Source organism: Colwellia sp. BRX9-1 (assembly GCF_014077195.1).
Classification (GTDB): Bacteria; Pseudomonadota; Gammaproteobacteria; order Enterobacterales; family Alteromonadaceae; genus Colwellia_A.
Map to the genome: position 1 here is coordinate 1 of NZ_JACGVM010000028.1, position 42,489 is coordinate 42,489.

The 42,489-nt window shown below is 39.1% G+C and carries 35 protein-coding genes, 1 pseudogene and 1 riboswitch; of the genes and pseudogenes, 21 read left to right on the forward strand and 15 right to left on the reverse strand.

Annotation, left to right across the window (positions count from 1 at the left end):
* A pseudogene (locus tag H4J76_RS18125) lies at positions 1 to 471 on the reverse strand (transposase); the annotation flags it as partial.
* 28 nt (positions 472 to 499) lie between these two features.
* Positions 500 to 658, reverse strand: a complete 159-nt coding sequence (locus H4J76_RS18130) for a hypothetical protein (protein ID WP_182231065.1) — start codon at positions 656 to 658, stop codon at positions 500 to 502.
* A gap of 43 nt (positions 659 to 701) precedes the next feature.
* Here H4J76_RS18130 and H4J76_RS18135 point away from each other — a divergent pair, with 43 nt between their 5' ends.
* The 14 genes from H4J76_RS18135 (at position 702) to H4J76_RS18200 (ending at position 16,175) form a co-directional block, all read left to right on the forward strand.
* Entirely contained in the window at positions 702 to 983 is a 282-nt protein-coding gene (locus H4J76_RS18135; protein WP_182217417.1) for a hypothetical protein, read from the forward strand.
* A 370-nt stretch (positions 984 to 1,353) separates the two neighbouring features.
* A complete protein-coding gene (locus H4J76_RS18140) occupies positions 1,354 to 2,586 on the forward strand; it encodes a serine hydrolase (RefSeq protein ID WP_182231059.1) in 1,233 nt (410 codons plus the stop codon).
* A 493-nt stretch (positions 2,587 to 3,079) separates the two neighbouring features.
* On the forward strand, positions 3,080 to 3,733 hold the full coding sequence (locus H4J76_RS18145) for a helix-turn-helix domain-containing protein (protein ID WP_182217420.1): 654 nt from the start codon (positions 3,080 to 3,082) through the stop codon (positions 3,731 to 3,733).
* Positions 3,734 to 4,208: 475 nt separating this feature from the next.
* Positions 4,209 to 5,000, forward strand: coding sequence for a DUF3450 domain-containing protein (locus H4J76_RS18150; RefSeq protein WP_182231060.1), 792 nt, complete (start codon positions 4,209 to 4,211; stop codon positions 4,998 to 5,000).
* A 10-nt stretch (positions 5,001 to 5,010) separates the two neighbouring features.
* Positions 5,011 to 6,405 carry a MotA/TolQ/ExbB proton channel family protein gene (locus tag H4J76_RS18155; RefSeq protein WP_182217424.1) on the forward strand — a complete coding sequence of 465 codons (1,395 nt, stop codon included), beginning with the start codon at positions 5,011 to 5,013 and terminating at the stop codon, positions 6,403 to 6,405.
* A gap of 3 nt (positions 6,406 to 6,408) precedes the next feature.
* Positions 6,409 to 6,939 (forward strand): MotA/TolQ/ExbB proton channel family protein, encoded by a 531-nt coding sequence (locus tag H4J76_RS18160; RefSeq protein WP_070376340.1) that lies wholly within the window; start codon positions 6,409 to 6,411, stop codon positions 6,937 to 6,939.
* 27 nt (positions 6,940 to 6,966) lie between these two features.
* Entirely contained in the window at positions 6,967 to 7,380 is a 414-nt protein-coding gene (locus H4J76_RS18165) for a biopolymer transporter ExbD (RefSeq protein ID WP_070376341.1), read from the forward strand.
* Positions 7,381 to 7,383: 3 nt separating this feature from the next.
* Complete coding sequence (locus H4J76_RS18170; RefSeq protein WP_231907376.1) at positions 7,384 to 8,013, forward strand: energy transducer TonB; 630 nt, start codon at positions 7,384 to 7,386, stop codon at positions 8,011 to 8,013.
* 10 nt (positions 8,014 to 8,023) lie between these two features.
* Positions 8,024 to 9,361 (forward strand): lipopolysaccharide assembly protein LapB, encoded by a 1,338-nt coding sequence (locus H4J76_RS18175; RefSeq protein WP_182231061.1) that lies wholly within the window; start codon positions 8,024 to 8,026, stop codon positions 9,359 to 9,361.
* A gap of 233 nt (positions 9,362 to 9,594) precedes the next feature.
* Positions 9,595 to 11,130 (forward strand): Re/Si-specific NAD(P)(+) transhydrogenase subunit alpha, encoded by a 1,536-nt coding sequence (locus H4J76_RS18180; protein ID WP_182217428.1) that lies wholly within the window; start codon positions 9,595 to 9,597, stop codon positions 11,128 to 11,130.
* Between the two features lie 11 nt (positions 11,131 to 11,141).
* On the forward strand, positions 11,142 to 12,545 hold the full coding sequence (gene pntB, locus H4J76_RS18185; protein WP_182217430.1) for a Re/Si-specific NAD(P)(+) transhydrogenase subunit beta: 1,404 nt from the start codon (positions 11,142 to 11,144) through the stop codon (positions 12,543 to 12,545).
* 153 nt (positions 12,546 to 12,698) lie between these two features.
* Positions 12,699 to 14,102 (forward strand): sodium:alanine symporter family protein, encoded by a 1,404-nt coding sequence (locus H4J76_RS18190; RefSeq protein WP_220466057.1) that lies wholly within the window; start codon positions 12,699 to 12,701, stop codon positions 14,100 to 14,102.
* 79 nt (positions 14,103 to 14,181) lie between these two features.
* The gene (locus H4J76_RS18195; protein ID WP_182217431.1) at positions 14,182 to 15,501 is read left to right on the forward strand and encodes a DEAD/DEAH box helicase; all 1,320 of its coding nucleotides are present in this window, start codon (positions 14,182 to 14,184) and stop codon (positions 15,499 to 15,501) included.
* A gap of 20 nt (positions 15,502 to 15,521) precedes the next feature.
* Positions 15,522 to 16,175, forward strand: a complete 654-nt coding sequence (locus H4J76_RS18200) for a hypothetical protein (RefSeq protein WP_070376346.1) — start codon at positions 15,522 to 15,524, stop codon at positions 16,173 to 16,175.
* A gap of 10 nt (positions 16,176 to 16,185) precedes the next feature.
* Here H4J76_RS18200 and H4J76_RS18205 read toward each other — a convergent pair whose 3' ends face one another.
* Complete coding sequence (locus tag H4J76_RS18205; protein WP_182217435.1) at positions 16,186 to 17,076, reverse strand: GGDEF domain-containing protein; 891 nt, start codon at positions 17,074 to 17,076, stop codon at positions 16,186 to 16,188.
* 250 nt (positions 17,077 to 17,326) lie between these two features.
* Between H4J76_RS18205 and H4J76_RS18210 the strand changes: the two genes are divergently transcribed.
* Entirely contained in the window at positions 17,327 to 19,294 is a 1,968-nt protein-coding gene (locus H4J76_RS18210; RefSeq protein WP_182217437.1) for a monovalent cation:proton antiporter family protein, read from the forward strand.
* 243 nt (positions 19,295 to 19,537) lie between these two features.
* Here the strand turns inward: H4J76_RS18210 and H4J76_RS18215 are convergent, their stop codons facing one another.
* The 10 genes from H4J76_RS18215 to H4J76_RS18260 all read right to left on the reverse strand — a co-directional run bounded on the left by H4J76_RS18215 (position 19,538) and on the right by H4J76_RS18260 (position 30,268).
* The gene (locus H4J76_RS18215) at positions 19,538 to 20,692 is read right to left on the reverse strand and encodes a patatin-like phospholipase family protein (RefSeq protein ID WP_182231062.1); all 1,155 of its coding nucleotides are present in this window, start codon (positions 20,690 to 20,692) and stop codon (positions 19,538 to 19,540) included.
* 198 nt (positions 20,693 to 20,890) lie between these two features.
* On the reverse strand, positions 20,891 to 21,250 hold the full coding sequence (locus H4J76_RS18220; protein ID WP_070376350.1) for a DUF3718 domain-containing protein: 360 nt from the start codon (positions 21,248 to 21,250) through the stop codon (positions 20,891 to 20,893).
* Between the two features lie 63 nt (positions 21,251 to 21,313).
* Positions 21,314 to 21,413, reverse strand: a riboswitch (cyclic di-GMP riboswitch).
* A 248-nt stretch (positions 21,414 to 21,661) separates the two neighbouring features.
* On the reverse strand, positions 21,662 to 22,318 hold the full coding sequence (locus tag H4J76_RS18225) for a 3-oxoacid CoA-transferase subunit B (protein ID WP_182217441.1): 657 nt from the start codon (positions 22,316 to 22,318) through the stop codon (positions 21,662 to 21,664).
* A 20-nt stretch (positions 22,319 to 22,338) separates the two neighbouring features.
* Complete coding sequence (locus tag H4J76_RS18230) at positions 22,339 to 23,046, reverse strand: CoA transferase subunit A (protein WP_182217443.1); 708 nt, start codon at positions 23,044 to 23,046, stop codon at positions 22,339 to 22,341.
* Between the two features lie 68 nt (positions 23,047 to 23,114).
* Entirely contained in the window at positions 23,115 to 24,032 is a 918-nt protein-coding gene (locus H4J76_RS18235) for a hydroxymethylglutaryl-CoA lyase (protein WP_182217445.1), read from the reverse strand.
* Positions 24,032 to 26,056, reverse strand: a complete 2,025-nt coding sequence (locus tag H4J76_RS18240) for an acetyl/propionyl/methylcrotonyl-CoA carboxylase subunit alpha (RefSeq protein WP_070377225.1) — start codon at positions 26,054 to 26,056, stop codon at positions 24,032 to 24,034. Before H4J76_RS18240 ends, H4J76_RS18235 begins: the two co-directional genes overlap by 1 nt.
* A gap of 34 nt (positions 26,057 to 26,090) precedes the next feature.
* The gene (locus H4J76_RS18245; protein WP_182217447.1) at positions 26,091 to 26,915 is read right to left on the reverse strand and encodes an enoyl-CoA hydratase/isomerase family protein; all 825 of its coding nucleotides are present in this window, start codon (positions 26,913 to 26,915) and stop codon (positions 26,091 to 26,093) included.
* Positions 26,916 to 26,926: 11 nt separating this feature from the next.
* A complete protein-coding gene (locus tag H4J76_RS18250) occupies positions 26,927 to 28,534 on the reverse strand; it encodes a carboxyl transferase domain-containing protein (RefSeq protein ID WP_182217449.1) in 1,608 nt (535 codons plus the stop codon).
* Positions 28,535 to 28,657: 123 nt separating this feature from the next.
* Positions 28,658 to 29,827 carry an isovaleryl-CoA dehydrogenase gene (locus H4J76_RS18255; RefSeq protein WP_182217451.1) on the reverse strand — a complete coding sequence of 390 codons (1,170 nt, stop codon included), beginning with the start codon at positions 29,825 to 29,827 and terminating at the stop codon, positions 28,658 to 28,660.
* 39 nt (positions 29,828 to 29,866) lie between these two features.
* Entirely contained in the window at positions 29,867 to 30,268 is a 402-nt protein-coding gene (locus tag H4J76_RS18260; protein WP_070376356.1) for a MerR family DNA-binding transcriptional regulator, read from the reverse strand.
* A gap of 251 nt (positions 30,269 to 30,519) precedes the next feature.
* Between H4J76_RS18260 and H4J76_RS18265 the strand changes: the two genes are divergently transcribed.
* A complete protein-coding gene (locus H4J76_RS18265) occupies positions 30,520 to 31,704 on the forward strand; it encodes an acetyl-CoA C-acyltransferase (protein WP_182217453.1) in 1,185 nt (394 codons plus the stop codon).
* Positions 31,705 to 31,843: 139 nt separating this feature from the next.
* Here H4J76_RS18265 and recQ read toward each other — a convergent pair whose 3' ends face one another.
* Positions 31,844 to 33,640: a DNA helicase RecQ gene (gene recQ, locus H4J76_RS18270; protein WP_182217455.1), complete on the reverse strand. Its 1,797-nt coding sequence runs from the start codon at positions 33,638 to 33,640 to the stop codon at positions 31,844 to 31,846.
* 305 nt (positions 33,641 to 33,945) lie between these two features.
* Complete coding sequence (locus H4J76_RS18275) at positions 33,946 to 34,869, reverse strand: AraC family transcriptional regulator (RefSeq protein WP_182217457.1); 924 nt, start codon at positions 34,867 to 34,869, stop codon at positions 33,946 to 33,948.
* Positions 34,870 to 35,061: 192 nt separating this feature from the next.
* Here H4J76_RS18275 and H4J76_RS18280 point away from each other — a divergent pair, with 192 nt between their 5' ends.
* The 5 genes from H4J76_RS18280 to gmhB all read left to right on the forward strand — a co-directional run bounded on the left by H4J76_RS18280 (position 35,062) and on the right by gmhB (position 42,242).
* Complete coding sequence (locus H4J76_RS18280; protein ID WP_182217459.1) at positions 35,062 to 38,442, forward strand: methylmalonyl-CoA mutase family protein; 3,381 nt, start codon at positions 35,062 to 35,064, stop codon at positions 38,440 to 38,442.
* A gap of 113 nt (positions 38,443 to 38,555) precedes the next feature.
* Positions 38,556 to 39,599 carry an oxidoreductase gene (locus H4J76_RS18285; RefSeq protein WP_182231063.1) on the forward strand — a complete coding sequence of 348 codons (1,044 nt, stop codon included), beginning with the start codon at positions 38,556 to 38,558 and terminating at the stop codon, positions 39,597 to 39,599.
* Between the two features lie 49 nt (positions 39,600 to 39,648).
* Positions 39,649 to 40,755 carry an enoyl-CoA hydratase/isomerase family protein gene (locus H4J76_RS18290; RefSeq protein ID WP_182217462.1) on the forward strand — a complete coding sequence of 369 codons (1,107 nt, stop codon included), beginning with the start codon at positions 39,649 to 39,651 and terminating at the stop codon, positions 40,753 to 40,755.
* Between the two features lie 19 nt (positions 40,756 to 40,774).
* Positions 40,775 to 41,536 carry an SDR family oxidoreductase gene (locus H4J76_RS18295; RefSeq protein ID WP_182217464.1) on the forward strand — a complete coding sequence of 254 codons (762 nt, stop codon included), beginning with the start codon at positions 40,775 to 40,777 and terminating at the stop codon, positions 41,534 to 41,536.
* A gap of 169 nt (positions 41,537 to 41,705) precedes the next feature.
* Entirely contained in the window at positions 41,706 to 42,242 is a 537-nt protein-coding gene (gmhB, locus tag H4J76_RS18300; RefSeq protein ID WP_182217466.1) for a D-glycero-beta-D-manno-heptose 1,7-bisphosphate 7-phosphatase, read from the forward strand.
* The last annotated feature ends 247 nt before the right edge of the window (positions 42,243 to 42,489 follow it).

A 42,489-nucleotide genomic window follows, 5' to 3' on the forward strand; every position in this document is an offset into this window, starting at 1 on the left:
GCATTTATCTTCTTTATTGGCTTGTCGAGCAATAGGCTCGTTTAATGCCCGCATAAACCAACTGATATCGATTAAGCGCTGTTTATAGACCTGTGCTGTTTCTTCAACCATTTCCATTTCGAATGTAGTTAATGATTGCTCTTGCTGATATTGACGGGTTAATAGGGTGCCTTTGAACAACTTATGCCAACGGGACAGTACCTCGAGCGTCGTCCAGTTGTTAGCTTTTTCACTATCAACATGAAGGACTAAATGTAAGTGATTATTCATGACAGCGTGAGCACAAATATCAATAGCAAACACCTGAGATAATGTAAAAATGCGCTGTTCAATCCAATGACGCCTGTGCTCATAACTGACACCGGTTTCTTTATCAACACCACATAAAAAAGCTTTGCGAACGGTTTGACTGCAAATATGATAATACGGCGTATCAGATAAACTAATTTGTTGTGAACGAGGCTTAGGCATAACAATCACCACACTTATAAGAGGTGAATTAAGTGTAGTTTATTGTTGAAAAAATAAACAAGTTATTATGGGTGGCTTGATTGCGGTAATCAATACCACATAAAAAGGCTTTTCGAACGGTTTGACTGCAAATATGATAATACGGCGTATCAGATAAACTAATTTGTTGTGAACGAGGCTTGGGCATAACAATCACCACACTTATAAGAGGGTAAATTAAGTGTAGTTTATTGTTGAAAAAACAAACAAGTTATTATGGGTGGCTTGATTGCGGTATTAAAACATATTTTAGATTACATGGTCATAAACGTGTAATTACTATTAATGTTAAATCTATGATTTTTACTGAGTTGGGTGATTCTTTAAAAGTCATCGATCTTAAATTTTCAGAGATTACCGAAGTGTACTTTACCGAAGGTAGGCAAGGGATACCTAGCAATTTGATTATCAAGTATGGTTACGATGGTCACGCCTACATTGCTAAAGATTATTTAAAACATCAATATTTTTAAGCTATTAGTTCAGCTTTTAAAAAAATCCTAAAAATAAATGAGATAAGTGTAAAATAAAATATAGCCAGCTGCTTAAACGGACACAAGCAGCTGGCTATGCTCGTACTTCGGTATTATAGCCAGCCATTTTTAGCCGCTTAGCAAAGCGTTATATGCAGGTTTAAGCCTAAGTAATATGACGAAGTCTATGTTTATTACCTGATGTTTATCGTATTGATAATTAATTTTTTATTGTTTTACTTGGTTGTTCTCGGCATGAGGCTCGCGGGGAAACTAGTCGGATGAATGAGTTGAAAAAAACCTTCATTCAGAGTAGCTAAAATGGAATTGTTTTTACAATACATAATATTATTTAATAAAGGAACTATCATTGAAATATAAAACTAAAACCACCGATTTTATCTTTTCTTCGCTTATTTCACTCACTCTATTAATATTTACAAGTGCAGTTTATGCGAGCAGTGAATCCATTGAGATCATTGAGAATAATTTAAAAAGTAATATAAAGATTAACGGCAAAACCGACTCGAGTGATTCAATCGTAAATCTTATGAAGCAGTTAAATGTACCTGGCCTTAGTATTGCGGTAATTCATAAAGGAAAAATTGATTGGTCAAAAGGTTACGGTATTGCTAATGGCACAAGGAAAGTAGACTCTAATACTTTATTTCAAGCGGGTTCAATTAGTAAACCCGTTGCAGCCCTTGCTGCGCTAAAATTGGTTAAAGAAGGAGAGTTAGATCTTGATGTTGATGTTAATCAATATCTAAAAGGCTGGAAGGTTAAGGGAGACTTATTAACTAAAGAAAATCCTGTTACTTTACGTCACCTTCTTACCCACACTGGCGGTATTAGTGTTCACGGCTTTCCCGGATATGCAACAGGTAGTGAAATACCAAGTACAACTGATGTGCTAAGTGGTAAAGGAAATACCGATAAAGTTGAGGTCAATGAAGCGCCGGGAAGTAAATGGCGGTATTCAGGTGGTGGCTATACTATAATGCAAAAAATAGTAGAAGATGTCACAGGAATGCCATTTTCTGAATATGCTGACAATCAAATTCTTAAACCTATGGGCATGTTCAATAGTACCTTTCAACATGTGTTACCCAAAAAATTAAAACAACATACCAGTGCAGCTTATGACTCTAATGGTGAAATGTATCCAGCAATATACAATGACTACGCAGAGAAGGCCGCAGCGGGATTATGGACTACCCCGTCAGATCTAGCGATTTATGCTATTCATATGCAAGCAATAATGGCAGGAAAGAATGACGGAATAGTAAATAAATCGACAGTAACAGCTATGTTCAGTAAGCATCAAGGAAATTGGGGGCTAGGGCCGGCGATGAGTGAAGTTAACAATCAACTTGTTTTTTCTCATTCTGGAAAAAACCTTGGTTTTACTAATGAATTTAAAGCCTTCGTGAATAGAGGCGAAGGGATGGTAGTAATGAGTAATGGTGATAATGCGCGGCAAATTAATCAAAAAATTATGAGCGCTATCTCCAAATATTATAAAATGGGCTTTCACTCACGAAAGAGCATAGAACCGTTAACTTTATTTATGAACAATCTCAAGGGCTTTATAGGAGAGTAAAACTGATAACTGATGGCTTCATTGTGGAGGTCAAGATTATTGATGGGCTGCTTAAAGTTAAAGCAAAACATGAAGCGCTGTTTTCACACTTAATACCTTCCAATAAGATTACATTTATTAATGTTGAATCTGAAATGAACTCGTTTGTATTCCATCGGGATGAAGCTGATAATGTCAGTAGTTTATTGGTAGCAGGAAGGTTTAGACTTCATAAAATTAAATAACGAGCTTTCCTCTATCGTGTTTAATACCGAGATGGCTGCATATAAAGTTGCTTAAAAGAAAATAACAGTTGGCCATCGCTTGGCAATTATAGCCAAGCCTTTTTATCGGCTAAACAGAGCGTTATGTCAGATGCACCCCGTAATATTTCGATTATTACTAATTATCAGTTAGATAGTGAAGTAGGCGGGGTATTGGCGGTGAAGTGGCGTAACAGAAATTGATAATATTAGGGTAGTTTCATTCCTCTATTTAACTGAGGTTATGAATTATGGATATGAAAGTAAAATCATCACTTATTAGAAAATACAGAACGGAAAGACTCTGGTCGCAAGAGCATTTATCAAAAGTAAGTGGGCTTGGCTTAAGGACTATTCAAAGGTTGGAGTCTCGCGGAAGTTGTTCATCCGAAACAATCATGTCACTAGCATCTGTTTTTGAAGTAGATGCCGCTACTCTTGTCTGGCGTGATGGGTGTTACCAAGCATATAAGCACAAGCAATGGGGAATTGTTACATTCACCGCTATATTTATTTTAGCGGCTGCAATACTAGGAATAAATGATGGGTATAAATTTTTACCATCGGAAGCTCTAGGGATTATTTTCGGTGTGCTAACTATAGTTGCTATTATATTTAGCTCTATGACAATTGAAGTTAATGAAAGTGAAGTCAGTTGGTATTTTGGTCCGGGAGTATTTAAAAAACAAATAGCACTGGAAGAGATTGCGAACTGCAATAATGTGAAAAATCCAATATGGATGGGATTCGGTATACACTCATTTGGAACTGGTTGGATTTATAATGTTTCGGGGCTTTTAGGTATAGAAATTGAACTAAAGGGAGGTTCATTTATTAGGTTAGGAACGAATCAGCCAAACTATCTTATTCAAGCTATTGTCGATGCTAAAGATAATGTAGAGTAATTTTTAAAGTAACAATTACTTAGTATCAAGGTTGAAGTACGACAAAATTGCGATGCAAAACCTGAATCGAATCAACATTAAAACTACAAGAGTTAATGGCTCCAGTTGAGGTAATAATAACCGTACGCTTGCCTACTTAACCGTCTTTTGCTTACGCAAGGTTGTCGTTTAAATGACAAGTACCAACGCCAGCTATTATCTTGAAGTAGTCATTAAATTAAGCATCGTGTGCAATGATAAAATTCTGATTTATTGACACGATTTTAATTTTAATGAATCCTCCACAATCCCCCAGATAAATTATTAATATCAATCTTAATTTCCACAGTAAGAAAAATGTCACAACCTTGTCATTTAATAAATCGGCAATATTCCTGAAACTTAATTGTCATATTTAGCCATTAATATTATCGACATTAATTTTAGGGGTAATCAAATAAGATCTGATTAGCTCAAACAAAGGCAAAAGGTTTTTATGACTCTTTCGAAAATTGCACAAGCTTGTTTATTACTGAGCTTAAGCACAACTAGCTTAATTAGCGATGCAACACCCACACTAGCGGATAATGATAAACAGCTCAGCCAAGTCGTTGATGCTGGTAAAGAAATCAACCAATCGGCCAGTCAGTCTCAACAGCGCGTTAATGCTATTAACGAGCAAATACAAACGAAGTCACAACAGTTTAAAACCATTAACAAGGAAATTGATGGCTTAACTGTTTATAACCAGCAAATGAAAACCCAAGTGGCGAACCAATTGAAAGAGCTTGACCAAATAGCCGTGTCAATGGAACAAGTGAGTATTATAGAACGACAAGTTTCACCGTTAATGGCGCGTATGATTGAAACCTTAGCAAACTTTATTACCTTGGATGTGCAGTTTTTAACAACCGAGCGTAATAAACGTATTGCTGATTTACACAGTATGATGGAACGCGCTGATGTTGCTATTTCTGAAAAGTTTCGCCGAGTACTCGCCGCTTATCAAATTGAAGTTGATTATGGGCGAACAATAGAGGCGTATTCTGGCTTAATTGATATTGACGGTAGTGATCAAAATGTTGACTTCCTCAGAATTGGCCGCGTAAGTCTAGTGTATCAAACACGTGATGGTCAAAAATTAGGTTTGTGGGATAACGCTTCTAAATCATGGCAGCCTCTTTCAGCGCAATATCGTTTAGATATTAATAAAGGTTTACGCATTGCTCGTAAACAACTTGCCCCCGATTTAATTATTGTCCCCGTAACGCAAAACTCGGCCGAATAAGGAATAACCCATGAAAAAATTACTTCTATTAATATCGGCAATAACTTTGTCAGCTGTTTCAGTATTCAGTGGCAATGCCATCGCGCAACAAGCAACGAGTTTAGATGACTTACTGTCACAATTAGCGCAAGGAAAAATTGCACAAAGTAAGCAAAATCAAGATAGAGAAGCAGAGTTCAATGCGAAAAAAAGCCAACAAACCCAATTATTAAACCAAGCAAGACAGCAGCGAGATCAAGCGATTAACTTAAGTACACAACTTGAAAAAAACTTTCAAGATAACGATGTAACCTTAGGTAATAATACCGATGCGCTCAACAAGCGCATGGGTGAATTAAAAGAATTGTTTGGTGTATTACAACAAGTCGCTGGCGATACGCGCAGTAAATTTCAAACTTCTGTTATTTCAGCACAAATTCCTGGTCGAGGTCAGTTTCTTGATGAGTTTGCGCAAAGTATGGGCTCCTCATCAAAATTAGCCTCTATTGAAGAAATTGAACGTTTGTGGTTTGAATTACAACGTGAAATGACACAAAGTGGAAAAGTGCATAAGTTTAGCCGAGAAATTGTGTTAGCAAACGGTGAGAAAAGCCAAGCAGATGTGGTGCGTGTTGGTGGTTTTAATCTAGTTTCACAAGGAAAGTATCTTGAATATATTGATGAAACAGCTTCTGTTGCACAATTAATGAGACAACCATCGAGTCGTTATTTATCAAGTGCTAATGCACTCACTTCAAGCACTAATCAAGTCGTTCCTTTTGCTTTAGACCCAACAGGTGGTTCAATCTTAGGATTATTAGTACAAGCACCTGACTTACAAGAACGCGTTGAACAAGGTGGTGCGGTTGGTTATGTTATTTTAGCGATTGGTCTCATTGGTTTACTGATTGCGATTGAACGTTTTATCACACTCTTTTTCATTGGCAGTAAAGTCAATCGTCAATTAAAGAGCGATCAAGCATCAAATGACAATCCACTGGGTCGGGTTATGTTAGTCCAAGATAAAAATCCCCTTGATAACGTTGAAACCTTAGAGTTAAAGCTCTCTGAAAGTATTTTAAAAGAAGTCCCTGTATTAACAACTCGGCTCACTTTCATCAAAATCATTTCAGTAGTTGCGCCTTTAATTGGTTTGTTAGGCACAGTTACAGGGATGATCAATACCTTTCAAGCGATTACCTTATTTGGCACAGGTGACCCTAAACTAATGGCAGGTGGTATTTCTCAAGCATTAGTAACAACGGTACTGGGCTTAGTTGTTGCTATTCCCATGGTCTTTATTTCTACACTGCTCAACACCCGAAGTCGCGGTATTATTAATATTTTACAACAACAAAGTGCAGGGATTTTAGCTGAACGCTCAGAAAGCTCTGAAAAACCGCTGACATCAAAGCAAGGAGCATAAACCATGATCCTCTTCATCGAAATGATGAATCGTATCCAAGAATTTTTGGATACGGGGGGGCTAGTGTTAAGCGTTATCGCCGCGGTTATTTGTTTAATGTGGTTACTTATTTTTGAACGATTGTTTTTTTACTTGCACAGTTATAAAACGGTGAAAGAAAACATCATTAAAAGTTGGTTTAAACGCCCGGAACGACATTCGTGGAATGCCCAGCATATAAGAATTGCTCATATATCAAGAGCCACTGAAATGCTTAAAACTAACGTTACCTTAATTCAATGTTTAGTTGTCTTGTGTCCACTGCTTGGTTTGATGGGCACGGTAACCGGTATGATTGAAGTGTTTGACGTTATGGCAATTTCGGGCAGTGGTAATGCACGGTCAATGGCTTCAGGCGTTTCGCGCGCGACTATTCCAACAATGGCTGGCATGGTCGGCTCTTTGTCTGGTGTATTTATGGTGACATGGTTACAGCGTAAAACGAAACGTAGAACTGAGCAAATGGAAGACAGTCTTCCGATGGCTCACCAATAATTAGCAGTTTAATTAAGGAGTAACGCTATGCGTTCTCAACTATCAAATATTTTACAAGAACAAGAAGAAGCCGAAGAAATTAACATGACGCCTATGTTAGACGTGGTCTTCATTTTATTGATATTTTTTATTGTTACCGCCTCGTTTGTTAAAGAAGCGGGTATTGAAGTGAATCGACCAGAAGCGGCTACTGCCGTTAAAAAGGAACGAGCCAATATCTTAGTTGCAATTAGTGATAAAGGCGATATTTGGATCAATAAGCGTCGTATTGATATTCGAGCCGTACAAGCCAATATTGAACGCTTAAAGGCAGAAAACCCTCAGGGTACTGTTGTTATTCAAGCCGATAAAGCATCGACAACTGATACGTTAATTAAAGTGATGGATGCTGCTCGTTCAGCGGGTGTTTTTGATGTTTCAATTGCTGCTCAAGAGGGATAAATCATGGCAACCGTGATGAACACTCCTGCCCGTTACAGCATAGGTTTATTACTTGCTGTGGTGATGACTTTCTTTCTTTTATGGGGGATGCAAGCGCTTATTTCTGGTGGTAATAATGCTTTAACTGAAGCGCCTCGCGGTAATGTACTCGACTTTATTAGATTGAAAAAAGAGCAGCAACTGACAAAAAAAGAACGCAAACCACAAAAACCACCAGCGCCTAAAGCACCACCACCGCAAATGCAGCAACCACAAATGCAACAAGCTAACCCCAATGCATTAAGTACTGCTAGCGGGTTTGGTGCTGATATTCAAACTGATTTAAGTTTAGCCGGGGGCTTAAGTTTAAGTGGCGGTGATGGCGACTATTTGCCCATAGTGAAAGTCTCACCTATTTACCCACGTCGTGCTCAATCTCGTGGCATTGAAGGGTATGTTATTGTTGAATTTATTGTCACTAAAAATGGTTCAGTACGGGACGCTATAGTTGTTGAAGCTAAACCTGAAGGTATTTTTGATCAAGCGGCAATGGCGGCAGCATTAAAATTTAAGTACAAACCACGGGTAGTTGATGGTGTCGCTATGGAAGTTGCTGGCGTGCAGAATAAAATTTCTTTCCAAATAGAAGGCTAAGGAGTCGGTGATGACTAAAATGACAACATTAAAAAGAAAAGCACTATCGTGCCTTTCAATCGCGTTACTCTTTAGCGCTCCGGTAATATTTAACCAAAATATGGGTGGCAATATTGCAAATGCGCAATCATCAGCACAGTTGGGTAAAGAAAAAACCTCAGTGAAAGTACCCGCGATGCGTAACCGTGTTTATACCCAATTGGCAAGAGCACAAAAACTTGCTGATGAAGGGAACGGTTTAGAGGGCTTTGATGTACTTGATGAAGTGCAAGACCGCATTGATAGTTTAAACAGTTACGAACGTGCGATGTTATGGAATTTTTATGGCTTTATGTATTACGGTAATGACGATGTCGCTTCAGCCATTGATAGCTTTGAAAAAGTTATCGATGAAAATGCGATCCCTGAAACATTAAGGCTGTCGACACTTTATTCTTTAGCGCAATTATCAATGCAAATGCAAAACTTTCCACAATCTTTAAAGTTTTTAGTTTTGTGGCAAGCAACTAACGACAAAGCTATTACCGATACTCAACAAGTCTTATTTGCGCAAGTTTATTATCAAAATAAACAATATCAGCAGTCTCTGCACTATGTTTCACAGGCTATTAAACAAAGCATCGCGGCCAATGAAATTCCTAAAGAAAATTGGTTGATTTTACAACGTGCAAATTACTTTGAATTAAAGCAGCCAATTGAAGTAACCGCTGTGATAGAAAATCTGGTTCGCTATTACAATAAACCTAAATATTGGTTACAGCTTTCAGCAATGTATGGTGAAATTGGCCAAGAAGATAAGCAGCTTGCGGTGATGGAAGGCGCTTGGCAAGCGGGCTATGTGACTCAGTCAACTGACATTATCACCTTAGTACAGCTGTATCGCTTTCATAACGTGCCAATTAAAGCGGCAAACTTACTCGCTGAAGCAATAGACAGTGGTCAAGTTATCGCCCAAGAAAAATATTTAGAGATGCTGGCTAATGCATACATGGCGGCAAAAGATGATGAAAAATCAATTCCGGTATTAATTAAAGCAGCAGAAATTTCTGAAACAGGTAAGTTTGATGCTGCTTTAGCACAAGCTTATTTAAACTTAGAAAAATGGCAACTTGCTATTAATTCAGCTAATGAAGCACTAAGTCGTGGTGACTTAGCTTCAGAAGTTAGCCTAGGTAATATGTATTTAGCCAAAGGTATGGCGGAATTTAATCTGCAAAAATTTGGCGACTCTTTATCTGCCTTTGAACAAGCCAAAAAAATTAAAAGTTCGGCTAAAACAGCGAAACAATGGTTTCAGTATGTTGAAAAAGAGCAAGTTGCTAAGCAAAATTTGGCGATGTTAAATTAATTATTCCGTAGTTTTACCTTATTCTCCTTTGCGAACATCCCCTTGACGGATAAAAAGTTAGTTCAGGGGGAGCTGACTATATTTATTATGAAAATAGCCGTTATTATTTTTAGGTGTATGAAATTCATTCAATTGATGGTAAAACATTAATTATAAAACCCATAAGAAAAGTAATATGTTGCAGCTTTATCTTAATTTACGTTGAAGTTGCGACCTTTTAAAAAAGGTGGCTTATGAATATTGGAATACCTAAAGAAACACTAACAGGGGAAAACCGAGTAGCAGCATCGCCAAGCTCGGTAGTTGCTCTACTTAAGCTTGGCTTTAGTGTCCAAGTACAAAAAGGAGCTGGCACAAAAGCCAGTTTTACTGATGAAGAGTTTGCCGACGCAGAAGCTTCATTAGTCACTAAAAAAATATGCTGGCAGTCAGATATTATTTTTAAAGTAAATGCACCTTCACTTGATGAAGTTGCACAAATGAAAGATGGCGCACATTTAGTCAGTTTTATTGCACCAGCGCAAAGTCCAGAGTTACTCGAAGCCTTACGCGAAAAATCAATTACGACCTTTGCCATGGAAATGGTGCCACGTATGACTCGCTCTCAGTCAATGGATGCACTAAGTTCAATGGCAAATATTGCCGGCTATCGCGCTGTTATTGAAGCAACCCATCTTTTTGGACGCTTCTTAACAGGACAAATTACAGCTGCGGGTAAAATGCCTCCTGCAAAAGTAATGATCATTGGTGCGGGTGTTGCAGGTCTTGCTGCTATTGGTACCGCTGGAAGTTTAGGCGCTGTGGTTCGCGCTTTTGATACGCGCCCCGAAGTAAAGGAACAAATTGAAAGTATGGGCGCAGAGTTTCTTGAGCTTGACTACGAAGAACCCGAAGATACGGGATCAGGCGATGGTTATGCAAAAGAAATGAGTAAAGCATTCATTGATGCTGAAATGGCACTCTTTGCAGAACAAGCCAAAGATGTTGATATTATTATTACCACAGCGATGATCCCGGGCAAACCAGCGCCTAAGTTAATTACAGAAGCCATGGTTCATTCAATGAAACCCGGTTCAATTATTGTTGATTTAGCGGCCGCGGGTGGTGGTAATTGTGCCTTAACCGTTCCGGGTAAAGTTGCTAATGTTGGTGGTGTTAAAATTATTGGTTACACAGATTTAGTTTCTCGTTTACCCAATCAAGCATCACAGCTCTATTCAAATAATTTGGTTAATTTAACTAAATTAGTGTGTCCAAATAAAGACGGTACCATTACGGTTGATTTTGAAGATCAAGTGGTTCGAAATATGACCGTCGTTAATCATGATGAAATTACCTTTCCGCCACCACCAATTCAAGTCAGTGCGGCACCCACTAAACCTGCTCCAGTAAAAATTAAAGCAGTCGATGTGAAAGAAGAACCCGCATCACAAACTAAAAAGCATCTGTTTATGGCAATAGGCGCGTTATTGTTTGCTTGGGTGGCCAGTGTTGCTCCCGCGGATTTTCTCTCTCATTTCACTGTTTTTGTGCTTTCTTGTGTTATTGGTTACAACGTGGTGTGGAATGTCAGTCATTCGCTGCATACGCCTTTAATGAGTGTTACTAATGCCATTTCGGGCATTATTATTGTTGGCGCTTTGTTACAAATAGGGCAAGACAATATATTGATACAAATACTTGCGGGGATTGCGGTGCTCATTGCCACAATAAATATTGTTGGTGGCTTTGTAGTGACCAAACGTATGTTAAAAATGTTTAGAAGATAAGGGGCGCATTGATGGAATTTTCTCAAGGGTTAATTAGCGCAGCTTATATTGTTGCTGCATTATTATTTATTTTTAGTCTTTCAGGGTTAAGTAAGCAAGAAACGGCTGAAACAGGTAATTGGTATGGCATCACGGGTATGGCCGTTGCTTTAATCGCAACCATTGCCGACCCACGTGTCGATAATGTTTTAGTGATATTTATTACCATGTCAGTTGGCGCTTTTATTGGTTTACATTTAGCCAAAAAAGTTGAAATGACGCAGATGCCAGAGTTGGTCGCTATTTTACATAGTTTTGTTGGCCTAGCGGCGGTACTTGTTGGCTTTAACAGTTATTTTGAAATGGACCACTCTTTAGCGTTTAACCTAACCGACACCCAACAAATGGAGACCAACATTCATTTAGTTGAAGTATTCTTAGGTGTTTTTATTGGCGCGGTAACCTTTACCGGTTCAATTGTCGCTTTTGCTAAATTACGCGGTGTTATTAGCTCTTCAGCATTGATGTTGCCACATCGCCATAAGTTAAATTTAGTAGCAGGTATTGTTACTTTAGTTTTACTTATTAGCTTTGTTCAAAGTGATGGCGCTATTAATCCACTATACATGATGACCTTTATTGCACTTGTCTTTGGTTGGCATTTAGTCGCTTCAATTGGCGGTGCTGATATGCCTGTTGTTGTCTCTATGCTCAATTCATATTCTGGATGGGCAGCCGCAGCCGCAGGTTTTATGCTTAACAACGATTTGTTAATTGTAACCGGCGCTTTGGTGGGGTCATCAGGGGCAATACTGTCATACATTATGTGTAAGGCGATGAATCGTTCTTTTATTAGTGTTATTGCTGGAGGTTTTGGTACCGATGTTGTTATTGATAACGATACTGATTATGGCGATCACATTGAAATAAATGCCGAGGCTGTTGCTGATCTGTTGCGCGGAGCTAAATCCGTTATTATTACGCCAGGTTATGGTATGGCTGTAGCGCAAGCTCAATATCCTGTTTATGAAATGACTCAAGCGTTAAAAGCGAAAGGGATCGATGTGCGTTTTGCTATTCATCCGGTTGCAGGGCGCTTGCCTGGACATATGAATGTTTTATTAGCGGAAGCAAAAGTTCCATATGATATTGTTTTTAGTATGGATGAAATTAATGATGACTTCCCTACAACCGATGTTGTTTTGGTGATTGGGGCAAATGACACGGTAAATCCTGCAGCTGCAGAAGATCCAACCAGCCCTATTGCCGGTATGCCAGTGCTAGAAGTATGGAATGCTAAACAAGTCATTGTCTTTAAACGTTCAATGAGTACCGGTTATGCTGGGGTTCAAAACCCATTATTCTTTAAAGAAAATACTCAGATGTTATTTGGTGATGCTAAAGACTCTGTTGAAAAAATATTTAAAGCACTGTAATTAACTTTACATTGAGTAATAAAAACCAGTGATCGTTCACTGGTTTTTTTTGCTTAGCACTATTTGTTTTCTTAACACTAATAGGGTCTAACGCTGGTAGTACTTTGTTTGTTATGATAATTAGTAATAATCTAAAAAGGTGAGAAAGATATTTTGATAGAACAATGGATAGGTACGATCAATGGTTATTTATGGGGCAGTGTGCTTATCTATTTACTGACCGGTTGTGGTATTTGGTTTACTTGGCGATTAAAGTGCCTGCAAATAACTCACTTTACTCACATGTTTACGTTACTTAAATTAAGTCGTAAAACAGACAGCCAAGGCATCTCTTCTTTTCAAGCATTATGTACTTCGCTTGCCGCCCGTGTCGGCACCGGAAATTTAATGGGGGTAGCTGTCGCTATTACCTTAGGTGGCGCTGGTGCTGTTTTTTGGATGTGGCTTATTGCTCTTGTTGGTATGGCAACTGCCTTTGCTGAAAGTGCATTAGGCCAACTCTACAAAGAAAAAGATGCCAACGGAAACTTTCGTGGTGGTCCTGCTTATTACATGAGCAAAGGCTTAAAAAGTAGAAAACTTGCGGTGACTTTTTCGCTGTGTTTATTTTTCGGATATGGTTTTGTTTTTAGCTCAGTGCAAGCCCATTCAATTACCAGTGCTTTTGACGGCTCTTTTGGTATTAACCCGTTATTTACCGGCATTGTCATTACTATAGCAACGGCCTTTATTGTTTTTGGTGGTTTGAAAAACATCGCTCGTTTTGCAGAAATAACGGTACCTTTTATGGGGCTTGCTTATTTATTAGTCTGTCTAGCGGTCATCTTTTTAAATATTGAAAAAATCCCTGCCATTATTAGCGATATATTTGCTTCTGCTTTTGGTTTAAAAGAAGCGGGCAGCGGCTTAGTTGGTGCGGCAATAGTCCAAGGCATAAAACGTGGACTCTATTCTAATGAAGCGGGGATGGGGAGCTCACCCAATGCCGCTGCCGCCGCAGTACCTTATCCTCCTCATCCTGTTTCACAAGGTTATATACAAATGCTTGCTGTGTTTTTTGACACTATTGTTATTTGTTCTTGTACCGCTTTTCTTATTTTATTATTCAAAGAAACAGGTAGCGATGCACAAGGGATACAATTAACTCAGCAAGCGTTAGCTTATCAAGTGGGCGCATGGGGTAGCGATTTTATTACTATCGCTATATTACTGTTTGGTTTCACCTCAATTGTTGCCAACTTTGCTTATGCTGAAAATAATTTGAAGTATTTAAATATGGATAATCCACTTGGACATTGGTTTTTACGTTGTGGATTTTTGGCGATGTTGATTTTTGGTTCAGTAGCGAGTTTACCTCAAGTTATTGCTTTAGCTGATTTATCTACAGGGCTTATGACGGTAGTTAATGTCACGGCTTTATTACTCTTGTCTAAAGTTGTGGTGAGTATTACTCAAGACTATCATAAGCAACATAACCAAGGAAAATTGCCGAGCTATAAGCCAAGTGAAAGCGAGCATAATCGTTTTAATTTGACGAAAGGGATCTGGCAAAAATAGTCTGATGAATAATCTTTAAACTATGCTAGAATGCGCGCCTTAATTTTGGGTTTCGTTTTTTTTTGATAAGTGGTGATATATGAGTGTTGATGCAATAGGGTTGTCGGCTGAACTATTAAAGGCAGTTAAAGCCTGTGGTTATAAAACGTTGACGCCTGTTCAGCAGCAAGCTATACCGCTTATTCGGTCTGGGGTTGATCTACTGGCAAGTGCGCAAACAGGTACCGGTAAAACAGCCGCTTTTAGTTTACCAATACTAGAGGCTTTAGCTAAAATTCCGAGTGATAATAATTCATCAAAAACCATTCGCGCACTTATTTTAACGCCAACGCGTGAGCTTACTCAACAAGTTGCCCGTAATATCGAAAGCTATAGTGAATTTTTACCATTAAGCTGCGGTGCTGTTTATGGTGGTGTAAATATGCCACCACAAACTAGAATGTTAAAGCAAGGTGTTGATGTACTTGTTGCTACACCTGGGCGTCTACTTGAGCATGTAGTGGCGAGAAATGTAGATTTATCACAAGTTAAATTTCTTGTTTTAGATGAAGCTGACCGTATGCTAGATATGGGTTTTTTAAATGACATTCAGCAATTAATCAGTGTTATTAAGCAAAAACATCAAACATTGATGTTTTCAGCAACATTTTCAAATAAAGTGAAAACGTTAGCTAAACAAGTCTTGCATACGCCAAAAACCTTAGAAGTTTCACGCCAAAATTCAACATCAGGCAAGGTTAAACAATCAGTTTATTGGGTATCAGAAACACGTAAATGTGAATTATTATCAGAATTGATTGGTATTAATAATTGGCAGCAAGTACTTGTTTTTGCAGGTACCAAAGAAAGTGCAAATATACTCGCTAAAGAACTTAAGCTTGACGGAATTAAGTCGGCGTTGTGTCATGGTGATAAAACACAAGGCGCAAGAAACAAAGCCCTTGAACAATTTACGGAAGGAAAAGTTCGCGTGCTTGTTGCTACCGATGTTGCAGCTCGAGGATTAGATATTCCTGATTTACCTTACGTTGTTAACTTTCACTTGCCTTATCTTGCTGAAGATTATGTGCACCGTATTGGCCGTACAGGCCGAGCAGGAAAGTCTGGTACGGCAATTTCACTAGTTAGCCCTAAAGATGAACAGTTTTTAGAAAATATCGAAGCATTAATTGGTCGAACTTTTGAACGAACAATTGTCCCTGGCTATGAACTAGAACGTGCTTTACCAGCACAATATGCTGAAAAAGAAGATAAACCTCTAAAGAAAAGCCGTTACAAAGCGACACAAGAGAAAAACCAATTAATAGCCCGTAAAAAGGCAGACAGTACGCCTGCGGCTAAACGACGTGCAAAAGTGGCCAAAAAAGCCAAACCAGCGCCTACCGGCAAACGTAGATAATTTATTGTTGAACAGTACTTATGGCACACACCTTAGTTGATATACCCTTTGAACAACGCCATCAGTGCTGGTTTTGTGGCGAGCCATCTGAATTAACATTTGGCTTTCCGCATCAATATTTTCTAGTTTTTGATTGCTCTCATCCACCATTATCTGTACCTAGTTGTCGTGAATGTACTTCTTTAGCGAGAAAGGCAAAGCAGCATTCTATTTGGGCTGTTGCCAATAATGTTAAGCACTTTTTAGCACAAACCTATCAAAAAGATTTAGCGATAGGTATCAATTGGACGAAAGAAGAGCTTGCCGATAGTGAGTTTGAAAGCGGAAATTTTGTTGGCTTTCAAAAAAGTGCTTGGATGATGTATGAAATAGCCAAACAACGCTTAAATTATCAAGGCTGGTTATTGTCGCTTGAGGGCGTCGAACTCGATGTTGATTATATTGGCACCGAGTTTACTTTTGATGGGGTAACTTACCCAAGTGTTGATCTTGCTATTGAGCACTTTATTGAAACCTATGACTTGTCGGCTGAAAACTTTAAAAAAGCACTATCAATTGTCGGCATTGACAAATTTGGCAAAGCGGTAAGGTTTTGCCGCCTGCTTATTGGCAGAACGCCAGAGCAACAAAAATTAGCGCTTCGCTATTTTGCAGAAGACGAAAAATTAAGCTAAGTTAATCTCACTAGACTAAACTTAGCTTACGGTCTTTAAATATTTTTCTTTGATATAGCGCTTTGTCGGCGCGTTTAAAAAAACTTGCTTGCGTATCCATCCTGTCCATAAAAGTATGCCCTAAACTACAACTGACTTGATGTTTTGATAATAAAGGATCACGAGTCATTGCGCTGTATATCCGCTGTTCAATAACGAGTAGAGAATCTAGCGTGGCATTTTCAACAATGATTGAAAACTCATCACCACCAAATCGAAATAAACTATCAGAATCTCGGACACTTTCTTTAAGCGCCAAAGAAAACTGAATCAAGACATCATCACCTAAATTGTGGCCATGACTGTCGTTAATTAATTTAAACTTATCGAGGTCGCAGACGATTAAACCGACTTTACTATTTTGGCGGTTTGCATGGTGCATAGCACGCTTTAACTGCTCATCAAAACATCGACGGTTATTTAAAGAGGTTAATCCATCTTGCATCGCTAACAGCAAAGCTTCCTGATACTGTAAAGCATTATTTAATGGGTGAATTAAATACTGGTGTAACTCGTTAAGTATCTTATAATTAGTAATGCTTATTGGTGAATTAATGGCGTAGGTCAAAATACCAACAAACTTTTGGTTTAGTTTTAATTCAAAACTACGTTCATTTTTACCTTGTCTACTCCCTCTAATCGAAGCGGTCATATCACCTTTCTTGAAATATAGACCTGAAAAATCGACATACTTAGCTGCTTCCATTGCAAAAATATTGAGTAAACGATCAAGCTCTAGCGATGTTTGGAGTTGTTCCATTAACGCTAATTTTCTATTAGATTTTTCATGGTCAGGACTATCAAACACTTTAAAAGCGTTATATTGAAAAGCCTGATTATCTACTAAATTTAATGTCTGCATATCATCACCTGATTATTTTATCAGATATGATTAAGCAATTTTTATACCTAAATTTATTTTAAAGTGGTTATTTTTATAGTATTGATATTAAATGAGTTTATATTAATAAAATCTTTGACGAATTTTTGACAATTCATTAATGGCAAGGAGTTGCCGCTGTCAAACTACCGATAATTGCTTTAGACTCAGTAGTGCTCACTCTATTTTTATAAATTTAATACCGATGCGAATGATAAAATAAGGATTTTTTGTGACAGGTCATTTTGAACTCTTAGCTATTCTATCAAGTGCTGTACTTATTGTTTGGTTATTTCGCCGTTTACACTTACCGGCAATTTTAGCCTACTTAGTGGCAGGTATGCTGGTTGGTGATCATGGTTTATCTTTGGTTCAAGACCAAGTGGATTACGATCACTTTGCTGAGTTAGGTATCGTCTTTTTACTTTTTACCCTAGGCTTAGAATTTTCATTACCTAAATTAATCGCCATGCGCCATCTGGTCTTAGCGGTTGGTAGTCTTCAAGTAGGTATTTCGCTAGCTTTTTTTATGGGCATTGCTTTGTTGTTTGGTCAGACATTTGCTAGTGCTTTGATTATTGGTGGTATTATAGCGCTTTCTTCAACAGCCATCGTTATTCGGCAATTGAGTGAAACGGGCGCAATGAAAAGAAAGTCTGGGCAGCTCTCTGTTGCTATCTTACTTTTTCAGGATGTAGCCGTTGTTCCCTTATTAATTATCATCCCGATGTTTGCCCAAGAGTCTGATAGTTCAATGGTTGTTGAGCTACTGATTGCTCTAGTTAAAGGCGTCTTTGTCGTTACCTTGTTAATGTTTGCCGGAAAATGGTTGCTACCACGTTTATTTAATTTAGTGGCGCAAGTTAGAACCGATGAATTATTTGTTTTAACAACCTTATTAGTTACCTTAGTCGCATCATCATTGACGCAATGGTTTGGCTTATCTATGGCTTTAGGGGCTTTTCTCGCAGGTATGATGTTAGGTGAAAGCCAGTACAAGTATCAGCTTGAAGCCGATATTCGGCCTTATCGTGATATCTTGCTAGGTTTATTTTTTGTAACGGTCGGTATGAAACTCGACATCGGCATCGTTTATTCCTCACCATTGGTTATTATCGGCGTTATGGTCAGCTTTATGGTGGTTAAGATACTCATTATCGCCTTCTTAGCAAAACGCGCAGGAGAAGCGGCTAAAGATGCTTGGGCTGCAGGTATTATGTTGGCACAGATGGGTGAATTTGGTTTTGTGCTTATCGCTTTAGCCAATCAGGTTAAATTGTTACCGGTTGAAACTGCTTCTATCTTGTTAGGCGCAGGTGTATTGAGTATGGCGATAACACCTTATATGATTAACAATGCTCGTCGTTGGTCGTTGATGTTGAGTAACGAAAAGCCCATAGATACCGATCATTTAGCTGAACTTCCCGAGCAAACAGAGTTAAGTGACCATGTCATTATTTGTGGTTTTGGTCGAATTGGCCAAACGGTGAGTCGCTTTTTAAAGCAAGAGTCGATTAAGTTTGTTGCTATCGATATTGACCCACTTAGGGCAACAAAAGCGCGTGAAGCAGGAGAAAATGTGCTTTTTGGCTCATCAAGACAAACTGAATTATTACAAGCAGCTCACTTGTCGAAAGCTAAGCTTGTTGTTATTGCTTTTGGTGAGGACAAACAATCACTTGAGGTTATTCAAAAAGTTAGATCATTATCACCCGATGTTCCTATCCTTGTCCGCACTCGAAATGACGATCAACTACAAGCATTGCAAGAAGCGGGTGCTAATCAAGTGGTACCAGAGAGTTTAGAGGGCAGCTTAATGCTGGTCTCTCAAGTGTTATCTTTAACCGGAGTGCCTTTCTCTCGTATTATTCGCCGTGTACAAAAAGAACGTAAAGACCACTACAGCCATTTGCATGGGTTTTTTCAGGGTGAGCATACTGACATGAGCCCTGATGCTATGGATCGCATTGAATTCGCTAATGGGATTATATTAACGGAAAACTCTTATGCTAATGGGCATTCTATAGCGTCACTGAATTTATCGGCAAAACGGGTCACGGTGGTTGCGCTTCGCCGTAACAATATTGAATCAGAGCAACCCGATGAAGCCACTATTCTTCAAGCTCAGGATACCCTGATTGTACGCGGAAAGCCTCGACGAGTAGAACGAGCAGAGCGCTTTGTTCAAAAGGGGGTTTAGCTTTTCCTTTGACTGTCCGCAGTGTTGTTAGGTCTAGATGAGTATAACGAGCAGGACATTTCATCCAAGAGAGGGGGGATTTTTTCTTGATTGCCGCAGTGTTGTTAGGTCTAGATGAGTATAACGAGCAGGACATTTTATCCAAGAGAGGGGGGAACTTTTTTCTTGGTTGTCCGCAGTGTACTAAGCCAATAAACGCTTTGTTCAACAAGGCGTTTACTTTATTACTTTAGCAATGGGTCGTTATTCAAGAGATAAAAATTTTCTAATCGCAGTCTCTTTCTCCATAGCATCTTCAAATCCCAGTTTAATTAACTGCCGACAATAATTTTTTTCAAATAATAAATAACTAACAATACTTGATTCAGAGTCATTAGAGATACCTACGCTGCGTAATAATAAACGTATCGATAGTGGTAGGTCTGAAAAATACTCTACGGCCATGGCATTAAAGTCATGACTGGGATTAAGGAGAAATGATGATATCGGTTTTAAACCATCTTTTTCTTTTCTAAGTTCTGGTGGTATAAGTTTTATTGTTTCATTAATTCGTTCTAGACGTTCAATATCGCTGTGTAATGTATCTGAGAAAATAGTATCAAGTAAATGACCGGCAACAGTAGAGGTTGTCGGAGGATGAGGATTATTCACTTTACTATGAAGTGGTGCTTTAGGTTGATCAACACCAACAATAAACAAATTTTCTCCACCTAAGTGTATCGCAGGGCTTAACGGTGAAAGTTGATGTATAGACCCATCACCATAATGCTCTTGGCGAATTTTGATTGAAGGAAACACAAGGGGAATAGCGGCAGAAGCCATTAAGTGCTCACTATTAATTTGGCAAGGCTCACCACGACGTTTAGCGCGAAACCAAGGAGAAATAGACTCATCAGATTGATAAAAACTAATTGAATCGCCATTACTGTAACTTGATGCAGTAATAGAAACTGCAGATAAATAGCCACGTAAAATATTGGTGTCGATACGTTTAAAGTCGACCACCATATTCAGTAAGTCACGAAGTGGCGCGTTGTTTAGTAAACTACGCGCACTTTTATTGGCATAATCTGCTTGGAAACTTGCCAGCATACCTTTCGCCAAATGTGAGAAAACCCGAATACCATCACTATGGTATATTCGACTGGTATTAATATTCTTCCAAACCCATTCTAATTTTTTTACCCCCAAATGAAAGCATGAAGAATAACAGGCTAGCGCTGTGGTATTTATAGCACCAGCAGAGGTGCCACATATAATGGGAAAGGGGATGCCATGATTTCTAGGGACAAATTTTGATATGGCAGAAAGCACACCTACTTGATAAGCCGCTCGAGCGCCACCGCCAGTAAGTACTAAAGCATTCTTACTGTCTTTATAACTTCTTTTATTCAACATGTATATCGCAGTCTTCTTCGTATAACTTAAGTGTAATCAGTTTTTTAACCTGGTGCTAGCTTAACGAGTCAAAAAATAGATTGAAATGACTAAGGCAAAAAAAAGCCTGCAGAAGCAGGCTTTTTAAAATGACATAGAATTATTATCTAGTAAAACAGTACACTTGATTGAACAAATAACATCTACTAAAAAATAAGTTTAGCTGCTAACGCGTTCGTTAGCTGCGTCTATCAATGGTTGCGATCCGGTTTGCAAAATAGCTAAGTTTTCAGAAACAACTTTCTTTGGTAACTTTGAAATCATCAAAGAACCTGTTTTAACTGAACCATTAGACGATGCAAACGCCAACAGATTCTGTCCATTACACTCAATACCATGAAAGATAGTGCGAATTTTTAATCTATTCGTTTTTAAGAACGAACGCATGCGTTTCTTGTCGTCTGCAGCTACATACTGGCAAACGCTTTGAGCGATGTCAGCAGCTTGTGCTTTCGGCGCCGATACAACAGACGTTAATGTTAAAATAGTGATGGTAGAAGCTAGTAATAATTTTTTCATTTTAGTAACCTTGTAATTAATTTAGTTAGTAAAGGAAAAAACCACGGGATGTACCTTGTATAACGAGGTGACTCCGCTGTCATAGAATTTATATATAAAACATAAATCCCTTAGACCGGTGGTTTTGCGTAACACGATTTCACGTGTTTTGCCTTTTCTTTGTCCCTTTTAGTATTGCGAATTGAGCCAATAAATGCAAGAAAAATGTGTAATACGCTAGTGACATGCGTAAAGAAATTTAATAAAAAAAACACTTTTATCAATTTTTTTTCAAATAGAACATGTGCTTAATCGAATGGTGACTATCAAAACCATTAAGTGAACTTTAATGTAATGTTAAAATATAGAGTAAAAAAAAAGAGCTAAAGCTCTTTTTTTATTTAATCGTATGATTAATATGCCGCTAGGTTATTAAAATTTCATTTCAGGGACATGCTCAGGAACAATTAATTCACCTTCAGTGAGTTTTATTATTTCCTCAATACTGACCCCTGGTGCTCGCTCTAATAAATGAAACTTGCCATCTTTAATTTCGATAAAGGCTAAATCAGTGAGTACTCTTTTAATACAACCCTTACCTGTTAACGGTAAAGTGCAGTTAGATAAAAGTTTTGAAACACCATGTTTAGAAGCGTGAGTCATAGTAACAATAATATTGTCAGCACCCGCAACTAAATCCATAGCACCGCCCATACCTTTAATCAGCTTGCCTGGGATCATATATGAAGCAATGTTACCGTTTACATCGACCTCAAAGGCACCTAGTACTGTTAAGTCGACATGTCCGCCACGTATCATTGCGAATGACTCGGCACTATCAAAGATAGAGGCACCTTTTGCCATCGTGACCGTTTGTTTACCGGCATTAATTAAATCTGCATCAATTTCGTCTTCGGTGGGAAACTGTCCCATGCCAAGTAAACCATTTTCAGATTGAAGCATCACTTCTATTCCCGCAGGAATATAGTTAGCAACTAACGTTGGAATACCTATACCTAAGTTAACGTAATAACCGTCTTGTAATTCTTGTGCTACACGTTGTGCTAGCTGTTCTCTTGTTAAAGCCATTGTTTAGTCTCCGGAATTATTTATGACTGAGCAGTACGAACAGTTCGTTGTTCAATGCGTTTTTCAAATGTACCTAAAATCAATCGATTAACATAGATACCTGGTGTATGGATTTGGTCTGGGTCTAGCTCGCCAGGTTCAACTATCTCTTCAACTTCAACGACGGTAATTTTGCCTGCCGTTGCTGCCATAGGATTAAAGTTACGTGCTGTTTTTCTAAAAACCAAATTACCGTAACGGTCGGCTTTCCAGGCTTTAACAATTGCAAAGTCACCTTTAATTGCGGGCTCAAGGATATACATTCTACCGTCTATTTCACGCTCTTCTTTACCTTCTGCTACCGGTGTTCCATAACCTGTTGCCGTAAAAAAAGCAGGTATACCAGCACCACCAGCTCGCATTTTTTCAGCTAAAGTGCCTTGTGGTGTGAGTTCTACTTCTAATTCACCATTCATCATTTGACGTTCAAATTCAGCGTTTTCACCAACATATGATGCAACAATTTTTTTGATTTGACGGTCTTGCAGTAACACACCTAAACCGAAATCATCGACACCACAGTTATTTGAAACCATCGTTAATGCTTTAGTGCCTTTGCGCTTTATTTCACTAATTAGATTTTCTGGGATACCACATAAACCAAAGCCACCCGAGATAACGGTCATGCCGTCTTCAAGTCCTGCCATCGCTTCTTCATAGCTTGCTACTACTTTGTCAAATCCGGCCATTATTTAATCCTCATTACATTTATTTCTATAGAGTATTTATCATACATCGTCATTTATTATTATATTTATTACTGTGCACGGTAGGCATTAGAAACTTTAGATGCCGGGGTTTTACCTAATTTATCACTGATAAACCAACCGGCATGGACTAATTTATCTAAATTAATACCGCTATTAATACCTAAACCATTGAGTAAATAAACCACATCTTCAGTGGCAACATTACCTGAAGCGCCCTTAGCATAAGGGCAACCACCCGATCCAGCAATGGCACTATCAATAACGGCAATACCATTTTGTAAAGCGGTGTAAATGTTAGTTAACGCCTGACCATAGGTATCATGAAAATGAACCGCTAGTTTAGCCTTAGGTACACGGGCACTAACCGCTTGTAACATCTTCTGTACATTAACAGGTGTGCCTACACCAACCGTATCGCCAAGCGATATTTCATAACAGCCCATTTGGTAAAGTTTTTCAGCCACTTCAGCCACTTTTTCTGGTGATACTTCACCCTCGTAAGGACAACCGACAACACAAGAAACATAGCCTCGTACCGGAATGTTTAATTTTTTGGCTGCAGCCATTATCGGTTCAAATCGCTCAAGGCTTTCAGCAATTGAACAGTTAATGTTTTTTTGACTAAACGCTTCAGAGGCCGCGCCAAAAATGGCAACTTCGCTGGCATTAACCGCTACAGCCGCTTCAAAACCTTTCATATTTGGCGTGAGGGCAGCGTAAGTGACCCCTTTTTTACGTGCTATTCCATTGAAAACATCAGTCGATGTTGCCATTTGAGGCACCCATTTCGGAGAAACAAAGCTGCCACTCTCAATGTAAGTGACTCCGGCATCACTGAGCAGATTAATTAAGGCAATTTTATCTTCGGCACTGATTTGTTGTTTTTCATTTTGTAGGCCATCACGCGGGCCAACCTCAACGATTTTTACTTTTTTAGGTAAGGTATTATTAGCAAGGGAGCTCATTATGATTCCTGTGGCGTAAAAGCAAGTAATTCGCTGCCGCCATCAACCATGTCACCTTCGGCGTAGAATAAGGTATCAATGGTACCGTCTTCAGGTGCTCGAATGGTGTGCTCCATTTTCATCGCTTCCATGATCATTAAGGGTTGGTCCTTAGTCACACTATCGCCGGCTTTGACTAACACGCTGACCATAGTACCGTTCATCGGTGCTAATAGGCCGCCATGATTATCATCAGCATTGTTGTCACCACAATCAGGTTTAATATGAATAAAGTTAAAAACGCCATTTTGACGATATAAGCTAATTTGATCACCTGAACTGTCAATGTTGTGGGCGATAGTGGCTTGACTGCGATAGCCATCAATACTGACATGGAGTGTGTCACCGGCAATTCGACCTTGGCAATCAACTGTTCGTCCTGCAACTGAAATTAAATAGTAACTACGATTACCTTGACGTTTCTGTTCAACAGTCACTGGATATTCAATATCATTATGAGCAAGAACTACTCGGTGATTATGCGCTTCGTTAGAGCGCCACGCCGAGGTATTATTCCAAGGAGAAAAAGGATCTTTGGTCGTTGCTGCTTTTTGTTTCGCTTGTTCAGCCAGTGAAAGCACTAAATACAAAGCTGCCATCGGTAATTCGTCGGCTAACGCTTGTTTGTTATCATGAAATATTTCACTGTCGTATTTCTCGATAAAGCTGGTATCTATTTCTTCATTAATAAACGGTTTTGATGTCGCTAAGTTATAAAGAAAATCAATATTGGTGGTAACACCTTTAATACGATATTCCGACAAGGCTTTTGTTAAGCGTTGCAGTGCTTTTTCACGATTTTCATCCCAGACAATTAGCTTGGCTATCATAGGATCGTAAAATACACTCACCTCATCACCTTGACGAACACCGGTATCAACACGAACATGTGCGCTTTCTGCTGGCGGTTGTAAAAAATCTAGCGTGCCCGTTGCGGGTAAAAAATCATTATTTGGGTCTTCAGCGTAAATTCGCGCTTCAAAAGAGTGGCCATTAATGACTAACTGTTCTTGTGTTTTTGGTAAAACTTCACCAGCAGCAACTCTTAATTGCCATTCGACTAGATCTTGGCCACTGATCATTTCAGTCACCGGGTGCTCTACTTGTAAGCGAGTGTTCATTTCCATAAAGTAGAATGAACCGTCAACATCCAGTAAAAATTCTACCGTGCCTGCGCCTTGATAACCAATAGCCTGGGCAGATTTTATCGCAGATTCGCCCATCGCTTTACGTAGCTTTTCACTCATTTTAAAGGCTGGCGCTTCTTCAATAACTTTTTGATGACGGCGTTGCACTGAACAATCACGTTCAAATAAGTAAACGGCATGTTGATGATTATCACAAAATACTTGAATTTCAACATGGCGAGGTTGTGTTAGATACTTTTCAACCAGCATTCTATCATCACCAAAGGATGACATTGCTTCACGTTTAGCGGCAGCAAAACCTTCACTAAACTCAGCTTCGCTCCACACTTGTCGCATGCCTTTACCACCACCACCGGCGGTAGCTTTTAACAATACCGGATAGCCCATATCGTCAGCCGCTTTTTTAATGATGGCTTCGGATTGATCATCACCATGATAACCAGGGACTAAGGGAACATTGGCTTTTTCCATAATGTTTTTAGCGGCAGACTTTGACCCCATCGCTTCAATGGCCGCAACGGGCGGACCAATAAAAACGATGTTTTCATCGCTACATCGACGACAAAAGTCAGCATTTTCTGAGAGAAAACCATAACCAGGGTGAATGGCTTGAGCGCCAGTACGTTTTGCTGCTTCAATCACTTTCTCTGATAATAAATAGCTTTCGCGAGAGGGCGATGGACCAAGGTAAATGGCTTCATCAGCCATGTTGACATGAAGCGAGTCAGCATCAGCATCAGAATATACGGCAACGGTTAAAATACCCATTTTACGAGCAGTTTTAATTACGCGACAGGCGATTTCACCACGGTTGGCAATAAGAATTTTAGTAAACATTTTAGCTGTTTTAGTTGTTAGTTGAGACATGTTTTTATCCTTCACTCGTCGGTTCTTTTTGCCAGCTTGCTGGTCGTTTTTCAAAAAAAGCAGTTAAGCCTTCTTGGCCTTCTGCAGAAACGCGAATTGATGCGATGCGTTCACTGGTCATGCTAAGTAATTCAAGATTAATTTCTTGATAAGCGACATCTAAAGCAAGTTGTTTTGCTTGACGAACGGCTTTCGGGCCGTTGCTCAATATTGTACTCACCATATCAATAACGGTGCTTTCTAACGCTTCTAACGAAACAATCTCATCAACTAAGCCTAACTGTTGCGCTTTGTCTGCAAAGAAACGTTCTGCCGTTTGAAAGTATCGACGACTGGCTTTTTGGCCAATAGCATTGACGACATAAGGGCTGATGGTCGCAGGAATTAAACCTAATTTAACTTCACTGAGACAAAAGCTGGCTTTATTGCTGGCGATAACAATGTCACAACAACTGGCTAAACCCACTGCGCCGCCAAAAGCAGCACCTTGTATTTGTGCAATAGTGGTTTGCGGTAGAAAATTAAGTGCATGTAACATCTGAGCAAGCGCGTTAGCATCACGTAAGTTTTCTTCATATGAGTAACTGGCCATGCGCTTCATCCACGCTAAGTCAGCCCCAGCAGAAAAACTTTTGCCAGTCGATGCGAGTATCATCAGGTGAATATCGTCGCGTTGGGCTATTTCGATAAATATCATCGTTAATTGGGCGATAATTTTGTCGTCAAAAGCATTGTGCTTGTCAGGATTATTTAAGGTAACTGTTGCTACCCCGTAACGGTCTACGTTAAATAATACTTGACCGGTATTGATCTCTTTTAATGGTGTCATCTTGTTCAGCCCTACATTCTAAAGATACCAAATTTGGTATCCTCAATAGGTTTATTCAACGAAGCAGAAATGGCTAAACCTAATATTTGACGAGTATCAGCAGGGTCAATAATACCATCATCCCATAAGCGAGCTGAAGCATAGTAAGGGTGGCCTTGATGCTCATAAGTATCAATAATCGGTTGTTTAAAGTCAGCTTCTTCTTGCTCGCTCCACGGTTCACCGAGTTTGTCTTTTTGGTCACGTTTAACTTGTGCTAAAACGCCAGCCGCTTGTTCACCGCCCATCACTGAAATACGGGCATTTGGCCACATAAATAAGAAGCGTGGATCGTAAGCACGACCACACATACCATAGTTACCTGCGCCGAAACTACCACCAATTAGCACGGTAAATTTGGGGACTTGTGCCGTGGCAACGGCGGTGACCATTTTTGCACCATGCTTAGCTATACCGCCTGCTTCGTATTGCTTACCGACCATAAATCCGGTGATGTTTTGTAAGAAGACTAAAGGAATTTTTCGTTGTGCACATAATTCAATAAAATGAGCACCTTTTTGAGCTGATTCGCCAAAGAGAATGCCGTTATTGGCGATAATGCCTACGGGGTAGCCAAATATCCGTGCAAAACCACAGACTAAAGTCGTGCCATAAAGGGCTTTAAATTCATCAAAATTACTACCATCAACGACACGGGCGATAATTTCACGAATATCAAAAGGTTGGCGGGCATCTTTGGGTACCACACCGTATATTTCTTGTGCGTCGTAAGCGGGCTCAACAATAGGTTGAATATTCATGGTTACCGGTTTAACACGATTTAAATTACCAACGATACTGCGGGCAATTTCTAAAGCGTGATGATCATTTTGTGCGTAATGATCGGCGACACCAGAGGTACGACAATGTATGTCTGCGCCACCTAAGTCTTCAGCACTAACGACTTCGCCAGTCGCGGCTTTAACTAACGGCGGTCCAGCTAAAAATATAGTGCCTTGTTCTTTAACAATAATAGATTCATCGGCCATTGCGGGTACATAAGCGCCACCTGCAGTACAAGAGCCCATAACAACAGCAATTTGCGGTATGGCTTGTGCTGACATATTTGCTTGATTAAAGAATATGCGACCAAAGTGTTCTCTATCAGGGAAAACCTCGTCTTGGTTAGGCAAGTTAGCGCCACCAGAGTCGACTAAATAAATACAGGGTAAGTTGTTTTCTTGGGCAATCGTTTGTGCGCGAAGATGTTTTTTTACCGTTAGCGGAAAATAGGTTCCGCCTTTTACGGTAGCGTCGTTAGCGACAATAACACACTCTTGTCCACCAACTCGGCCAATGCCGGTGATAATACCAGCAGCGGGAACATCTGCTTCATAAACTTCATAAGCGGCTAGTTGAGATAATTCTAAAAATGGTGAGCCAGCATCAAGTAGGGCATTAACGCGATCGCGTGGTAATAATTTACCGCGAGATAAATGACGATCACGGCTGCGCTGTCCGCCACCTAATTTTATTTGCTCAAGCTTTACTTTTAAATCGTCTACTTGAACTTGCATATGAGCAGCGTTTTCAATGAATTCTGGGCTGCGTACATTGATTTTTGAAATTATTTTAGCCACGATATTTGCCTTTATTATGGAATTTTATCAGTAAGAACATTAGCTTTAATGTTACGCGCTAAACAAGAGCAGTGTGGCTCTCATCAGCCTCTCTAAATCGAGAGGCTGTAGCAAGTTATAACCTTATATAGACTCGGCGAATAACTCTCGACCTATTAGCATACGACGAATTTCTGAAGTACCTGCGCCAATTTCATATAATTTAGCATCACGTAACAAACGACCTGCTGGAAATTCATTGATGTAACCATTTCCGCCAAGTAATTGAATAGCATCTAAGGCCATTTTTGTCGCAAGTTCTGCAGCAACTAAGATAACACCGGCCGCATCTTTACGTGTGGTTTCACCTCTGTCGGCCGCTTGTGCACATAAATAAGCATAAGATTTAGCCGCATTCATTTGGGTGTACATATCGGCAATTTTACCTTGGATCAATTGGAACTCACCAATGGATTGACCGAACTGTTTGCGGTCATGAATATAAGGAACAACTAAGTCCATACACGCATCCATAATACCTAAAGGTCCACCGGTTAATACGATACGCTCGTAATCAAGGCCAGACATTAAGACTCGAACGCCTTTACCTTCTTCACCTAAAATGTTTTCTGCTGGTACTTCACAGTCTTGGAAAACTAATTCACAGGTGTTTGAACCGCGCATACCTAATTTGTCTAATTTTTGATGACGAGAAAAACCTGGGTAATCACGCTCAACGATAAAAGCAGTAATGCCTTTTGAACCCGCTGAAGTATCAGTCTTTGCGTAAATAACATAAACGTTGGCATCAGGACCATTGGTGATCCACATTTTGTTGCCATTTAAAATATACTTGTCGCCTTTTTTGTCGGCGCGCAATTTCATGCTGACTACATCAGAACCTGCATTAGGTTCACTCATCGCTAATGCGCCAATATGCTCACCGCTACAAAGTTTTGGTAAATATTTAGCTTTTTGTTCATGCGAACCGTTTTTGTTTAATTGATTTAAACAAAGGTTAGACATAGCACCGTAACTTAGACCAACAGAAGCAGACGCACGTGAAATTTCTTGCATTGCCACCATATGTTCTAAATAGCCTAAGCCTGAACCGCCATATTCTTCGTCAACGGTCATGCCTAATAAGCCTAAATCACCAAATTTGCGCCATAAATCATTTGGGAATTCGTTATCAATATCTATTTGTGCGGCACGTGGAGCAATTTCGTCACGAGAGAAAGCGTTAACTGACTCGCGGATCATCTCAACGGTTTCGCCTAGATTAAAGTTTAATGATGAAAAAGTAGAAATCATGTTATTTCCTTAGCTTAGTTAGCTACGTAAAGTTATGCGTTAGGTTTTTGTATTGTCGATAGCTGATAAAGTAGCTAAACAGCTTTCTTCTAAATTTGTTAATTCCATCAACACCACTTTTATATCGTCGAGTTGTTGATGTAAGTCTGATTTTTTTTGTTCAATAATATCCATCATCAGTTTTAATTGGCTGGCGCTGGTATTGTCTAAATCGTATAATTCAAAGATGCGACCGGTTTCGGCTAATGAAAACCCCAAGCGTTTACCGCGTAGAATTAACTTTAGTCGAACTTTATCTCTTTGGTTATAAATTCGAGTTTGTCCTTTGCGAGTCGGGGCAAGCAAGCCTTGATCTTCGTAAAAACGAATACTGCGAGTCGTAATATCGAACTCTTTAGAAAGATCGCTGATTGAAAAAGTCCGTGCTTTTAATTCTGCCATGAAAAACTCTACATTTATGTTATGCACTCACCTTACAGGAAGTTTACGTTAACGTAAAGTAAGAGCTTTTTTCATCAAGCTGCTAATAAATATCCCGTCAATAATTTACCCGTTCAGTTAAAATCGTTACTATATAAAATGGCTATAATTGTGTCCTTACTATTAAAGTTTACGTTGGCGTAAACGTCAAATATAAGTTATGGTGTTAATCATTAATTTATCCCTTTTTATTTTTATCTCGGAGAGCTTTCATGTCTACTACAGATCCTATTGTTATTGTTTCAGCGTCTAGAACCCCTATGGGTGGTTTTATGGGCGGATTATCTGCTGTAACTTCACCTGACTTAGGCGCAACGGCTATACGCGGCGCACTTGCTGCGGCAAATATTGCTAACGATCAAGTTGATGAAGTAATCATGGGGTGTGTATTGCCTGCAGGTTTAAAACAAGCGCCTGCTCGTCAAGCAGCTTTGGCGGCTGATTTGGCATTATCAACAGTTTGTACCACCATTAATAAAGTCTGTGGCTCTGGAATGAAAGCTGCAATGCAAGCACATGATTCACTGATGGCTGGCTCTATTAATGTTGCTGTTGCCGGTGGTATGGAAAGCATGACTAATGCACCGCACCTTTTACCTAAAGGTCGCAGTGGTATAAAAATGGGACATGGTCAAATTCTTGATCATATGATGACTGATGGTTTAGAAAATGCCTATGATGGTATAGCTATGGGGTGTTTCGCACAAGAAACTGCCGATGATGCTGGGTTTACTCGTGAAGACATGGATGAATATGCTATTCGCTCATTAGCACGTGCCAATGCAGCGATTGCTGCCGGTGCTTTCGAAAATGAAATATCGCCAGTAACGATTAAATCTCGTCGTGGCGACTCTGTCTTTGCAATAGATGAACAGCCGGGTAATGCCCGCCCTGATAAAATACCTTCATTACGTGCCGCTTTTAAAAGAGACGGGACTATTACGGCTGCAAACTCTAGCTCTATTTCAGATGGTGCTGCGGCATTAGTGATGATGAAACAGTCAGAAGCAGAAAAACGTGGTCTACGCCCTTTATGTAAAATTGTTGCTCATGCAACGCATGCACAAAAACCTGAAGAATTTACGGTAGCACCCGTTGGCGCAATGAATAAAGTTTTAGCAAAAGCAAACTGGACGGCTGCAGATGTTGATCTATGGGAAATTAATGAAGCATTTGCCATGGTTACCATGTTAGCGATTAAAGAATTAGCCTTAGATGTTGAAAAAGTCAATGTCAATGGTGGCGCTTGTGCACTGGGTCATCCTTTAGGTGCTAGTGGTGCTCGTATTATGGTAACGTTAATCCATGCATTGAAAAACAAAGGTTTATCAAAAGGTTTAGCCTCTCTTTGTATTGGTGGTGGTGAAGCTACAGCGATTGCGGTTGAAATGTTTTAGACCATTAAGTTCGCTGTTATTTTCAGGTAATGCTGATAAAAATTAAATTTTTAAAGCCGCTATGTTAAGTCATTGCGGCTTTTTTATTAATGCTCAATTGATTGCACAGAGGTATTTTGAACAAAGACAAGGGTTTTAGCTAGTGGAGTAGTGCGATAATTTTTTCACCATAAAGCTCAAGTTTTGTTTTACCTATACCATTAACGTTTAATAGTTGCGTTGAGTTTTTGGGATTAGCTCTGGCTATATCCATTAAGGTAGCGTCATGAAAAATAACGAATGATGGTACATTTCTCTCTTTTGCCCATAATGCTCTTTGTTGCTTGAGCTTTTCAAATACGCTTTCTTCTTGTGCTGATAAATTGCTGGCATTAGGTTGTTTTGATTTTCGCGCAAGCTTCGCCTTACCGTATTCTTTTACTTTGAGTTGTATGGTCAGTTCGCCTTTTAATAAAGGTCGAGATTTTTCAGTAAGTTTTAAAGCGCCATATTCCATTTCTACAGCTAAATATCCCATTGAAATGAGTTGCCTAAACACCGTTTGCCATTCCTCTGCTTTGTGCTCTTTACCAATACCATAGGTAGAAAGTTGTTGGTGGTTGACCTGGATAACTTTAGGGGTTTGCTTACCTAGCAAGACATCAATTTGATGGCCTACGCCAAATCTTTGGCCCGTTCGATAAACCGTTGAAAGTGCTTTTCTAGCGGCAGCAGTGCCATCCCATGTTATGGGGGGATTCAAACAGTTATCACAATTCCCACAAGGCTCAGCTAACGTTTCACCAAAATAATTGAGTAATACTTGCCGGCGGCAAGAGCACACTTCGCAATAACCAAGCAGGGCATCAATTTTACGTTGAGTTATAAACTTGAACTGTTCATTACCAGTACTTTGACTTGTCATTTGTTTTAGCTTAATAACATCTTGCATGCCATACGCTAACCAAGTATTGGCGGGCATACCATCACGGCCTGCTCGGCCAGTTTCTTGGTAGTAGGCCTCAATACTTTTAGGCAAATTTAAATGGGCAACAAACCTAACATCGGGCTTATCAATACCCATACCAAAGGCAATGGTGGCAACAATTATGATGCCGTCTTCTCTGAGAAAACGTTGTTGATTGCTATCTTTAATATTATTGGCCAAACCTGCATGATAAGGCAAAGCAACTTTTCCTTGTTCACTCAGCCATTGAGCTGTGGCCTCAACAGATTTTCTTGAAAGACAATAAACGATACCAGCATCATTGTTATGTTCGGTATTGATAAATTTAAGGAGCTGTTCTTTGTTATTTTTTTGTTCACTGATCCGATACTGAATATTGGGTCTGTCAAAACTATGAACAAAGATTTTAGCAGCCGTTAAATTTAATACTTGAACAATTTCATCTCGCGTTTTCATATCCGCTGTCGCTGTTAAGGCAATTTTAGGCGTGTGGGGATATCGCTGGCTGATAATGGACAGTTGTTGGTATTCAGGTCTGAAATCGTGACCCCATTGTGAAACACAATGTGCTTCATCAAAGGCAAAGAGTGCAATGGTAATATTATCAATAAGGTTTAGAAAATAATCACTCAATAGTCGCTCTGGCGCAACGTACAATAAGTCGACATTGCCTGATCTTATTAGCTGCTCGACACGATTTTGTTCTTCATGGTCCTGCGACGAATTTAAAAACTCTGCTTTTACGCCTTGTAGTTTTAGCGCATCAACTTGATCTTTCATTAACGCTATTAGTGGCGACACCACTATGCCTACGCCATCACGGACTATCGCTGGTATTTGATAACATAATGACTTTCCACCACCGGTTGGCATAAGCGTAAAAACATCTGCGCCACTGATTAATTCACTAATTATTTTCGCTTGTTGATGTCGAAAGTCAGCGTAACCAAAGGTATTTTGTAAAACCGATTTTGCCGTATTGATATCCATATTGATTTCCTTTTTAACGCTAGACAAGTCAGTGAAATTAAATAGCATAGATTAAGTGATATTAAGTGGTGAGTATTAAATAGCGGGTTAAAAGTTAAGTATAGATGATGTTATCGCGTAACCTTGAGTATAGCAGGCAATGATTATTTACTTTTAACGAGCAATTATATGATAAAGGTATCATCAACGCCGTTATAAATGAAGGTGAGTAAAATTAGACTACTATAGTTAACGCTTTGCTATTGTGGTCAACAGTTAGCTATTGGCTAAATAAATTGCTAATACTCGTACTGCTAGTTATTTTTTTAAGCACTGTGACGAGAGTCACGATATTGCTTTGGTGACATTCCTAGCGATTTTTTAAACAGGCGTGAAAAATAGTAAGGGTCGCTATATCCCAAGCCCTCACTAATATCTTTAATAGTCTGTGAGCTATTATCAAGCTCAGAGCAGGCGCGTTGAATTTTCATATTAATAAAGTGCTGTATTGGTGATGTATCGGTGAGTTCTTTAAACTTCTTTGAAAAATGAAATTTAGATAGCTGGCTGTAATGCGCTAATGTATCCAAACTCAATTCTTGATGAAGATTATTGCGCATTAAACGTTCGACCGCATCAATATCAAAAGTAGAACTTTTATTAAAGTCAGTTAAACGCAACTGTAATGCTAAAAAGCTTAAGGTTTGCTGTAAAATATGTACCGCGTGAATAACATTAGTAGCGGTATAGCCGCGGCGACCTAGCGCTAATAAATTGTCAAAATCTCGGATCACTTCATCTACATTCCCGACGTGTGCGAGGCCATCATCCATTTTCATTAATAAACGTTCGGCAAAATTACTGGCGAGATCGCCTTTAAAATTTAACCAATAGACTTTTCCTGACTTGTTTTTAATTTCACTGTTATTTTCTCTGTTAATGGCGGTAAATTTAAAACTCGCATTGGCTGGTATAATAACAAGATCGCCCGATTTAACTTCTCTAACTTTGTTTTTATAGTCTAGAGTTGCGCTAGTTGATTGACAATAAAGTAAGCTGTGATGGTCACTGTTTTTTTTATTTATTTGATAAGAAATATCTGAATGCTTCCCAAGCGATAATGGATAAAGACTGGAGGTTAGCGGATGAACTTGCAATTTTTTCAATAAAAAAACGGGAATAAGTAAACGAATATCATCAATGATAGTTGCTGTTTTTATCGGCTTTGCTGACTTTGATTGTTGAAGCATAATTAATAAGCTACGCGTTTTTATTCCATAACAAGATAGTCCATCAAATTAGCAATAAAATCAATGTTAATACCATTTTCTTTATGATTTAATATTATTAATAAAAAATTTAAATAGCAATTCAGCACCAAAAATTACACCTACAAATATTACACCTATAATGGTGAGTAAGTTAATAAAAGAGAATTCAAAATGACAACTGAAAGATACCAACTCAAGAATAAAATTAGAATTGTCACTGCCGCATCACTTTTTGATGGGCACGATGCTGCGATTAATATTATGCGCCGAATTTTACAATCAAGTGGTGCTGAAGTTATTCATTTGGGCCATGACCGCAGTGTTGAAGAAGTGGTTAATACCGCGATTCAAGAAGATGCTAATGCTATTGCGATGACTTCTTATCAAGGTGGGCATAACGAATATTTTAAATATATGTACGACTTACTTAAAGAACGAGGTTGTGAACATATTCGTATCGTTGGCGGCGGCGGTGGCGTGATACTACCTGACGAAATTAAAATGCTACAAGATTATGGTATTACCCGTATTTATTCTCCTGATGACGGCCGTGCACTGGGTTTATTAGGCATGATTGATGACATGTTAGAGCGCTGTGATTTTAAAACTGGCGTCAATGTTAAAAAAGACGATGTTGCTAATTTAAAGAAAAATGACAAACAAGCCATTGCGCGTTTAATTTCAGCGGCTGAAAATGCGCCAAAAGAAAATAAAGCCGACTTAGAGAAAATTCGTAAAATTGCCTCAGCAAGTAAAACACCTGTATTAGGTATTACTGGTACCGGTGGTGCGGGTAAATCTTCGCTGGTTGATGAATTAATCCGTCGCTTTTTAATGGCGACAGCAGACAGCAAAATTGCCATTGTTTCGGTTGACCCGTCTAAGCGTAAAACCGGTGGTGCATTACTCGGTGACCGAATTCGTATGAATGCGGTAAACAATGATCGCGTTTACATGCGTTCGTTAGCCACACGTCAGTCAAACTTGGCGTTGTCTGTTTATGTTAATGACACCTTAGAAATTTTAAAAGCGACCGATTTCGATTTAATTATTCTAGAAACTTCGGGTATTGGTCAATCAGATACCGAAATTGAAGAACATTCAGATGTTTCTTTATATGTAATGACGCCAGAGTATGGCGCGGCAACACAATTAGAAAAAATCGATATGCTCGATTTTGCTGATATTATTGCGCTCAATAAGTTTGATAAACGGGGCGCTTTAGATGCCCTGCGTGACGTGAAAAAACAATATAAACGTAACCGTGGCATGTTTGAAGCCGGTGATGATGAAGTACCAGTATATGGAACGATAGCTTCACAATTTAACGACCGTGGTATGACCGAATTATATAATGCGGTGATCACAGCATTAAACACTAAAGCGGGCTTAATTGTTGGCGATATTCTCTCTACCGAAGGCACATTAGCCAATAAAAGTAGCGTGATCCCAGGTAATCGTATTCGTTATTTATCTGAAATATCAGAAAGTAATCGCGGTTATGATGCTTGGGTTGAAAAACAAACAACGGTTGCACAAAAACTTTATGGTATTCATCAGGCGATTGAAACGGCAAAAGACACTGAAACGGTGGTTTCTGCTGATTTAGTGACGCAACTTGAAGCGCTTTATACTCAAGTCGAATTAGACTTAGACCCTAAAAACAAATTATTACTCGAGCAATGGGCGACTAAAGTTCAGCGTTATAAAGACCCTGAATTTAAATTTAAAGTACGAGACAAAGAACTGTCGATAGCCACTCATTCAAAATCACTTTCTGGTAGCGATATCCCTAAAATTAGTATGCCTAAATATCAGGGGTGGGGCGATATCTTAAAGTGGAACTTACAAGAAAATGTACCGGGTGAATTTCCGTATACCGCTGGTTTATTCCCCTTTAAGCGTGAAGGTGAAGACCCAACACGTATGTTCGCGGGTGAAGGCGGCCCAGAAAGAACCAACCGTCGTTTTCATTATGTTTCAAAAGGTATGCCGGCTAAACGCTTATCAACAGCATTTGATTCAGTGACCCTATACGGTAACGATCCGGCTATTCGTCCTGATATTTATGGAAAAATAGGTAATGCCGGCGTTTCTATTTGTTGTTTAGATGATGCCAAGAAACTGTATTCTGGTTTTGACTTAGCCCATGCGATGACGTCGGTTTCCATGACCATTAATGGCCCTGCGCCGATGTTGTTAGGTTTTTTCTTAAATACCGCTATCGATCAACAATGTGAGCGTTTTATTACCGAAAATGGTTTGGAAAAAGAAGTAGCCGCAACCATAGCTAAAATTTATAAAGACAAAGGTTGTGAACGTCCAAGCTATCAAGGTGAATTACCCGATGGCAACGACGGTTTAGGTTTGATGTTAATTGGTGTTACTGGCGATCAAGTTTTACCTCCAGCGGTATATCAAGCGATAAAAGCTAAAACCTTAACGCTAGTGCGTGGCACGGTACAAGCCGATATTTTAAAAGAAGATCAAGCGCAAAATACCTGTATTTTCTCCACTGAATTTGCCCTACGTTTAATGGGTGATGTGCAAGAGTACTTTATTGAAAAAGGTGTGCGTAATTTCTATTCAGTGTCTATTTCTGGCTATCATATAGCAGAAGCTGGTGCGAATCCGATCACTCAATTGGCGTTAACGTTGGCAAACGGTTTTACTTTTGTTGAATATTACCTAAGCCGCGGTATGGACATTAATGAATTTGGTCCTAACTTATCGTTTTTCTTTTCAAACGGTATCGACCCAGAATACGCTGTCATTGGCCGAGTGGCTCGTCGTATTTGGTCAAAAGCGATGAAGAATAAATATGGTGCCAATGCTCGTGCACAAATGTTGAAATATCATATTCAAACATCGGGTCGTTCATTGCATGCTCAAGAAATTGATTTCAATGATATTCGTACCACATTACAAGCACTTTATGCGATAAACGATAACTGTAACTCTTTGCATACTAATGCTTATGATGAAGCTATTACTACGCCTACCGAAGACAGTGTTCGTCGTGCGATGGCGATTCAATTAATCATCAACCGTGAATTAGGACTTTCTAAAAATGAAAACCCTATTCAAGGCGCGTTCATTATTGAAGAGTTAACTGACTTAGTTGAAGATGCGGTATTAACTGAATTTGATCGTATTAACGAACGTGGTGGTGTACTTGGTGCCATGGAAACTATGTATCAGCGTGGAAAAATTCAAGAAGAAAGTATGTATTACGAGCATTTAAAGCACTCAGGTGAATATCCTATTATAGGCGTAAATACTTTCCTTAGTTCAACGGGCTCGCCAACGATTGTGCCTGAAGAAGTTATTCGCGCTACCGAAGAAGAAAAAACTTATCAAATTGATATGTTAGCGAGTTTAAACAAAGCTAATGCAGCAGAAGTAGAAGTCTTACTGAAGCGTTTACAAACAGCCGCCATTAATCATGAAAATATTTTTGAATTAATGATGGATGCTTGTAAGGTTTGTTCTTTAGGGCAAATTGTCAGTTCATTATTTGAAGCAGGCGGTCAATATCGTCGCAATATGTAACACTAGTAGATAGTCAGTTTATTAGATTAGAGTAAAGTAGTGCCTGTGCACTACTTATGCTTTGATGTTAATTCTTCATACACCTTTATTTAGATAATTGAATAGGAATAATTATGTCAACGTTGATCACGGAGTTAAGGCAAGTACCAGAAAAATTTACGGCTTTTCGTATTCATCAAATACAAGAGGGTGATAAGAAAAAAATCACCAGTGGGTTTGAGCAAATTGGTATTGATGATTTAACCGCAGGTGAAGTGGTTATTAAAGTCGCCTATTCAGACATTAATTATAAAGATGCTCTAGCTGCCACAGGGAAAGGAAGAATCTTACGTACTTATCCCTTAGTAGGCGGTATTGATTTGTCGGGTGTTGTGGTTAGCTCTGTTGATGACAGGTTTGAAGCCGGCGATAAAGTGCTGGTTTGCGGCGCACAATTATCTGAACTCTATGATGGTGGTTACAGTGAGTATGCGCGGGTAAAAGCAGATTCAGTCGTGGCATTGCCAACAGGCATGAGTTTACGTGATGCGATGGCACTCGGTACCGCAGGATATACTGCCGCTCTTGCTATTCAGCGTATGGAAGATAATGGTCAAATTCCAGAGCGAGGTCCTATTGTCGTCACTGGCGCTACCGGTGGTGTTGGTAGTTTTGCTATTAATATGCTGTCAAATATTGGTTATGAAGTGATTGCTTTTACGGGTAAAACAGAACAAGAAGATTATTTAAAAGCGCTCGGTGCGGCTAAACTTATTAGTCGTCATGATATTGAAATGGGCAGCAAACCGCTAGAAAATGCACAGTGGGGTGGGGCGGTCGATAGTGTTGGCGGTGAAACGTTAGCTTGGTTAACACGCACCACTCATGTTTGGGGAAATATTGCTTCAATTGGTTTAGCCGGTGGCTTCAAATTAGAGACCACTGTTATGCCCTTTATATTAAGAGGCGTGAGCCTACTTGGTATTAACTCAGTCGAAATGCCACTTTCAGTGCGCACGCAAGGATGGAAAAGATTAGCAACAGATTTAAAACCAACAAAACTTGATCTGATTTCTCCTACGACCATTGAATTTCGAGACTTAGGGAATGCATTTGACGCTTACGTCGATGGCACGGTTACCGGACGAACTGTCGTAGCGATTGATGCTAGTCTTTAAATAGCTATCAAAGATAACATTAACCCGTAAAAAATCGGAGCTAAATTAAATGACAGATGTGATATTTAAAGAGTTAAGCAGCAATAATAATAAACTGATAGCTATAGCAGAACTTAATGCGCCTAAATCGCTTAATGCATTAAATCTTTCGATGATTAAGCTGTTAACCAAAAAACTGTCGTCTTGGCAGCAAGATGACAATATCGCGATGGTTATTTTACAGGGCGCGGGTGAAAAAGCGTTTTGTGCTGGTGGAGATGTTGTTAGCCTGTATCACTATTTACACGAACTAGACACACCAATAGATGATGATGTCATTACATCAGGCTTCGCTAATGAATTTTTTAGTGAAGAATATGTACTTGACCAATTAATTCATAATTTTAATAAACCCATTATGATCTGGGGAGATGGTTATATCATGGGCGGCGGCATAGGTTTATTTGCTGGTGCCAGTCATCGTGTAACCACAGAGCGCACTTTGATGGCAATGCCAGAAGTATCAATAGGGCTATTTCCTGATGTAGGGTCGAGTTGGTTTTTAAATAAAACACCAGAAGATCTTGGTTTGTTTTTAGGGATCACCGGTGCTGTGTTTAATGCCGTAGATGCTAATTATCTTGGCTTGTCGGATTATATTATTGATAGTTCATCTAAAAATGGTGTTTTTGATCACTTACTAACAGTTGACTGGCAAGACAATAATCGAAATCACTCTCTGCTAAAGCAAGCATTGACCGAGTTTTCGAACCGTTTTGAACACCATTTACCCAATGAGGTAAAAAACAATGAAGTGGCTATAGCAAAATTATTAGCTTTCGATAATATTGCTGATATACACACAGCGATTTTAAATGTACAAACAGACAATAATTGGCTGAATAAGGCAAAAAACAAATTACTGGCGGGTAGCCCATTGAGTGCTTGTATTATATATAGGCAGTTACAAACGACTAAAACGCTAAGTTTGAGTGAATGTTTTACTTCAGAGTTAAATTTAATCCTTCGTTGTTGTCAGTATACTGAAGCTCGCGAAGGTATTAGGGCATTATTAGTCGATAAAGACAAAAATCCAAATTGGGCTTTTTCAAATATTAGTGATGTTGACCATAAATTAGTTGATTGGTTTTTTAGCGCTATCAACGAAAAAATATAATAGAGATAAAGGAAAAACAATGGATTTGAATGATAAAGTTATCGTCATCACCGGCGGTGGACAAGGCCTAGGACGTTCTATGGCTATTAGCTTAGCAACGAATGGTGCTAAATTAGCGTTAATCGATTTAAATGAAACGTTACTACAAGAAACAGTAAAACTTATTGAAGCAGCAGGTTCATCGGCAAAGTATTATTTAGCCAACGTCACCAATGAAAGTGAAGTAGAAGCTATTTTTAGCCAGATTAATGATGATTTTTCGGGTATCGACGGCTTAATTAACAATGCCGGCATTTTACGTGACGGTATGTTCGTTAAAGCTAAAGATGGAGTCGTTGCTAAGAAAATGTCATTGGATCAGTTTCAATCAGTCATCGATGTTAATTTAACGGGTGTTTTCTTATGTGGTCGCGAAGCTGCTGTTCACATGATTGAAGGTAAACGTAAAGGTGTCATTATTAATATGTCGTCCATCGCAAGAGCCGGTAATATGGGACAAACCAATTATGCTGCATCTAAAGCGGGTGTTGTCGCGATGACCGTTACTTGGGCGCGCGAGTTAGGGCGTCATGGTATTCGCGTTGGTGCTATTGCCCCTGGTGTTATTCGCACCGCAATGACTGATGCGATGAAACCAGAAATGCGTGACCGTTTAGAAAAAATGAAACCTGTTGGCCGCTTAGGTGAAGCAGATGAAATTGCTCACACCGTAAAGTATATTTTTGAAAATGAGTTTTTTACCGGCCGTGTCGTAGAAATTGATGGCGGTCTTTGCATGTAACAATTATCTGCTGTTTATTAACAGCAGATATTGAGCAAAATGTCGTTCTTAGATATCTATGCTGCAAATCATTTGTTAATTCGTGCAGCAAAATATTTAAGAGCGATGGCTTAATTAATTAATCTATCAAAAAACCTATCATTAGCCGCTGAGTCAAAAGAAATTAACTATGAAAAAAGCACTGTTTTTAGACAGGGACGGCATTATCAATGTTGACCATGGTTACGTTTATAAAAAAGAAGCATTTGAATTTGTCGAAGATATCTTTACTGTTTGTTTGGATGCGCACAATAAAGGTTATGAAATATTTGTCATTACTAACCAATCGGGTATTGCTAGAGGCAAATATACTGTTGAGCAATTTAATCAACTGACTCTGTGGATGGTAAAGCAATTTAAATCGAAAGGGATCGTAATTGCAGATGTCTATCATTGCCCTCATCATCCAGATAAAGGCGTTGGTGAATACAAGGTGGCCTGTGATTGTAGAAAACCAGAACCTGGTATGATTTTATCAGCTGCTAAAAAGCATGACATTGATTTGGCAAAGAGTATTTTTATTGGTGATAAAGTATCAGATATGCAGGCTGCTGAGCGTGCTGGTATAAAAAGTAGGATATTGCTTGTTGATCAATATAGCGATAATGAGGCGATTAAAGCAGACCGTATCAATAAAATTAGCGAAGCTAGCGCGTATATTAGCTAAATTGTTCGATAAATAAGCGAACAAACGTTTATTTCAAAGTTATTACAAAAAAGGGTTGACGCCCAGCGAGAAATGTCTAGAATGCGCTCCAGTTCCAAGGGGTTCAGTCAAAACGAACCACAAAAGAGCTGTTTTGATAAGTTATCTACATCACTTTAGAGTAAAGTAGTTAACTTAACGTTTTATAGATAAGGTTTGAATCTTCGAAAAGAACTTCAAATTAAATTAAATAAAACGTTGACATCGA

Excerpts from the sequence above, each read along its gene's own strand:
- H4J76_RS18200 (WP_070376346.1), top strand. The coding sequence starts at position 15,522 with ATGGCACACACCTTAGTTGATATACCCTTTGAACAACGCCATCAGTGC.
- H4J76_RS18175 (WP_182231061.1), top strand. The coding sequence starts at position 8,024 with ATGACTAAAATGACAACATTAAAAAGAAAAGCACTATCGTGCCTTTCA.
- H4J76_RS18280 (WP_182217459.1), top strand. The coding sequence starts at position 35,062 with ATGACAACTGAAAGATACCAACTCAAGAATAAAATTAGAATTGTCACT.
- H4J76_RS18145 (WP_182217420.1), top strand. The coding sequence starts at position 3,080 with ATGGATATGAAAGTAAAATCATCACTTATTAGAAAATACAGAACGGAA.
- H4J76_RS18150 (WP_182231060.1), top strand. The coding sequence starts at position 4,209 with ATGACTCTTTCGAAAATTGCACAAGCTTGTTTATTACTGAGCTTAAGC.
- H4J76_RS18290 (WP_182217462.1), top strand. The coding sequence starts at position 39,649 with ATGACAGATGTGATATTTAAAGAGTTAAGCAGCAATAATAATAAACTG.
- H4J76_RS18165 (WP_070376341.1), top strand. The coding sequence starts at position 6,967 with ATGCGTTCTCAACTATCAAATATTTTACAAGAACAAGAAGAAGCCGAA.
- H4J76_RS18205 (WP_182217435.1), bottom strand. The coding sequence starts at position 17,076 with ATGCAGACATTAAATTTAGTAGATAATCAGGCTTTTCAATATAACGCT.
- H4J76_RS18260 (WP_070376356.1), bottom strand. The coding sequence starts at position 30,268 with ATGGCAGAATTAAAAGCACGGACTTTTTCAATCAGCGATCTTTCTAAA.
- H4J76_RS18170 (WP_231907376.1), top strand. The coding sequence starts at position 7,384 with ATGGCAACCGTGATGAACACTCCTGCCCGTTACAGCATAGGTTTATTA.
- H4J76_RS18230 (WP_182217443.1), bottom strand. The coding sequence starts at position 23,046 with ATGGCCGGATTTGACAAAGTAGTAGCAAGCTATGAAGAAGCGATGGCA.
- H4J76_RS18225 (WP_182217441.1), bottom strand. The coding sequence starts at position 22,318 with ATGGCTTTAACAAGAGAACAGCTAGCACAACGTGTAGCACAAGAATTA.
- H4J76_RS18160 (WP_070376340.1), top strand. The coding sequence starts at position 6,409 with ATGATCCTCTTCATCGAAATGATGAATCGTATCCAAGAATTTTTGGAT.
- pntB (WP_182217430.1), top strand. The coding sequence starts at position 11,142 with ATGGAATTTTCTCAAGGGTTAATTAGCGCAGCTTATATTGTTGCTGCA.
- H4J76_RS18245 (WP_182217447.1), bottom strand. The coding sequence starts at position 26,915 with ATGACACCATTAAAAGAGATCAATACCGGTCAAGTATTATTTAACGTA.
- H4J76_RS18295 (WP_182217464.1), top strand. The coding sequence starts at position 40,775 with ATGGATTTGAATGATAAAGTTATCGTCATCACCGGCGGTGGACAAGGC.
- H4J76_RS18215 (WP_182231062.1), bottom strand. The coding sequence starts at position 20,692 with ATGTTGAATAAAAGAAGTTATAAAGACAGTAAGAATGCTTTAGTACTT.
- H4J76_RS18265 (WP_182217453.1), top strand. The coding sequence starts at position 30,520 with ATGTCTACTACAGATCCTATTGTTATTGTTTCAGCGTCTAGAACCCCT.
- H4J76_RS18130 (WP_182231065.1), bottom strand. The coding sequence starts at position 658 with ATGCCCAAGCCTCGTTCACAACAAATTAGTTTATCTGATACGCCGTAT.
- H4J76_RS18220 (WP_070376350.1), bottom strand. The coding sequence starts at position 21,250 with ATGAAAAAATTATTACTAGCTTCTACCATCACTATTTTAACATTAACG.
- H4J76_RS18180 (WP_182217428.1), top strand. The coding sequence starts at position 9,595 with ATGAATATTGGAATACCTAAAGAAACACTAACAGGGGAAAACCGAGTA.
- gmhB (WP_182217466.1), top strand. The coding sequence starts at position 41,706 with ATGAAAAAAGCACTGTTTTTAGACAGGGACGGCATTATCAATGTTGAC.
- H4J76_RS18155 (WP_182217424.1), top strand. The coding sequence starts at position 5,011 with ATGAAAAAATTACTTCTATTAATATCGGCAATAACTTTGTCAGCTGTT.
- H4J76_RS18195 (WP_182217431.1), top strand. The coding sequence starts at position 14,182 with ATGAGTGTTGATGCAATAGGGTTGTCGGCTGAACTATTAAAGGCAGTT.
- recQ (WP_182217455.1), bottom strand. The coding sequence starts at position 33,640 with ATGGATATCAATACGGCAAAATCGGTTTTACAAAATACCTTTGGTTAC.
- H4J76_RS18285 (WP_182231063.1), top strand. The coding sequence starts at position 38,556 with ATGTCAACGTTGATCACGGAGTTAAGGCAAGTACCAGAAAAATTTACG.
- H4J76_RS18255 (WP_182217451.1), bottom strand. The coding sequence starts at position 29,827 with ATGATTTCTACTTTTTCATCATTAAACTTTAATCTAGGCGAAACCGTT.
- H4J76_RS18240 (WP_070377225.1), bottom strand. The coding sequence starts at position 26,056 with ATGTTTACTAAAATTCTTATTGCCAACCGTGGTGAAATCGCCTGTCGC.
- H4J76_RS18275 (WP_182217457.1), bottom strand. The coding sequence starts at position 34,869 with ATGCTTCAACAATCAAAGTCAGCAAAGCCGATAAAAACAGCAACTATC.
- H4J76_RS18235 (WP_182217445.1), bottom strand. The coding sequence starts at position 24,032 with ATGAGCTCCCTTGCTAATAATACCTTACCTAAAAAAGTAAAAATCGTT.